The 46,724-nt window shown below is 66.9% G+C and carries 48 protein-coding genes and 1 pseudogene (1 of these 49 cut by a window edge); 29 read left to right on the plus strand and 20 right to left on the minus strand.

Going from position 1 to position 46,724, the window contains the following annotated elements; all coding sequences use genetic code 11:
* From RMCB_RS25395 to RMCB_RS25405, 3 genes are all read right to left on the minus strand, one after another.
* Positions 1-442, minus strand: partial view of an MMP alpha-(1->4)-mannosyltransferase gene (locus tag RMCB_RS25395; protein ID WP_062830954.1) — the start only. Its footprint begins 803 nt before the window's first position; only the first 442 of its 1,245 coding nucleotides appear in the window; it begins with the start codon at positions 440-442; the stop codon falls past the left edge of the window.
* 248 nt (positions 443-690) lie between these two features.
* Entirely contained in the window at positions 691-1,146 is a 456-nt protein-coding gene (locus RMCB_RS25400) for a PPOX class F420-dependent oxidoreductase (RefSeq protein WP_029371801.1), read from the minus strand.
* 13 nt (positions 1,147-1,159) lie between these two features.
* Positions 1,160-1,690, minus strand: a complete 531-nt coding sequence (locus RMCB_RS25405) for a cysteine peptidase family C39 domain-containing protein (protein WP_062830955.1) — start codon at positions 1,688-1,690, stop codon at positions 1,160-1,162.
* A 128-nt stretch (positions 1,691-1,818) separates the two neighbouring features.
* On the opposite strand from RMCB_RS25405, the gene RMCB_RS25410 reads away from it, so the two are divergent.
* From RMCB_RS25410 to RMCB_RS25480, 15 genes are all read left to right on the plus strand, one after another.
* Positions 1,819-2,199, plus strand: a complete 381-nt coding sequence (locus tag RMCB_RS25410; protein WP_234792238.1) for a helix-turn-helix transcriptional regulator — start codon at positions 1,819-1,821, stop codon at positions 2,197-2,199.
* Between the two features lie 5 nt (positions 2,200-2,204).
* Positions 2,205-2,615 carry a VOC family protein gene (locus RMCB_RS25415; protein ID WP_062830956.1) on the plus strand — a complete coding sequence of 137 codons (411 nt, stop codon included), beginning with the start codon at positions 2,205-2,207 and terminating at the stop codon, positions 2,613-2,615.
* Positions 2,616-5,027, plus strand: coding sequence for an ATP-binding cassette domain-containing protein (locus tag RMCB_RS25420; RefSeq protein WP_062830957.1), 2,412 nt, complete (start codon positions 2,616-2,618; stop codon positions 5,025-5,027).
* A 33-nt stretch (positions 5,028-5,060) separates the two neighbouring features.
* Complete coding sequence (locus tag RMCB_RS25425; protein WP_062831011.1) at positions 5,061-5,861, plus strand: DUF427 domain-containing protein; 801 nt, start codon at positions 5,061-5,063, stop codon at positions 5,859-5,861.
* Between the two features lie 93 nt (positions 5,862-5,954).
* Positions 5,955-7,817: a hypothetical protein gene (locus RMCB_RS25430; RefSeq protein WP_062831012.1), complete on the plus strand. Its 1,863-nt coding sequence runs from the start codon at positions 5,955-5,957 to the stop codon at positions 7,815-7,817.
* Positions 7,814-7,999, plus strand: a complete 186-nt coding sequence (locus tag RMCB_RS25435) for a hypothetical protein (protein ID WP_062830958.1) — start codon at positions 7,814-7,816, stop codon at positions 7,997-7,999. The genes RMCB_RS25430 and RMCB_RS25435 overlap by 4 nt, the downstream gene beginning before the upstream one ends.
* The gene (locus RMCB_RS25440; RefSeq protein ID WP_062830959.1) at positions 7,996-8,433 is read left to right on the plus strand and encodes a hypothetical protein; all 438 of its coding nucleotides are present in this window, start codon (positions 7,996-7,998) and stop codon (positions 8,431-8,433) included. The genes RMCB_RS25435 and RMCB_RS25440 overlap by 4 nt, the downstream gene beginning before the upstream one ends.
* Positions 8,430-9,728: a hypothetical protein gene (locus RMCB_RS25445; protein WP_062830960.1), complete on the plus strand. Its 1,299-nt coding sequence runs from the start codon at positions 8,430-8,432 to the stop codon at positions 9,726-9,728. Before RMCB_RS25440 ends, RMCB_RS25445 begins: the two co-directional genes overlap by 4 nt.
* A 23-nt stretch (positions 9,729-9,751) precedes the next feature.
* The gene (locus tag RMCB_RS25450; protein ID WP_062831013.1) at positions 9,752-10,303 is read left to right on the plus strand and encodes an isochorismatase family protein; all 552 of its coding nucleotides are present in this window, start codon (positions 9,752-9,754) and stop codon (positions 10,301-10,303) included.
* 122 nt (positions 10,304-10,425) lie between these two features.
* Complete coding sequence (gene glgX, locus RMCB_RS25455; protein WP_062830961.1) at positions 10,426-12,564, plus strand: glycogen debranching protein GlgX; 2,139 nt, start codon at positions 10,426-10,428, stop codon at positions 12,562-12,564.
* Between the two features lie 266 nt (positions 12,565-12,830).
* Positions 12,831-13,316: a MarR family winged helix-turn-helix transcriptional regulator gene (locus tag RMCB_RS25460; RefSeq protein WP_234792240.1), complete on the plus strand. Its 486-nt coding sequence runs from the start codon at positions 12,831-12,833 to the stop codon at positions 13,314-13,316.
* Positions 13,313-14,140, plus strand: a complete 828-nt coding sequence (locus RMCB_RS25465) for an ATP-binding cassette domain-containing protein (RefSeq protein WP_062830963.1) — start codon at positions 13,313-13,315, stop codon at positions 14,138-14,140. The genes RMCB_RS25460 and RMCB_RS25465 overlap by 4 nt, the downstream gene beginning before the upstream one ends.
* The gene (locus RMCB_RS25470; protein ID WP_072278540.1) at positions 14,130-14,951 is read left to right on the plus strand and encodes an ABC transporter permease; all 822 of its coding nucleotides are present in this window, start codon (positions 14,130-14,132) and stop codon (positions 14,949-14,951) included. Before RMCB_RS25465 ends, RMCB_RS25470 begins: the two co-directional genes overlap by 11 nt.
* Before the next feature lie 96 nt (positions 14,952-15,047).
* Positions 15,048-16,208 (plus strand): acyl-CoA dehydrogenase family protein, encoded by a 1,161-nt coding sequence (locus RMCB_RS25475; protein WP_062831014.1) that lies wholly within the window; start codon positions 15,048-15,050, stop codon positions 16,206-16,208.
* A gap of 8 nt (positions 16,209-16,216) precedes the next feature.
* Positions 16,217-17,317, plus strand: a complete 1,101-nt coding sequence (locus RMCB_RS25480) for an acyl-CoA dehydrogenase family protein (RefSeq protein WP_062830965.1) — start codon at positions 16,217-16,219, stop codon at positions 17,315-17,317.
* Positions 17,318-17,425: 108 nt separating this feature from the next.
* Here the strand turns inward: RMCB_RS25480 and RMCB_RS25485 are convergent, their stop codons facing one another.
* A complete protein-coding gene (locus tag RMCB_RS25485) occupies positions 17,426-18,691 on the minus strand; it encodes a maltokinase N-terminal cap-like domain-containing protein (protein ID WP_062831015.1) in 1,266 nt (421 codons plus the stop codon).
* Between the two features lie 337 nt (positions 18,692-19,028).
* Between RMCB_RS25485 and RMCB_RS25490 the strand changes: the two genes are divergently transcribed.
* The 3 genes from RMCB_RS25490 to RMCB_RS25500 are packed head-to-tail and all read left to right on the plus strand — an operon-like array spanning position 19,029 to position 20,884.
* Positions 19,029-19,418, plus strand: coding sequence for a hypothetical protein (locus tag RMCB_RS25490; RefSeq protein ID WP_062831016.1), 390 nt, complete (start codon positions 19,029-19,031; stop codon positions 19,416-19,418).
* Positions 19,419-19,420: 2 nt separating this feature from the next.
* Positions 19,421-20,272: a HugZ family pyridoxamine 5'-phosphate oxidase gene (locus RMCB_RS25495; protein WP_062831017.1), complete on the plus strand. Its 852-nt coding sequence runs from the start codon at positions 19,421-19,423 to the stop codon at positions 20,270-20,272.
* A 33-nt stretch (positions 20,273-20,305) separates the two neighbouring features.
* Entirely contained in the window at positions 20,306-20,884 is a 579-nt protein-coding gene (locus RMCB_RS25500; RefSeq protein WP_029373059.1) for an orotate phosphoribosyltransferase, read from the plus strand.
* A 9-nt stretch (positions 20,885-20,893) separates the two neighbouring features.
* Here the strand turns inward: RMCB_RS25500 and RMCB_RS25505 are convergent, their stop codons facing one another.
* Genes RMCB_RS25505 through RMCB_RS25520 form a run of 4 tightly spaced genes read right to left on the minus strand, consistent with a single transcriptional unit; the run spans position 20,894 to position 24,669 of the window.
* The gene (locus RMCB_RS25505) at positions 20,894-21,922 is read right to left on the minus strand and encodes an ABC transporter ATP-binding protein (RefSeq protein WP_062830966.1); all 1,029 of its coding nucleotides are present in this window, start codon (positions 21,920-21,922) and stop codon (positions 20,894-20,896) included.
* Between the two features lie 35 nt (positions 21,923-21,957).
* Positions 21,958-22,734, minus strand: coding sequence for an ABC transporter permease (locus RMCB_RS25510; RefSeq protein ID WP_029373061.1), 777 nt, complete (start codon positions 22,732-22,734; stop codon positions 21,958-21,960).
* Positions 22,731-23,591, minus strand: coding sequence for an ABC transporter permease (locus tag RMCB_RS25515; RefSeq protein ID WP_062830967.1), 861 nt, complete (start codon positions 23,589-23,591; stop codon positions 22,731-22,733). The genes RMCB_RS25510 and RMCB_RS25515 overlap by 4 nt, the downstream gene beginning before the upstream one ends.
* A 7-nt stretch (positions 23,592-23,598) precedes the next feature.
* Positions 23,599-24,669 (minus strand): ABC transporter substrate-binding protein, encoded by a 1,071-nt coding sequence (locus RMCB_RS25520; protein WP_062831018.1) that lies wholly within the window; start codon positions 24,667-24,669, stop codon positions 23,599-23,601.
* 299 nt (positions 24,670-24,968) lie between these two features.
* Here RMCB_RS25520 and RMCB_RS25525 point away from each other — a divergent pair, with 299 nt between their 5' ends.
* Together RMCB_RS25525 and RMCB_RS25530 are read left to right on the plus strand one after the other, a co-directional pair.
* Complete coding sequence (locus tag RMCB_RS25525) at positions 24,969-25,490, plus strand: hypothetical protein (RefSeq protein WP_062830968.1); 522 nt, start codon at positions 24,969-24,971, stop codon at positions 25,488-25,490.
* A 27-nt stretch (positions 25,491-25,517) separates the two neighbouring features.
* Positions 25,518-25,952 carry a TIGR03668 family PPOX class F420-dependent oxidoreductase gene (locus RMCB_RS25530; RefSeq protein WP_029373065.1) on the plus strand — a complete coding sequence of 145 codons (435 nt, stop codon included), beginning with the start codon at positions 25,518-25,520 and terminating at the stop codon, positions 25,950-25,952.
* 9 nt (positions 25,953-25,961) lie between these two features.
* Here the strand turns inward: RMCB_RS25530 and RMCB_RS25535 are convergent, their stop codons facing one another.
* Positions 25,962-26,324: a nuclear transport factor 2 family protein gene (locus RMCB_RS25535; RefSeq protein ID WP_062830969.1), complete on the minus strand. Its 363-nt coding sequence runs from the start codon at positions 26,322-26,324 to the stop codon at positions 25,962-25,964.
* 175 nt (positions 26,325-26,499) lie between these two features.
* On the opposite strand from RMCB_RS25535, the gene RMCB_RS25540 reads away from it, so the two are divergent.
* On the plus strand, positions 26,500-28,677 hold the full coding sequence (locus RMCB_RS25540; RefSeq protein WP_062830970.1) for an elongation factor G-like protein EF-G2: 2,178 nt from the start codon (positions 26,500-26,502) through the stop codon (positions 28,675-28,677).
* A gap of 9 nt (positions 28,678-28,686) precedes the next feature.
* Here RMCB_RS25540 and RMCB_RS25545 read toward each other — a convergent pair whose 3' ends face one another.
* Positions 28,687-29,247, minus strand: coding sequence for a carboxymuconolactone decarboxylase family protein (locus RMCB_RS25545; protein WP_062830971.1), 561 nt, complete (start codon positions 29,245-29,247; stop codon positions 28,687-28,689).
* A gap of 285 nt (positions 29,248-29,532) precedes the next feature.
* Here RMCB_RS25545 and RMCB_RS25550 point away from each other — a divergent pair, with 285 nt between their 5' ends.
* Positions 29,533-30,744: an MCE family protein gene (locus RMCB_RS25550; protein WP_062830972.1), complete on the plus strand. Its 1,212-nt coding sequence runs from the start codon at positions 29,533-29,535 to the stop codon at positions 30,742-30,744.
* Here the strand turns inward: RMCB_RS25550 and RMCB_RS25555 are convergent.
* On the minus strand, positions 30,734-31,642 hold the full coding sequence (locus RMCB_RS25555; RefSeq protein ID WP_062830973.1) for a DMT family transporter: 909 nt from the start codon (positions 31,640-31,642) through the stop codon (positions 30,734-30,736). The two genes, RMCB_RS25550 and RMCB_RS25555, sit on opposite strands and share 11 nt — an antisense overlap.
* An 89-nt stretch (positions 31,643-31,731) precedes the next feature.
* Complete coding sequence (locus RMCB_RS36110; RefSeq protein ID WP_062830974.1) at positions 31,732-32,064, minus strand: hypothetical protein; 333 nt, start codon at positions 32,062-32,064, stop codon at positions 31,732-31,734.
* Between the two features lie 261 nt (positions 32,065-32,325).
* Between RMCB_RS36110 and RMCB_RS25565 the strand changes: the two genes are divergently transcribed.
* The gene (locus tag RMCB_RS25565; RefSeq protein ID WP_029373072.1) at positions 32,326-33,765 is read left to right on the plus strand and encodes an NHL repeat-containing protein; all 1,440 of its coding nucleotides are present in this window, start codon (positions 32,326-32,328) and stop codon (positions 33,763-33,765) included.
* On the opposite strand, the gene RMCB_RS25570 is transcribed toward RMCB_RS25565, so the two are convergent.
* On the minus strand, positions 33,749-34,438 hold the full coding sequence (locus RMCB_RS25570; RefSeq protein WP_201028347.1) for a histidine phosphatase family protein: 690 nt from the start codon (positions 34,436-34,438) through the stop codon (positions 33,749-33,751). The genes RMCB_RS25565 and RMCB_RS25570 overlap by 17 nt on opposite strands.
* A 57-nt stretch (positions 34,439-34,495) precedes the next feature.
* Here RMCB_RS25570 and RMCB_RS25575 point away from each other — a divergent pair, with 57 nt between their 5' ends.
* Together RMCB_RS25575 and RMCB_RS25580 are read left to right on the plus strand one after the other, a co-directional pair.
* Positions 34,496-35,155, plus strand: a complete 660-nt coding sequence (locus RMCB_RS25575) for an O-methyltransferase (RefSeq protein ID WP_062830975.1) — start codon at positions 34,496-34,498, stop codon at positions 35,153-35,155.
* Positions 35,156-35,191: 36 nt separating this feature from the next.
* Positions 35,192-35,953, plus strand: a complete 762-nt coding sequence (locus RMCB_RS25580; protein ID WP_062830976.1) for a DUF2127 domain-containing protein — start codon at positions 35,192-35,194, stop codon at positions 35,951-35,953.
* On the opposite strand, the gene RMCB_RS25585 is transcribed toward RMCB_RS25580, so the two are convergent.
* A complete protein-coding gene (locus RMCB_RS25585; RefSeq protein WP_062830977.1) occupies positions 35,950-36,786 on the minus strand; it encodes an AraC family transcriptional regulator in 837 nt (278 codons plus the stop codon). The genes RMCB_RS25580 and RMCB_RS25585 overlap by 4 nt on opposite strands.
* Before the next feature lie 24 nt (positions 36,787-36,810).
* Between RMCB_RS25585 and RMCB_RS25590 the strand changes: the two genes are divergently transcribed.
* Positions 36,811-38,073: an amidohydrolase family protein gene (locus tag RMCB_RS25590; protein ID WP_062830978.1), complete on the plus strand. Its 1,263-nt coding sequence runs from the start codon at positions 36,811-36,813 to the stop codon at positions 38,071-38,073.
* 121 nt (positions 38,074-38,194) lie between these two features.
* Here the strand turns inward: RMCB_RS25590 and RMCB_RS25595 are convergent, their stop codons facing one another.
* Positions 38,195-39,922 carry an ABC transporter ATP-binding protein gene (locus tag RMCB_RS25595; RefSeq protein WP_062830979.1) on the minus strand — a complete coding sequence of 576 codons (1,728 nt, stop codon included), beginning with the start codon at positions 39,920-39,922 and terminating at the stop codon, positions 38,195-38,197.
* Positions 39,919-42,483 (minus strand): ABC transporter ATP-binding protein/permease, encoded by a 2,565-nt coding sequence (locus RMCB_RS25600; RefSeq protein ID WP_062830980.1) that lies wholly within the window; start codon positions 42,481-42,483, stop codon positions 39,919-39,921. The genes RMCB_RS25595 and RMCB_RS25600 overlap by 4 nt, the downstream gene beginning before the upstream one ends.
* 126 nt (positions 42,484-42,609) lie before the next feature.
* Between RMCB_RS25600 and RMCB_RS25605 the strand changes: the two genes are divergently transcribed.
* Together RMCB_RS25605 and RMCB_RS25610 are read left to right on the plus strand one after the other, a co-directional pair.
* On the plus strand, positions 42,610-43,239 hold the full coding sequence (locus RMCB_RS25605; protein WP_062830981.1) for a TetR/AcrR family transcriptional regulator: 630 nt from the start codon (positions 42,610-42,612) through the stop codon (positions 43,237-43,239).
* Positions 43,236-43,895, plus strand: a complete 660-nt coding sequence (locus RMCB_RS25610) for an enoyl-CoA hydratase-related protein (RefSeq protein ID WP_062830982.1) — start codon at positions 43,236-43,238, stop codon at positions 43,893-43,895. Before RMCB_RS25605 ends, RMCB_RS25610 begins: the two co-directional genes overlap by 4 nt.
* A 37-nt stretch (positions 43,896-43,932) precedes the next feature.
* On the opposite strand, the gene RMCB_RS25615 is transcribed toward RMCB_RS25610, so the two are convergent.
* The 3 genes from RMCB_RS25615 to RMCB_RS25625 form a co-directional block, all read right to left on the minus strand.
* On the minus strand, positions 43,933-44,238 hold the full coding sequence (locus RMCB_RS25615) for a hypothetical protein (RefSeq protein ID WP_029373081.1): 306 nt from the start codon (positions 44,236-44,238) through the stop codon (positions 43,933-43,935).
* A 105-nt stretch (positions 44,239-44,343) separates the two neighbouring features.
* On the minus strand, positions 44,344-45,012 hold the full coding sequence (locus tag RMCB_RS25620; protein ID WP_062830983.1) for a GNAT family N-acetyltransferase: 669 nt from the start codon (positions 45,010-45,012) through the stop codon (positions 44,344-44,346).
* Between the two features lie 141 nt (positions 45,013-45,153).
* The gene (locus RMCB_RS25625) at positions 45,154-45,639 is read right to left on the minus strand and encodes an ATP-binding protein (RefSeq protein WP_234792233.1); all 486 of its coding nucleotides are present in this window, start codon (positions 45,637-45,639) and stop codon (positions 45,154-45,156) included.
* Positions 45,640-45,691: 52 nt separating this feature from the next.
* On the opposite strand from RMCB_RS25625, the gene RMCB_RS25630 reads away from it, so the two are divergent.
* Positions 45,692-46,318, plus strand: coding sequence for a class I SAM-dependent methyltransferase (locus RMCB_RS25630; protein WP_062831021.1), 627 nt, complete (start codon positions 45,692-45,694; stop codon positions 46,316-46,318).
* Here RMCB_RS25630 and RMCB_RS25635 read toward each other — a convergent pair.
* A pseudogene (locus RMCB_RS25635) lies at positions 46,319-46,724 on the minus strand (HNH endonuclease signature motif containing protein); the annotation flags it as partial.

The raw sequence follows: 46,724 nt of genomic DNA on the forward strand, positions 1-46,724 counted from the left end.
CACGGGTGATGGGGTGATGCACCGTGGCGACGACTGGCAGGCCCAGATCAGCGATCTTCAGCAGCCCGGTGCCGAGGCTCTGGTTGTCGTGCACGACGTCGAACTCGTCACGGCGGCGGGCCAGCATCCGCGCGGCCCGCATGGTGAACGTGCGGGGTTCGGGGAAACCCGCCGTCCACATCGTCAGCAGTTCGAGCACGTCGATGTGGTCACGAATCTCGCGCAGTCGTGGCACCCGGAACGGGTCTGGTTCGCGGTAGAGGTCGAGGCTGGGCACCTCGGTCAGCTTGACCCTGGGGTCCAGGATCTCCGGATAGGGCTGGCCGGAGAACACCTCGACCTCATGCCCCAATTCGGCCAGCCCGGCACTGAGGTGACGGACATAGACGCCCTGGCCGCCGCAGTGGGTCTTGCTTCGATAGGACAGCAACGCGATACGCATAGTCAGCTCACTCGTCGGCGGAAACGGCGCTGAACAGGGCAGACGGACTCACGCAGCGACTCCGGACCCTCTGGACATGTGTCCAGACTATAGTTTGACGGGCTAGCAGACGCAACGCATCGGAATTGACGGCCCGCGGACTGCTGAGCAGTCGACTAGCAGATTTTCATTCTGCGGTGTGGGCGCAAAAGTGCGAGATGCCCGCGACCTGCACGCAGAGTCAACGCCAGGTCCCCGTCAACGCCAGATCACTCCGGTGGGAACCCGCCCGTGGCCACCGGGCCCCAGCGCCGCGGCGTCAGCCGGATGAGGCACTTGCCCTGGTCGACCATCGCCTGGCGATACTCATCCCAGTCGGGATGCTCACCGGCGATCGAGCGGTAGTAGTCGACGAGCGGTTCGACCGCATCCGGCAACGCGATGACCTCGGCGTCACCGTCCACCTGAACGTACGGGCCGTTGAACTCGTCGGACAGCACCGTCACGCTCGCGCGCGGTGTCCGGCGGATGTTGGCCGACTTCGCGCGCTGCGGATAACTCGCGACGATGATCCGGCCCTGTTCGTCCACCCCACCCGTCACGGGAGAACTCTGCAGGCTGCCGTCAGCACGAAATGTCGTGAGCACCATCCGATGTCGCGGTCGGACGAAGTCGAGCAGGGCAGTGAGGTCTACGGTGTCCGCCGTCGCATAGTTTCGGGCCATGCTTCGACGCTACTCAGCCTGAGCGGGGCAGCACGAACGCGAACGGTCGCGGAAATCCCAGCCCGGCCAGACGTGCTCCGCGGACGGCCGCGACGTCGACGGGCACCACCGTTCCCGACGACGGCTCGTAGCACTGCAGCACGTTGTCGGCCGCCGCCACGATCAGCACCCAGTGCCGTGGAATTCCGTGACCACCGACCAGCATCGCGACCGGCCTGCCGGTTTCAAGCGCGGCCAGGACGTCGGCCAAGCCATCCCGGGCGCCGCGAAAGGGCCGCCAGCGGTAGGCGACTCCGATGCTGTGGCGGGTCAGGGCCTGCGCCATGCCCGCCGGGCTGGTGCCCAGCCGGCGGGGCCACACCCGGTTGATCTGCGTGTGGACGCGACGCTGCTCGTCGGAGAACCATTGCGGACCACCCGCGCCCAGCAACGGCGCCCGGTATGCCGGGTCCATCAGCACGCCCGCCACCACCGCAACGGTCGGGCCGCAGGTGACTCCGTCACGTTGCCGCAACCGCAGCGCGGCCAGCTGTGCCGGTTTCACCGCCCGGAGCCTACCGCCGACGCGACGGCCTGCGCCCGACCACTTATGGCAGCATCGATCAGGTGGCCGACAGCCCCGACGTGCAACGACTGCGCGACCTTGCGCTGCTGCGCCGCGTGCGCGATCGGATGGACCGGGACTATGCCCAGCCCCTCGACGTGGAAGCGCTGGCGCGCGGGGTGAACATGTCGGCGGGGCATCTGTCCCGGCAGTTCAAGCTGGCCTACGGCGAATCGCCGTACAGCTATCTGATGACCCGGCGTATCGAACGCGCCATGGCGCTGCTTCGCGTCGGCGATCTCACGGTCACGGAAGTGTGCTTCGCAGTCGGCTTCTCGTCGCTGGGCACTTTCAGTACCCGCTTCACCGAACTCGTCGGCATCCCGCCCAGCACCTACCGCCGGCAGATGGCCCACTCGGCCGAGGGCATCCCGTCGTGCGTCGCCAAGCAGGTGACCAGACCGATCAGGAATCGAGAAGCGTCGAGCACCAAACCGCAATTAGCGTGACCGACATGGACATCACCATCAGCTCAAGCTTCCTCCCGCAGAATGACCCGGAGGCCGCCAGGACGTTCTACCGCGACATCCTCGGCTTCGAAATCCGCAAGGACGTCGGCTACAACGGCATGCACTGGATCACCGTCGGCCCGCCCGACCAGCCCGACGTCTCCATCGTGCTGTTCCCGCCGGAGGCCACGCCGGGCATCACCGACGAGGAGCAACGCGTGATCGCCGAGATGATGGCCAAGGGCACCTTCGCGAGCCTGCTCCTGGCCACCAAGGACCTCGACAGCACCTTCGAAAAGCTGCAGGCGACGGACGCCGAGATCATCCAGGAACCGACCGATCAGCCGTACGGCGTCCGCGACTGTGCGTTGCGTGACCCGGCAGGCAACCTCATCCGCCTCCAGGAGATCCGCTGAATGGCAGCGACCAAGAGCGCAAAGGCCACGGCGCCTCACCCGGCCGACACCCACGACCTCATCCGCGTGCACGGGGCGCGTGTCAACAACCTCAAGGACATCAGTGTTGAGCTGCCCAAGCGGCGTCTGACGGTGTTCACCGGGGTGTCCGGTTCGGGGAAGAGTTCGCTGGTGTTCAGCACGATCGCCGCCGAATCCCAGCGGCTGATCAACGAGACCTACAGCTCGTTCGTCCAGGGTTTCATGCCGAACCTGGCCCGGCCCGAGGTCGATGTGCTCGACGGATTGACCACGGCGATCATCGTCGACCAGCAGCGGATGGGTGCCGACCCACGGTCCACGGTCGGCACGGCCACCGACACCGGCGCCCTGCTGCGGATCCTGTTCAGCCGCATCGGCAAACCGTATATCGGTTCACCGCAGGCCTTTTCGTTCAACGTGGCGTCGATCAGCGGCGCGGGTGCTGTCACCGTCTCCAAGGGCGGCCGCACCACCAAGGAACGCCGCAGCTTCAGCATCACGGGCGGCATGTGCCCGCGGTGCGAGGGCCGCGGATCGGTCAGCGATATCGACCTGACCGCGCTGTACGACGACAGCAAGTCGCTCAACGAGAACGCCCTGACCATCCCCGGCTACAGCATGGACGGTTGGTACGGCCGAATCTACCGGGGCTGCGGATATTTCGACCCCGACAAGCCGATCCGCAAGTTCACCAAGAAGGAACTCGATGCGCTGTTGTACCAGGAGCCGACGCGCATCAAGGTCGACGGGGTCAACCTGACCTACGCCGGGCTGATACCGCAGATCCAGAAGTCGTTCCTGGCCAAGGACGTCGACGCCATGCAGCCGCACATCCGCGCGTTCGTCGAGCGGGCCGTGACGTTCGCGGTCTGCCCGGACTGTGACGGCACCAGACTCACCGCGGCGGCCCGGTCGTCGAAGATCAAGGGGCGCAACATCGCCGAAGTGTGCGCCATGCAGATCAGTGATCTCGCCGACTGGGTCAAGGACATCAAGGATGCCTCGGTGGCACCGCTGCTGGCGTCACTGAGCCACACGCTGAACTCCTTCGTCACGATCGGGTTGGGCTACCTGTCGCTGGACCGCCCGTCGGGCACGCTGTCGGGCGGAGAGGCCCAGCGCACCAAGATGATCCGTCATCTCGGCTCATCGCTCACCGACGTCACCTACGTGTTCGACGAGCCCACCATCGGGCTGCATCCGCACGACATCGCGCGGATGAACGAGCTGCTGCTCGCATTGCGGGACAAGGGCAACACCGTGCTGGTCGTCGAACACAAACCCGAGGCCATCGCGATCGCCGATCATGTCGTCGACCTCGGACCCGGTGCCGGCACCGCGGGCGGCACCGTGTGCTTCGAGGGCACTGTCGAAGAGCTGCGAGCCAGCGACACGGTCACCGGGCGCCACCTCGACGACCGTGCCGCGCTCAAACCGGAGGTACGAAAGGCCGACGGCGCACTGGAGATCCGCGGTGCCAACACCCACAATCTGCGCGATGTAGACGTGGACATCCCGCTGGGAGTGCTGGTCGTGGTCACCGGGGTGGCCGGGTCGGGCAAGAGTTCGTTGATCGACGGATCAGTCGCGGGCCGCGACGGCGTGGTGACGGTCGACCAGGCCCCGATCAGAGGCTCGCGACGCAGCAACCCGGCCACCTACACGGGCCTGCTCGAGCCCATCCGCAAGGCGTTCGCGAAGGCCAATGGCGTGAAACCCGCACTGTTCAGCGCCAATTCGGAAGGCGCCTGCCCGTCGTGCAACGGCGCCGGGGTCATCTACACCGACCTCGGGGTGATGGCCACCGTCGAGTCGCCGTGCGAGGTGTGCGAAGGGCGCCGGTTCGACGCGTCGGTGCTGGAATACACCTTCGGTGGTCGCGACATCAGCGAGGTGCTCGCGATGCCGGTCGCCGAGGCAACCGAGTTCTTCGCCGACGGTGATGCGAAAGTTCCTGCCGCGCAAAAGATCCTGGAACGGTTGGGCGATGTCGGCCTTGGCTATCTGAGCCTCGGCCAGCCGCTGACCACGCTGTCCGGTGGTGAGCGGCAACGGCTCAAACTGGCCACCCACATGGGCGAGGCAGGCAATGTGCTCATTCTCGACGAGCCCACCACCGGTCTGCATCTCGCCGACGTCGACCAGCTGCTGGCCCTGCTGGACCGGTTGGTCGACGCGGGGCAACGGCCTGATGGCTCCTCGCGTGCGCAGTCGGTGATCGTGATCGAACACCACCAGGCCGTCATGGCGCACGCCGACTGGATCATCGATCTGGGCCCGGGCGCGGGCCACGACGGTGGCCAGGTGGTCTTCGAGGGCACCCCGGCCGATCTGGTCGCATCCCGGGCCACGCTGACCGGGAAACACCTCGCCGATTACGTCGGTACCTGACAGTTGTTCGTCCGGCGGCCGATAATGGTCAACATGGCCGCCAAGGTGTCGGACCTACTGGCAGAACGTCTCAACTCGCTTCGCTATCAACCGACCGCGAAACGAATCCGTGCGTGCATAGGCGGTGAACCGGTCGCCGATACCTGCGAGGCGGTGCTGGTGTGGGAACCGCGCCGGGTCGTCCCGACCTACGCGGTGCCCCGCACGGCACTCACCGCCGGGCTGGTCCCAGCAGGCGCCGCGGGCAATGACGACGAGATTCCCGGATTTCTCGATCCATCCGTCCCGTTCACCACCCACAGTTGCCCGGGCATCACCTATGACGTCATCGCGGGTGAGGAGACCGGCGCCGGCGCCGCGTATCAACCCGACGATCCGGAGCTCGCCGATTATGTGATCCTCGACTTCGCCGCGTTCGAGTGGCGCGAGGAGGACGAACCGATCGTCGCCCACCCGCGTGACCCGTTCCATCGCATCGACATCCTGCGCAGCAGCAGGCACATCCGCATCGAGCTCGACGGCCGCCTGTTGGCCGAATCCGACCATCCCACATTACTTTTCGAGACACTGCTGCCCACGCGATTCTACCTGCCGCGCCATGACGTGACGGCGCCTCTCACCGACAGCAACACCATCAGCTTCTGCGCGTACAAGGGCCGGGCGAGCTACTACTCGTTGGCGGACGGTCCGGCCGATGTGGCGTGGAGGTACCACGATCCGCTGCAGGACGCCGGGCCGGTACGCGGCCTGATCTGCTTCTTCGACGAGCGTGTCGACGTCACGCTCGATGGTGTGCCGTGCGATCGCCCGATCACACCGTGGAGCAACCGTTAGCGGCTGATCGGGAAGCTCTGGTTTTGACCTGACGAGTTCTGGCAACATCACCACTGACCAAAGTCATCCGGACATAGTCAGTGGGTGGGGATCATGATGGGTTCACCGGAGGTCTCAATCCAGGCAGTTTCGCATTGGGCTGCGGCCGGCACCGAGGGCGGCGGCGCGGCGCTCGATCAGGTGATCGGCATGTCAGCTGCCGCGCTGGTGGTCAGCGTTGCGTTGCTGTGGGTGGGATATCTACACCGGATGCGACGCATCACGTGGTTGAGCAGCTTCGCAGAACGGCTGGGCCGCAAGTTCCATCGCCCACCCTGGGTCGCACTGCAGGTCTTCCTGTTCACCGCAACCATCATCTGCGCACTGTTCGGGTTCATCTGGGATGTCAGCCTTCACATCGGCAAGGGCCGCGATCCCGGCCCCCTGGCGAACCCCGCGCACTACTTCATCCTGGTCGGCCTCTTCCTGCTGTTCATCGCCGGATCGATGGCCATCGTGCTGCCCTACGACAAACCAGGGCCTGCCGCGATCAGGATCACGCGCACCTGGTACGCCCCCGTGGGCGGGGTCCTGATGGCACTGTGCGGCCTGTACGCGCTGATCGGCTTCCCGCTCGACGACATCTGGCATCGCATCTTCGGCCAAGACGTGACTCTTTGGGGCCCAACACATTTGATGCTCATCGGCGGTGCCGGCCTGTCTCTGATCGCGGTGCTGCTGCTCGAGCACGAGGGCCGGGTGGCCATGGGCCCGGACGTGCCCGAGGACAGCAAGTTCAACAAGTTCCTGTACTTCCTGTCTTTCGGCGGCCTGTTCATCGGGCTGTCGGTGTTCCAGATCGAGTACGACTTCGGCGTCGAGCAGTTCCGCCTCGTGCTGCAGCCGATGATGATCGCGGGTGCAGCCGCGCTGGCCGCCGTCGCGGCACGGCTCGTCCTCGGCCCGGGTGCTGCGCTCATCGCCGCCGCATTCGCCGTCGCGCTCCGTGGCGCCGTCGCCTTCATCGTCGGCCCGATTCTCGGTGCACCGATCAGCTGGTTCGCGCTGTATCTCGGCCCCGCACTGGTGGTCGAACTGCTGGCGCTCACCCCACTTGTCAAGCGGCCCATCGTCTTCGGTGCGGTCGGCGGACTGGGCGTGGCCACCGTCGGGCTGTGGCTCGAGTCGTTGTGGATCGGCGCGGTCTACCACTATCCGTGGCCGCGGAGCATGTGGGGCGAGGCACTGGCGATGGCGATACCCGTCGCGATCGCGATGGGTATGTGCGGCGCGTTGCTGGCCCTCGTGCTGACGGGGCAACGGCTGCCCCGGCCCGCGATCGGCATCTCGATCGTCGTCGTCACAGTCCTGGTGCTCGGCGGCGCGGTGGCCAACGGGCTGCGCACGCACGTCCCGGAAAATGCCGGTGCCACCATCAGTTTGACCGATCTGTCGAACGATGGCGGGCAGCGGATGGTGGCCGCCGACGTGCAGATCGCGCCGCCAGGACTGATCAGCGACGACCCGGAATGGGTGTCGATCCTGTCGTGGCAGGGCGGCCTGGCGCACCACCGGGGGCTGGTCGCCGACCGATTGCAGGAGGTCGGCCCCGGGCACTACCGGTCCACCCAGCCGATTCCGGTCTCCGGCTCGTGGAAGACCCTGCTGCGGGTCCAGGACGGCGCCACGATGAGCGGCATACCGATCTTCCTGCCCGCGGACCCGGGGATCGGCGCACCCGAGACAGCCGCGATGCAGTCGACGACGCGTCCGTTCGTCCAGGAGATCACCATCCTGCAGCGCGAACGCAACCTCAACCATCCGAGCTGGTTGTACAACGTCGCATCGCTGGTGGTCCTGGTCTGCACGTTGGTGCTGATCGCAGGCCTGTCCTGGGGTGCCGGCCGCATCAACGCCAAGGAGTTGGAGGCAGGCAGCAAGGCCTCCGGTCCCCGACCGGTGCAGCCGCAAACGTGACTCAGACCTATCTGGCCGATCACACGCTGCTGCTGGCGCTGCCCGCCTTCGTGCCTGCCGTCGTGGTCGTCGGCGTCATCGTCTACATCGCCCGCCGCGACCGCCGCAACCCCGACACCGACGCAGAAGCAGCGGATGAAGATGAAACGCGGGGCAGTACAGGCGAAGATGATTCACCGTGACCACGCGTACAAGCAGACTGATCGTTCTGGCCGCCGCTGCAGCACTCTTGGCGGCCGGGTGCAGCGGCTCGGACAAGTCCAAGACCGCCGAAAGCGCCACCTCGACCACGCCGTCGGTGACCACCGTCGCCCCGTCCGACATGACCAACCAGCAGCAGGCACCCAACCGCCTGGTGATCGACGTGACCATCAAGGGCGGTGAGGTGACACCGACCAACGCGACGCTGCAGAGCAAGGTGAAGGAGCCCATCGTGGTCCGCGTCAACAGCGACGCGGCCGACGAACTGCACGTGCACTCGACGCCCGATCACACCTTCAAGATCGAGCCGCGCGCCGGTCAGCAGTTCCAGTTCACCGTCGACGTGCCCGGCATCGTCGAGATCGAGCTGCATCACCTCAACCGCACCATCGCCAGCGTGCAAGTGCAGCAGTGATCTCAGTCCGAACCGCCATACTGGCCCACGGCCTGGGCGGTTCGACCGATCTCCCGATCCCCTACACGTATGCGCTCCTCGGCGCCGCGTGGACGCTGACCTTCACGTTCGCCGTCGTCGCGTTCGCCTGGCGCCGGCCGCGGTTCGACCCGGCCAAGCCGGGCCGGGCCCTGCCGCGCTGGGTCCAGGAGACCGTGGATTCACCGGTCACCCGGTGGGCCGTGCGGCTGATCGCGCTGGGCTTCGCGGGGTGGGTGGTGATCGCCTCGGCACTCGGCCCGCAGGACGCCAAGAACCCGCTTCCCGGAGTGTTCTACGTGCTGCTCTGGGTGGGCCTGGTGGCGCTGTCCCTGGCATTCGGGCCGGTGTGGCGGGTGCTCTCACCCGTCCGCACGGTCTACCGCGTCGTCCGCCTTGCGGTCCGCCGGGAACCGTGGCACTACCCGGAACGGCTGGGCTACTGGCCTGCCGCCGCCGGGCTCTTCGCGTTCGTCTGGCTGGAGCTGGCCAGCCCGGACCCGGCGTCGCTCGGCTCCATCCGCTACTGGCTGGTGGCGTACGTGGCGGTGACGTTCGCAGGCGCGATGTGCTGCGGTGAGCCATGGCTGTCCCGGGCCGATCCGTTCGACGTGTACAGCATGGTGGCGTCGCGGTTGTCCCCGCTCCGGCGGCACGACGGGCGGATCGTCATCGGCAATCCGTTCAACCACCTGCCGACCCTTCCGGTGCGCTCGGGTGTGATCGCGACGCTCGCGGTGCTGCTGGGCTCGACGGCGTTCGACAGTTTCTCGGCGATGCCGCAGTGGCGCAACTTCGTCGACGCGCACGCCGGCTCCGCCGCGGAGGCGTCGCTCATCCGCACGGCCGGTCTGCTGGTGTTCGCGACCACGGTGGCCATCACCTTCAGCGCCGCCGCGCGGGCCACCGGCGGCGTGGACGCCCAGCGCCGCCGCCAGCTACCCGGCCTGATGGCGCATTCGCTCATCCCGATCGTCATCGGCTATGTGTTCGCGCATTACCTGTCCTACCTCGTCGAGCGTGGCCAGCAGACCGTGATCCTGCTGCTGAGGCTTGACAACGTCCAGGTGAATTACATTCTGTCGCTTCATCCTTCGGTGCTCGCGAGTCTCAAGGTCGGGTTCGTGCTCACGGGGCACGTGGCCGGGGTGATCGCGGCGCACGACCGCGCGTTGCAGCTGTTGCCCAAACGCCATCAGCTCACCGGCCAGCTGTCGATGATGCTGGTGATGGTCGGCTACACCTTCACCGGGTTGTATCTACTGTTCGGCGGGTGACGGCGCGGCGCACAATGAGCACCATGCGCGCACTCATCGTCGTCGACGTCCAGAACGACTTCTGTGAAGGCGGCTCACTGGCAGTGGCCGGCGGCGCCGCCGTCGCCCGGGCCGTCACCGAACTGCTCGCAGGCGACCACGGATACGACCACGTCGTGGCCACCAAGGATTTCCACATCGACCCGGGCGAGCACTTCTCCGAACACCCCGACTATCAGAAGTCGTGGCCGCGGCACTGTGTGGCCGAGACGCCGGGCGCGGCGTTTCATCCCGAGTTCGACGCGGGCGCGGTGGAGGCCGTGTTCAAGAAGGGGCACTACTCCGCCGCCTACAGCGGCTTCGAGGGTGCCGACGATTCCGGCACGACGCTGACGGACTGGCTACGCGCCCGCGATGTGGACACCGTCGACGTGGTGGGCATCGCGACGGATTACTGCGTGGCGGCGACGGCTGCCGACGCGGTCAAGGCCGGTCTGCGGACCCGCGTGCTCACCGGGCTCACCGCAGGGGTGGCCCCGCAGAGCACCGCCGCGGCCATCGACGAATTGCGGTCGGCGGGCGTCGAGGTCAGTTAGCCGCGTTCGGCGACATTCGACCAGGTCAACCGCGGTAAACCCGGTGAATCACCGCCCGCCGGTCGCATGGCCTGCGGTCCATCCGATGGTCACGCAGCGCGGCGGACCCGTAAAGTCGGACTGTGAATCCAGCCGAGCGAACCACGGAACCCGAACTCGAAATCTGGCGGGGTAAGGCTTACCCCCTTGGCGCCACCTACGACGGGTCGGGCACCAATTTCGCGCTGTTCAGCGAGGTCGCCGAGCGCGTGGAGTTGTGCCTGTTCGATGCCGACGGCACAGAGAAGCGGCTGGTGCTGCCCGAGGTCGACGGGTTCGTCTGGCACGGTTTCGTGCCCAATGTCGAGCCCGGTCAGCACTACGGCTACCGGGTGTACGGCCCGTACGATCCGGCCACCGGGCACCGCTGCAATCCGAACAAGCTGCTGATCGATCCGTATGCGAAGGCCATCGACGGATCGATCGACTGGGGCCAGCCGCTGTTCGGCTACAACTTCGGCGACCCCGACAGCCGCAACGACGAGGATTCGGCAGCGCACATGCCGAAGTCGGTGGTGATCAATCCGTACTTCGACTGGGGCACCGACCGGCCGCCGCGGCACGAATACGCCGACACCGTCATCTACGAAGCGCATGTCAAGGGCCTGACCGAAACGCACCCGGACATCCCCGAACAGATCCGCGGCACCTACTCGGCGGTCGCGCATCCGGTGATCATCGAGCATCTGAAGTCGCTCGGCGTGACCGCGATCGAACTGATGCCCGTGCACCACTTCGTCGACGATTCGACGTTGCAGGAAAAGGGCCTGTCGAACTACTGGGGATACAACACCATCGGGTTCCTGGCTCCCGACCCGCGATACAGCTCGAGTGCCACCCCCGGTGGTCACGTGCAGGAGTTCAAGGCGATGGTGCGCGCGTTGCACGAGGCCGACATCGAGGTGATCCTCGACGTCGTCTACAACCACACCGCGGAGGGCAATCACATGGGGCCCACGCTGTCGATGCGCGGTATCGACAATGCCGCGTACTACCGGCTCGTCGACGACGACAAGCGCTACTACATGGACTACACCGGTACCGGCAACAGTCTCAACGTCGGCCACCCGCATTCACTGCAGCTGATCATGGATTCGCTGCGGTACTGGGTGCTCGAGATGCACGTGGACGGTTTCCGGTTCGACCTGGCGGCCACGCTGGCCCGCGAGTTCTACGACGTCGACCGACTGAGCTCGTTTTTCGAACTCGTGCAACAGGATCCGACCGTCAGCCAGGTCAAGCTGATCGCCGAGCCGTGGGACGTTGGGCCCGGCGGCTACCAGGTGGGCAACTTCCCGCCCCAGTGGACCGAGTGGAACGGCAAGTACCGCGACACCGTGCGCGACTACTGGCGCGGCGAGCCGGCGACCCTCGACGAGTTCGCATCGCGGCTCACGGGGTCCTCGGATCTCTATGAGCAGACCGGTCGCCGCCCGTTCGCGTCGATCAATTTCGTCACCGCGCACGACGGCTTCACGCTGCGGGACCTGGTGTCCTACAACGAGAAACACAACGAGGCCAACGGCGAGGACAACCGCGACGGCGAGAGCAACAACAAGTCGTGGAACTGCGGCGCGGAAGGCCCGACCACCGACGAGGCCGTCAACGAACTGCGGGCCCGGCAGCAACGCAACTTCCTCACCACTCTGCTGCTGTCCCAAGGTGTTCCGATGATCTCGCACGGCGACGAGCTCGGCCGCACCCAAGGTGGAAACAACAACGTCTACTGCCAGGACAACGAGATCTCCTGGATCGACTGGGCCGCAGCCGATTCCGAGTTGATGGAGTTCACCCGGACGGTGTCGGCACTGCGCGCCGCCCACCCGGTGTTCCGGCGGCGACGCTTTTTCGACGGCAGGCCCGTCCGCCAGGCCGGCGCGCCCAGTGCGCCCGACATCGCCTGGCTCGCGCCCGACGGCTCCGACATGACGGCCGAGGACTGGGAAACCGGCTACGCCAAGTCGATGGCCGTGTACCTCAACGGGCACGGCATCCCGGATCTCGACGTGCGTGGCCAGCAGGTGGTCGACGACTCGTTCCTGCTGTGTTTCAACGCGCACTACGAACCGATCGAGTTCGCGTTGCCGCCGAAGGACTTCGCGGCCCAGTGGACGCCGGTGATCAGCACCGCCGCAAACCTCGACGACACACCCCTGGCGGCCGGAGCGAAGGTCACCGTGGAAGCCCGGGCGGTTTTGGTGCTGCGCGCCGAAAAGGATTGAGCGCCACGGTGAGCGTTGCTCACTGTATCGATACGCCGGGCCGTACCAGGAAGTATGGTACCTTCGGCAAGTAGCAGCCGTGGCCGCCTTGCAGGCACCGAGCTTTCGAGTTCGTGCCACCGGCCGGGCGGGCCGGGGGTAGCAGCCGAAGAGCGGCGGCAACTACCCTGCGGCCACGGCTGCGGCAATCCGGGGGCGCGCGCCCACACCATTCTCGGCACGCTCTCCATCGGCAATACCTCTGCTACAGAGGTATCGTGGGCGACGTGGTGGATGCACACGGAAATCTGATCAGCGACCTGTTCAGCGTCGTTGGCCGGTTTCGGCGGCAGCTGCGCCGATCCACCGGCGGCGGCTTCGACGCCGCGGGGTTGACGCAGTCCCAGGCAGAACTCGTGCGCCTGGTGGGTCGCCGTCCAGGCATCTCGGTGCGGGAAGCCGCCGCCGAACTCAGCCTGGTGCCCAACACCGCGTCGACCCTCGTGTCGCGGCTGGTCACCGCCGGACTGCTGATCCGGACCGTCGACGACGCCGACCGTCGCGTCGGGCGCCTGGCGCTCACGCAGTCGGCACAGCGGGTCGCCGACGAATCGCGGGCCGCGCGCCGCGCGGCTCTGTCGGCCGTACTGGCCAAGCTCGACCCCGGTCAAATTGACGCGTTGGCAAAGGGATTGGACGTGCTCGCTGAATTGACCCGGCTGCTGCACGAGGAAGCCGAGCTGAAGAACACTCCCGAGGAGGCGAAGGTATGACGCCCGACGACGTACTCGCCATCGATTGCCGCCACCTGACCCACCGCTACGGGCAGTTCACGGCGGTGGAGGACGTGAGCCTGCAGGTGCGCCACGGCGAGACGCTCGGCCTGCTCGGCCCCAACGGCGCAGGCAAGACCACGGTGGTACGGGTACTGACCACACTGACCCCGGTCCAGCACGGCGAGGTCCACATTTTCGGGCTGGACACCCGCAGGCACACCATGGACATCCGCCACAACATCGGCTACGTGCCACAACAGCTCTCGATCGAATCGGCGCTCACCGGCAGGCAGAATGTCGAGCTGTTCGCCCGGCTCTATGACGTGCCGCGGGCCGAACTGCGCGAGCGGGTCACGGTCGCTCTGGAGGGCATGCACCTGCTCGATGTCGCCGACGAGCCAGCGGGCACCTATTCCGGCGGCATGGTGCGGCGCCTGGAGCTCGCACAGGCTCTGGTCAACCGGCCGCTCCTGCTGATCCTCGACGAGCCGACGGTGGGGCTGGATCCGATTGCCCGCGACAGTGTGTGGGAGCAGGTGCAGCGGATGCAGGCCGAATTCGGCATGACGGTATTGCTGACCACCCACTACATGGCCGAGGCGGACGCACTGTGCGACCGTGTGGCGTTGATGCACCACGGCAGGCTGCAGGCCGTCGACACCCCGGCGGCGCTCAAGCAGTCGGTGTCCGGCGACGGTGACGGCGCGACCCTGGAGGACGTCTTCCGCCATTACGCGGGCTCCGAACTCGGCGAGGACACCCGGCGCGCCGGCATCAGCGCGGTCCGCTCGAGCCGAAGGACGGCACGCCGTGTCAGTTGATTCCTCAGCCCCGACCACATTGGTCCTCGCGCCGCGCGGATGGCGCCGGGTACGCGGTATGGCCGTGCGCGTCGGCGCCTTCGCACTCGTCGAGTTGCAGAAGCTGCGCTACGACCGCACCGAGCTGTTCACCAGGCTGATCCAGCCCGCGCTCTGGCTGCTGATCTTCGGGCAGACCTTCAGCCGGTTGCACGTCGTCAACACCGGCGGTGTGCCCTACCTGACCTTCCTGGCCCCGGGCATCATCGCCCAGTCCGCCCTGTTCATCTCGATCTTCTACGGCATCCAGATCATCTGGGACCGCGACGCGGGCATCCTGGCCAAGCTCATGGTGACGCCGGCGCCGGCCTCGGCGCTGGTGACCGGCAAGGCGTTCGCAGCCGGTGTGCGCTCGGTGGTGCAGGTGGTCGGCGTCGTCGTGCTCGCCTACCTGATGGGCATCCCGATGACCGCCAACCCGCTGCGGATCCTCGCCGCGATGGCCATCGTCGCACTCGGCGCGGCCTTCTTCGCCTGCCTGTCCATGACGCTGGCGGGGCTGGTCCGCAAGCGCGACCGGTTGATGGGTATCGGCCAGGCCATCACCATGCCGCTGTTCTTCGCGTCCAACGCGCTCTACCCCGTCGACATCATGCCGGCCTGGCTGCGGTGGCTGTCGACGATCAATCCACTGAGCTACGAGGTCAACGCCCTGCGGGGACTGTTGATCGGCACGCCGACCAACTGGGTCGTCGACGTCACTGTGCTGATCATCGCCGCAGTACTCGGAATCGCCGCCGCCTCGGCGCTGCTACGCCGACTGGTGCGCTGACCGGCTCGTGAGTACGGCGCCCTGACCTGGCCGTTTCGCCTCCCAACCAACCGGTGGTTTAGTGTGCTGTCAGATCCACGGAGCAGGGAGATGGTCATGCAACTGGCGCTCACACCGGAGGAAGCCGCGTTCCGCGACGAACTGCGCACCTTCTACACCACCCAGATTCCCGCCGAGATTCGCGAACGCAACCGGCTGGGCAAGCCCCTCGGCAAGGACGGCATCGTCACCGCGCACAAGATCCTCAACGATCACGGCCTGGCGGTCCCCAACTGGCCTGTCGAGTGGGGCGGCAAGGACTGGACACCCACGCAGCACCAGATCTGGCTCGACGAGATGCAGCTGGCCAGCGTGCCGGAGCCGTTGACGTTCAACGCCCGCATGGTCGGCCCGGTGATCGCCGAGTTCGGCTCCCAGGCCATCAAAGAACGCTTCCTGCCGCCGACCGCGGCCCTGGACATCTGGTGGTGCCAAGGCTTCTCCGAGCCCGAGGCCGGCTCGGACCTGGCCTCGCTGCGCACCACCGCGGTGCGGGACGGGGACAGCTACGTGGTCAACGGCCAGAAGACCTGGACCACGCTGGGCCAGTACGCCGACTGGATCTTCTGCCTGGTCCGCACCGACCCGCAGGCCCCGAAGAAGCAGGCGGGTATCTCGTTCTTGCTCATCGACATGAACACCCCGGGCATCACGCTGCGTCCCATCAAGCTCGTCGACGGCAGCTTCGAGGTCAACGAGGTGTTCTTCGAGGACGTCCGGGTTCCCGCCGACCAGCTCGTCGGCGAAGAGAACCAGGGCTGGACCTACGCGAAGTTCCTGCTCGGCAACGAGCGCACCGGCATCGCGCAGGTGGCCCGCACCAAGGTGCGGCTGGCCGAGGCCAAGGAACGTGCCGCCGCCAACGGCCTGCTGTCGGACCCCTTGTTCGCCGCACGGTTGGCCGAGGCCGAAAACGACGTGCTGGCACTGGAACTCACCCAGATGCGGGTCACGTCCGACTCCGCCGACGGCAAGCCCAACCCCGCATCGTCCGTCCTGAAGTTGCGTGGCAGCCAGCTGCAGCAGACCGCGACAGAACTGCTGGTCGAGGTGGCGGGCGCCGACGCGCTGCCGTACGAGGCAGGCGACGCCATCGCATCGCCCGAATGGGCCCAAGAGGCCGCACCGCACTATCTGAACTACCGCAAAACCTCGATCTACGGCGGCAGCAACGAGGTTCAGCGCACCATCATCGCGTCCACCATTCTCGGATTGTGAGTTGAATCATGGACTTTCAGCTGACCGAAGAGCAGACCCTGCTGGCCGACACCACCCGCGACGTGCTGTCGGGCTACGACACCGAGAAGCGCAACAAGGTCATCGACACCGATCCCGGGTACAGCCCGCAGGTGTGGGCCCAGCTCGCTGAGATCGGCGTTCTCGGACTGGGATTCGAAGAAGACGCGGGCGGCCCCCTCGAGATCATGGTGGTGCAGGCTGAGATCGGGCGTAGGCTCGCACCCGAGCCGGTGCTGCACGCCGCGCTGGTACCCGGGTCGATCATCGCCGAGGCAGGCACCGACGCTCAGCGCCAACTCCTCGACGAGGTCGCCGTCGGGCAGCGCCTGCTGGCCTTCGCGCACACCGAGCCCGGCATGCGGTCGTCCGGCAGGGTTGCGACAACTGCTGTGCAGCAAGGTGATTCATGGGCCATCACCGGCCGCAAGAACCCCGTGCTGGCGGGCGACAACGCCGACACCCTTATCGTCAGTGCCGTACTGCCCGACGGCGGGACCGGGCTGTTCCTCGTCGACGCGGCGGCAGTCACCCGCGAGAGCTACCGCACATTCGACGGCCAGCGGGGTGCGCAGATCGACCTGGCCGATACGCCCGCCGAGCCGCTCGGGGATGCGGTCGACGCCTCAGATGTCATCACCCGCGCCCTGATCCGCACGTCGGCGGGACTGTGCGCCGAGGCGGTCGGCGCCATGGAGGAGTCGCTGCGGCTGACCACCGATTATCTCAAGGCGCGCAAGCAGTTCGGCGTCACGCTGAGCAAGTTCCAGACCCTGACGCAGCGGGCCGCCGACATGTACGTGTCGTTGGAGCTGGCCCGCAGCATGGGCCTCTACGCATCGATGTCGATCACCGACGGCGACTTCGATCCGGTGATCGCGGCCCGCACCAAGCTGCAGATCGGCCGCTCGGGCAGGCACATCTCGCAGGAATCCATCCAGCTGCACGGCGGCATCGGCATCACCGCGGAGTATCCCGTGGGCCACTACGCGGCCCGGCTCACCGCGATCGAGCACACCCTCGGATCGTCGCAGGATCAGCTGCACACCTTGATGGGCGGGCTGGCCGACTACCAGATCGTCACGCTCTAGTTTCCCTGGGCGCGCAATTTCCCTGGGCGAGCAGACATTCGGGTACGCCAAACGCGGCGTGTCGGGGACCCACGTGTCTGCTCGCGGGGAAAATTGGGCCGGGAAAATTCAGGCCAGGAGCCGGTTGATGGACCCCATCGGAATGGACAACCAGTCCGGCCGGTGCCTGGCTTCGTACGCAGCCTCGTACACCGCCTTGTCCAATTCGTACGCCGCCAGCAGGTCCGCGGAATCGCGGGGGTCAACGCCCGATTCGGCGGCGTACCCGTCGCAGAAGGCCGTGGCATTGCGGTCCGCCCAGGCTTGGGCGGCAACGCCGGGCCGTTGATAGGCCGCGTAGGCAAACGAACGCAGCATGCCTGCGACGTCACGCACCGCTGAATCCGGACGGCGCCTCTGCTGCAACGGTTTTCCGGGCTCACCTTCGAAATCGATCAGCAGCCAGCGCTGCGGCGTGCGCAGTACCTGACCGAGGTGCAGGTCGCCGTGCACACGCTGCACCGTGATCTGGCGGCCCGAGAGGTCCCGGTAGCGCTGCTTGATACGCGGCGCGTAGTCGTACAGTTCGGGCACTGCTTGCGTGGCCGTCGCCAACCGGTCCACCATCACGTCGACCGGGAACGGGACGCTGTCGGTGCCCAGCACATCGGCAAGGCACGTGTGCACCGAGGCCACCGCCGCGCCGAGCAGGCGGGACTCGTCCGCGAAATCCGTGTCACCGGTGGTGGCCATGTGCCAGCCCTCGACGGAATCGGCGGCGAACTCGGACACCACGCCCAGCGCGCACGGTTCACCGTCCCACCGAGTTTCGATCGACCCCAGCAGCCGCGCGACGTGCTCATTGCCCGCCCGCGCCAGCGCACGGTTGAGTTCGATGTCGGGATGCACGCCTGCGGTGACCCTACGGAACACCTTGAGCATCGCGTCGCGCCCGAACACCACACTGGTGTTGCTCTGTTCGGCCGTCGAGACCCGTGGCGCGGCATCCAACGGGAGCCGGGCTCCGGGCTCTTTGGCGAACTCCACCGGCCCGACCGTGGCCGCGTCATCGATGAGCTTCAGCAGATAGCGCGCAGCATCCGCGTCGAACAACGCGTCGTACGCGGTCCGGCCGTCGTGGGAGCTGATGGCGGCGCCGGCGTGACCAGGCTGGTCACGGCCGATGGCCATGACCACCTGGTAGCGCTCCACGGTGCCGTCGACATACGACGCGTCCAGCAGCACCAGGAACAAGTCGTCACGCAGTGCCAGTCGGTTTCTCGCGCAAGCGCTCGTCAGCGGCACGGTGAGCACCGGTCTGGCAGCACTCAGCGTGCGGCCACGCCCGGCGTACCACCGCTGCCGCGGCAACCACGCGTCGAACGGGATGTCCAGAACCTGCACGGCGACTCCGTCGATGTCCTCCATCAGTCCTCAAACGTACCCACTGAAGCGCCCGATGAACCGCCGTCCGATGTCACGATTCTCTGTGTCTCTGCCGATCCCTGCCGCCAGCAACGTGATTCGCTGTCACGCACGAGTTTGCGGGAAAACTAACGGTTGAATAAGAGCCTGGGACGGGTTACGTTTTCCCCGAATTTGATCTTGTCCGTGGCGGTCTGCCGGAGAGATCGCCCCAACAATTCGATTGAGGGATGGCCCTGTGGGTGAGTCTGCGCCTAACGACGGCGAAGCACCGGTAATCGTCGGTCTGTCTGATGCGGCGATGCACATGTATTCCGCCGCGATCGATGCACTGCCACCCGTCAGCGACCCGGAGTTCCCCGAACGGGCCTCGGTCGTGCTGAGCGGACTGCGCAAGCTGCAGAATTCGCTGTCCGAGGCGGCGGCCCGCAGCCGGGTCACCCCGTCGGTCATCGTCGCGCTCAGCGGTGTCCGTACCCGCTACGACGAGCTCATGACCGCCGCGGCCGAGGGGCCGGGAGCCACACTCGGCCAACGGCTCTACGTGGCACGCGGCCGCGCCAAGCTCTCGACCCGGGAAGCCGCCAACGGCATCGGGCTGCGCAAGGACCTCATCGAAGCCGTCGAGGCCGAAGAACCGGCGACCGAGGCCGAGACCGCGCAGATCAAGGATCTGATCGCCGCGCTGGGCGGTTGATCCTGACGCGCGACTCAAGTGGGACGCGTCGCTCGCGCGACTCAGGTGGGACGCGTCGCTCGCGCGACCATGGCAACCCGGGCGACGCACCGACAGTCCCACCACCGCTGACCCCACCCGTCGAAGCCACCCGGCCATCGGCGGCCGAGGAAGCCCGCACCGTCGCCGCATCGACCAACACCGGCACGCTGGCCACCCTCACCGCCGCGGGTGACCCTTGGGCGTCGTTCGTCACGTACGGATTGCTCGACGGGGCACCGGTGCTGTGCGTGTCGAACATGGCCGAGCACGGCCGCAACCTCGCAGCCGATCAGCGGGCAAGCATCGCGATCGTGGCACCCGGAAGCGACGCGGACCCCTTGGCCAGCGCCCGCGTCACGCTGGCCGGTATCGCCGAACGCCCTCTGGGAACCGAGGCCACCGCAGCCCGCGACGCCCACCTCGCGGCGGTCGCGGCGGCGAAGTACTACATCGACTACAGCGATTTCTCGCTGTGGGTGCTGCGGGTGCAGCGCGTCCGCTGGGTCGGCGGCTACGGGCGGATGGATTCGGCCACCGGCGCGGACTACGCCGCAGCCCAGCCCGACCCGGTGTCACCGCGCGCAGCCGGCGCCGTCGAGCACCTCAACGCCGATCACGCCGCATCATTGCTCGCGATGGCCCGCACCCTCGGCGGCTATCCCGACGCCACCACCGCGGCGTGCACCGGCGCCGACCGCTACGGCCTCGACCTGCGGGTCACCACCGACCGCGGGGTCGCCTACACCCGCGTCGGCTACGCCGCCCCGATCGGCTCGTTCGACGAATTACGTTCTGCCACAGTCGAATTGGCCAGACGAGCCGAGGCGGGATAGGCCCACCGGAGCAGGTGCAATACGATCGCCGTTATGCCTGATGCGACCGAGCGCCCGGACACCTGGCAAGCTGCCTTCGACCTGATCCGGACCCGCGGCTACGAGCACCGCGAGGAACCGTTCCGGCTCGCCAGTGGCCAGCTCAGCCACGACTACATCGACGGCAAGTACGCCATCGACACCGGCGAGCGGATGCTGACTGTCAGCCGTGCGGTCGCCGATCTGGCCGCCGCCCGTGGCATCGAGTTCGACGCCGTCGGAGGCCTGACCATGGGTGCCGATCCGCTGGCGCACGGCGTCGCGATGGTCACCGGCAAGGCCTGGTTCTCGGTACGCAAGGAACAGAAGAGCCGCGGCCGCGAACAGTGGATCGAAGGCACTCGGCTCCAGCCCGGCATGAAGGTCCTCCTGGTCGACGACGTGATCAGCACCGGCGGATCCACCGAGATCGCCTACGAGCGCATCGTCCCGCTCGGTGTGGTGGTGACCGGGGTGATCCCGATGGTCGACCGGGGCGACGTCGCGACAGGGCGCTTCGCCAAGCGCGGGGTGCCGTTCGCCGCGCTGGTGACTTACCGCGATCTCGGGATCGAACCGGTCAAGGACGTCTGAGCCACCGGTTCAGATGACCAAAACCGGTGCGGGCTGTACCCCGACGCGCACCGGATCTCCGGGGCTGAACGCCGCGGCGGCCGAACTCGCCAGCTGGGCGTGCAACACCGCGCCATCGGGCAACGCGACGTAGACCCGGGAGATCGGTCCCAGAAACGCCACCGAGCTGACCCGCGCAACACCCTCGGCATCAGCGGTCACCGTGATGGACTCCGGCCGCACCAGCGCGGTTCCGCCGCCCGACCCGACCGAACCGGCCAGCGTCGGTACCGACGTACCCAACAGGCGCGCGTGCCCCTGCGAAACCTCCGCCGGTACTTGATTGTTCAGCCCCACGAACTCGGCGACGAACGGCGTCGCGGGGTTCGCGTACAAATCCGCCGGGGCGGCGAGCTGTTCGAGTTTGCCCTGGCTCATCACGCCGACCCGGTCGGCAACAGCCAGCGCCTCCTCCTGATCGTGTGTGACGAACAGCGTCGTGGTGCCGACTTCGAGCTGAACCCGGCGAATCTCGTCACGCAGCTGCACCCGGACCTTCGCGTCGAGCGCCGACAGCGGCTCGTCGAGCAGCAGCACGCCCGGCCGGATCGCCAGGGCGCGGGCCAGCGCGACGCGCTGCTGCTGGCCCCCGGACAACTCGGCGGCGTACTTGTCCTTGTGCGCGCCAAGGCCCACCATGTCCAGCATGTCCGCTGCCCGAGACATCCTGTCGGCCTTGGCTTTACCACGCATCTTCAACCCGAAGGCGACGTTGTCCAACACCGTGAGGTGCGGGAACAAGCTGTAGGCCTGGAACACCATGCCCATGTCGCGCTTGTTGGCGGGCACCGAACTCACGTCACGACCACCGACCAGCACGGTGCCCGACGTGGCCTCGTCGAGCCCCGCCAGGATGCGCAGCGCGGTCGTCTTACCGCACCCCGATGGGCCGAGCAGGGCCACCATCTCGCCCGGCTCGATGTGCAGGGTCAGGCCGTCGAGCGCCTTGACGCTGCCGTAAACCCGCGTGAGGTCGTTGAGTTCGACCGAGAGACCCATATTGCTCCTCACGTCCGCGGGCCCCATATTGCTCCTCACGTCCGCGGGCCCCGCCTGCGGCCACGAGTGACCACCGCCAGAGCCAGCAACAACACGAAACCCAAGAGCAGCACCGCCAGCGAGGCCGCGACCGACGTCGGACCGTCACTCTTGCCGATCGCGACGATCTGCACCTGCAACGTCTGGTAACCGCTCAGCGACGCGATGGTGTACTCCCCCAGCACCACGGCGATGGAAATGAATGCCGCGGAAAGGATTCCGGGCCAGATGTTCGGCACGATGACCCGGGTGATCGTGGCCGCCCAGCCGGCACCGAGCGACCGCGCCGCCTCCGACAGAGTCCGCAGGTCGATCGCAGCCAGCGCCGCGTCGAGGGACCGGTAGGCGAACGGCAGTACCAGCACAACGTAGACGAACGTCAGCGTCAGCGCCGACTCACCCAAAAAGTAAGTGACCCAGAGATAGACGTTGCGCAATCCGACCACGATCACGAGCGCCGGAATGGTCAAGGGCAGCAGGCACAGAAACTCGATTCCACGTCGCGCCCACGGCGCCCGCAACCGCACCCAGATCATCGTCGGAACCAGCAGCACCAACATCGCGACCACGGTGAAGACGGCCAGCAGCACCGAGACCACGATCGCTTGGTAGAGCGCCTCGTCGGCCACCAGGTTGTGCCACGCCGCCAGGGTGCGGCCGCCTTCGATCAGGTTCCGCGTCGAGAAATCGGCCATCGCATAGAGCGGGAACAGAAAGAACAATCCGAACAGCAGCCACAGCCCGACACGCAGCACCGTTCTCGCGCGGGTCATTTCAGCCACCTTGCCGTGCGCCGCACCAATGCGTTGTAGGCCAGCATCACCGCTGCCACCACGACGATCATCTCCAGCGCCAGCGCGTAGGCGAACCCGGACTGCCCGAGCACCACCTCGCTGGTCAGCGCGGCGCGGATCAGCAGCGGCACGATCGGACTGCCCTGGCTGACCAGCGCCGCGGCGGTCGCGTACGCGGCAAAGGCATTGGCGAACAACAACAACGCCGACCCGAGAAAGGCAGGCGTCAACAACGGCACCGCCACCTCACGCCAGTACTGCCACGTTGACGCCCCGAGGCTGACGGCGGCTTCCCGCCACTGCTCGCGCAGGCCTTCCAGGGCAGGCAGGAACACGATCACCATCAGCGGAATCTGGAAGTAGGTGTACACCAGGATCAACCCGGGCAGCCCGTACAACCAGCCCGACCCTGCCAGGTCCCAGCCCAGGTGATCGCGGGCCCACACCGTCAGCACGCCGTTGAGCCCGATGGTAGCGAGGAAGGCGAAAGCCAGTGCCACACCGCCGAATTGGGCCAGCACACTGCACAGCGCCAGCACCGAACGCCGCACCATCGACGACGGCGGACTGCTCACGATGAGCCACGCCAATACCGCGCCGAGCACCGCCCCGATCAGCGCGGTGCTCCCGGACAGCAGCGCGCTCTTGCCGAGGGCGGCCAGTGCCGTCGGCGAGAACAGTGCGGCGATCCGGCCGAGCGAGAACGACCCGTCGGCGAAGAACGCCATCACGACGACCGTCACCGTCGGCACGATCAGGAACACGGTGACGACCGCGAGAAACGGTAGCAGCGGCAGACTTTCGCGTACCCGCCGCATCACCACGGCACCCGGCATCGGTCGCTCAGCCGATCGCCTTGGCCCAGTTGTCCGCCAGATACTTGGTGGCCGCCTCGGTTTGGGCCGGGGTGGGGATGACCACCTGCCCGTCGATCGACGGAAGCTTGGCGAACGCCGCCTTGTCGACGGTGCCCGCGACGGCCATCTGGTCGGCACGGACCGGTCGAACACCGCCCACCATGAACATGTTCTGGCCTTCGTCGCTGAACAGGAACTCCTGCCACAACCGCGCCGCGGCTGGATGCGGGGCCTCCTTGTTGATCGCCTGGAAGTAGTAGCCGGCGACGGCATGGTCCGGCGGCACCACGACCTGCCAGCTCGGCAGCTTCCGGGTTTCGGCGGCGTTGGTGTAGTTCCAGTCGATCACCACGGGAGTCTGGCCCGACTCGATGGTGGCCGGCGTCGGATCCACCGGCAGGAAATTGCCCGCCTGGTGCAGCTTTCCGAAGAAGTCGACGCCGGGGGCGATGTTGTCGGCCGACCCGCCCTGAGCCAGCGCCGCCATCACCACTCCGGAGAATGCGGCACCGGCCTGGGTGGGATCGCCGTTGAGAGCGACCTTTCCGTGGTACTCCGGCTTCAGCAGATCGTCGACGTTGGTGACGGCAGGCACTTTGGCCGAATCGAACCCGATCGACATGTAACCGCCATAGCCGTTGACCCAAACCCCGTTCGGGTCCTTGAACTTCGCCGGGATGGTGTCGAACGTCGCCACCTTGTACGGCGCGAACATCGACGTGTTGGCCAGTGCCACAGCCTGTCCGAGGTCGAATACGTCAGGTGCGGCGCTCTTGCCCTTCTGCTGGTTGGCGGCGTTGATCTCTTCCTGGCTGGACGCGTCGGGCTGCGCCGAGTTGACCTTGATGCCGTACTTGTCGGAGAACGCCTTGATGATCGCGCCGTAGTTGGCCCAATCCGGGGGCAGCGCAATGACGTTGAGTTCGCCCTCGGCCTTGGCCGCGGTAACCAGCCCGTCCATGCCGCCGAACGCCTCGGCGGAGGTGGCCTCGGCGGCCTTGACCCCCGATTGGGTTTGCGCGCCACCGTTGTCTTTCTGCGGTGGGGCGCACGCCACCACACCGGTGGCGACCAGGGCCGTGACGGCGGCGATGATGCCCGGGATCAGTTTGGGCTGCGAAGTTCTGGGACGCGCTGTTCTGGAAAGCATTGCCAACCTTCCGATGATCAGAAAGCGCAGCAATGGCGCCGCGGTTACCGACACTGGTCGCTGCGGTGAATGGCTCCGGCGGGACGTCCGAACCCTACCGTGACCGACCATCGCCGGGGGCGCATTCCGTCATCGCCGGGTTTCATCCTCGTGTCGACATTGCGATCATCACGCGTTCATGCAGGTCGTGGCGCTAGCATCAGAACGTGGCTGAACCTGAGGCAGCTGGTCGCTTCGACTACCTCTGGGCCGACGCTGCGCCGGAAACCCCCGGCGGGGATGCCCCCGCACCAGCCGGTGGAGCCGAACCAGAGGCGGACGGCTTCGACGCGTTCGACGCCACGACCTGGAATTTCAAGCCCGCGCCGGTGCCGTGGTACCGCACCCGCGGGGCCGCGGTGGCACTCGGCGCGGCTGCGCTGGCCACCGCAGCCATCGTGGTGTCGCTGGTGCTGTTGATCGTTCGCAATCCGTCATCCACCGGCGACCGGACCCCGACGTCGGCGACGACGACCGCGTCGAGTCCTACTGCGCCTCCGCCGCCCCCGTTACGGGCCGGCCTTTCGCCCGCTCCGCCTCCGCCGCCGCCACCTCCGCCTGCCGCGCCGCCGCCGAGCCAGGCGCCGGCCTACCGGCCGACGTATCAGCAGACACCCACCAAGCGGCCCGAGATCAACGTCACCCGAACGCCGTACAGCGTGGCGCCACAGCCAAGACACACACACTGACCCAGCCGTTGCTTCTACGCTGAACGCATGGCCGAGTTCGATGCAACCGGGTTCAACGCCATCGAGCAGTTCGCCGGCACGCCCACCGCAGTCCTGGCGACCCTGGGCCCCGCGGGCGCCCCGCACCTGGTTCCGGTGGTGTTCGCGGTGCATCGCGGCACCGAAGGCGTCACCATCTACACCGCAGTCGACGCGAAACGAAAGTCGACGCAGAAGCTGCGCAGGCTGGCCAACATCGAACGCGACCCGCGGGTGAGCCTGCTCGCCGACCACTACGACGACGACTGGTCGCAGCTGTGGTGGGTGCGGGCCGACGGGCACGGGGCAACCCACTACAGCGGCGACGAGATGGCGACCGGCTACGCCCTGCTGCGCGCCAAATACCGCCAGTACGAACGGATCGCGCTCGACGGCCCAGTCGTCACCATCGAGGTCACGCGCTGGTCGTCCTGGCAGGCCTGATCCAGAGCGCTAGGCGGGCACCTTGTCGAGGAAGCCCAGCACCCTGTCGATGCGGCCGGTGTCGTCGGTGGTCGCCACGTCGAATCCGACGATCGGCGCTTCCCCTGAGCCCGGCCCGAGTTCCCAGCGGAACCGGAACTGGTCGTGGTGGCCGTCGACAGGCCCGGCCAGCGTGAACGTCAGCCCGGGAAACTGTTGTTGCACAGCCCCGATCATCTGCACGATCGCGTCCCGCCCCTCGGCGACACCCATCGGATCCACGTACCGAGCCTGCTCGCTGTAGAGCTGGTCGACAGCTGCGCGGCGGGCAAGTGCATCGGTTTCGTTCCACGTGTCGATGTAGCGCTGGGCGAGATCTTCATAGTCGGCCATGGTGTCCTCATCTGGTCGGCACCCTTTGCGGTGCGGTTTGTCGGTCCCCCACACCTTGTTCCACGCCAGCAGCTGCTGTCGATTACGTCGCAGGTAGTCGCCGACGCGACCGCTCAGCCCTTGTGCTGTAGGTCACATCGGGGAATGGTGGAAAGGGATCTCAGGAGGACATGTCATGGCGGACAGGACGGCCTCTGCGGCCGGCAACGGAGCCCTACCGACCGCGGAGCGCCCGGAGGCGATCCGCAACATCGCACTGGTCGGGCCGTCGGGCGCAGGGAAAACCACACTCGTCGATGCCTTGCTGATGGCAGGCGGGGTGCTGACCCGCGTCGGCTCGGTGCTGGACGGCTCGACGGTATGCGACTTCGACGATGCCGAGATCGCCCAGCAGCGTTCGGTCGGGCTTGCGCTGGCGTCGTTGCAGCACAACGGGATCAAGGTGAATCTCATCGACACCCCCGGGTATGCCGACTTCGTCGGGGAGCTGCGGGCCGGCCTGCGGGCGGCGGACTGCGCGCTGTTCGTCGTCGCGGCCAACGAAACCGTGGACGAGCCGACAAAGGCGTTGTGGCAGGAGTGCAGCGCGGTCGGGATGCCGCGTGCCGTGGCGATCACCAAGCTCGACCATGCCCGGGCCAACTACGCCAACGCGCTGGCCACCGCACAGCAGGCGTTCGGCGACAAGGTGCTGCCGCTGTATTTCCCGGCAGGGGATGGCGTCATCGGGTTGATCACCCAGACCCAGTACGACTACTCCGACGGCAAGCACTCGTCGCACGCGCCCGCCGACTCGTACTCCGACGAGATCGCCGAGCTCCGTGGGTCGCTCATCGAGGGGATCATCGAAGAGTCCGAAGACGAGACGCTGATGGAGCGCTACCTCGGCGGTGAGGACATCGACCAGAACGCGCTCATCGAAGACCTTGAGAAGGCCGTCGCGCGCGGCTCGTTCTTCCCGGTGATCCCGGTGTGCAGCGGTTCGGGCATCGGCACGCTGGAACTGCTCGAGGTCGCCACCCGCGGCTTCCCGGCGCCGCCGCACCACCGTCTGCCCGAGGTGTTCACCCCTGCGGGCGCTCCCCGCAAGGCCTTGGCGTGCGACCCGTCCGGACCACTGCTGGCCGAGGTGGTGAAGACCACGTCGGATCCCTACGTCGGCAGGGTCAGCCTGGTCCGGATGTTCTCCGGCACCATAAGGCCCGACGCGACAGTGCACGTGTCGGGCCATTTTTCGGCCTTCGTACCGAATGGCAGCGCACCCGGCGCCGAGGCCGGCGCGCATGCGACGACCGGACACGCCGACCACGATGAGGACGAGCGTATCGGCACGCTGTCCTTCCCCTTGGGCAAGCAACAGCGTCCGGCACCGATGGTGGTGGCCGGTGACATCTGCGCGATCGGCAAGCTCAGTCGCGCCGAGACCGGCGACACGCTGAGCGACAAGGCCGATCCGCTGGTGCTGCGACCGTGGACCATGCCCGACCCGCTGCTGCCGGTGGCCGTGCAACCACGCGCGAAGTCCGACGAGGACAAGCTCTCGGTCGGATTGCAGCGCCTGGCCGCCGAGGACCCGACGCTGCGCATCGAGCAGAACCCGGAGACCCACCAGATCGTGTTGTGGTGCATGGGTGAGGCGCACGCGGGCGTCGTGCTCGACGCCCTGTCGCGGCGGTACGGCGTATCGGTCGACACCGTCCCGCTGCGCGTCCCGTTGCGAGAGACGTTCGGCGGCAAGGCAAAAGGCCATGGTCGGCATGTAAAGCAGTCCGGTGGGCACGGCCAGTACGCGGTGTGCGACATCGAGGTAGTGCCGTTGCCGGAAGGGTCGGGCTTCGAGTTCGTCGACAAGGTGGTGGGCGGCGCCGTTCCGCGCCAGTTCATCCCGAGCGTCGAGAAGGGCGTGCGCGCCCAGATGGAGAAGGGGGTCGGTTCGGAGCTCGGTTATCCCGTCGTCGACATCCGGGTCACCCTCGTCGACGGCAAGGCCCACAGCGTCGACTCATCGGATTTCGCGTTCCAGATGGCGGGCGGACTGGCACTGCGGGAGGCCGCTGCCACCACCCGGGTGAACCTGCTGGAGCCGGTCGATGACGTGACGGTGGTGGTGCCCGACGACCTCGTCGGCTCGGTGATGAGCGATCTGTCCAGCCGGCGGGGTCGCGTGGTCGGTACCGACAAGGTCGGTGAGGATCGCACGGCGGTGAAGGCTGAGATCCCCGAGATCGAGCTGACCCGGTACGCCATCGATCTGCGGTCGCTGTCGCATGGCTCTGGGTCTTTCACGCGCTCATTCGCCCGATATGAGCCGATGCCGGAGACGGCGGCGGCCCGGGTACGCAGCGAGGAATAACCGGGCGGTTCAGCTGTCGATCTCGGTGTATAGCGCTTCTGAGCCGGCATCGGCTTCGAGCTGGACGTCGAAGGTGTTGAGCGCCAACGCGAGTGTGCCGTAGCCGCCGACCGTGAACATCAGATCCATGCGCTGCTGATCGTCGAGCCGTTCGCCCAGAGCGGTCCAGGTGTCCGGCCCGATCCGCGAACCGGAATGCAGCTCGTCGACCGCGTGGAGTACGACCTGATCGAATTCGTCTGCGGCGAAACCGCTTTGGGCCGCGGTGATGTCCTCGTCGGTGAGGCCCAGCCGACGTGCGATGACGGCGTGGTGTCCCCACTCGTATCCGCAGCCGTGGTGGTGGGCGGTGCGCAGGATCACCAGTTCCCTGATGCGTTCGGGCAGCCGCGAGGACTTCTGCAAATAGGTGTTGAAGGGCAGGAAGCGACCAGCCAACTCGGGATGTCTGACCAGGGTCGCCAACGCGTTGCCCACGTCGTCGGCGTTTCGGCGCTCCGGTGGCACCGTGCCGGCCAGCGCCTCACGCGCATGGTCGTCCCAGTCTTCAGCCGGTAGTGGCGTCAGCATTGTTGATCCCTTCTGCGACCGCATCACCGCGCGGCGACCGATCTCCCCGACCGATCACAATGTAGATGAGCTAAACGTACACCCGGCCGCCATCACGCAGGGCCGTATCGCCATCACGTGACCCCCGTCTCGTTACCCCCACGGCTTTGATATGCACCGCAATCGACCCGATTGAGTTGCTTTTATCTCCACTCATTTGAGAAAGTTTGACCAGCTTAGCTTTTGGCTGCGTCAATAATCGGAGGTTTGCACGTGGCCTCATCCTCGGCCGGATTACGGAGCGGCTTGGAGCAGCGGTTCAGGCATTGGCGCTATGACCCGCCGTACAAGACGACCTTCTTCGTCTTCGCCACGGCCATTGTGGTGATCCTGGCACTGACATGGATGCAGTTCCGCGGCGCATTCGAGCCCAAGACACAGTTGACCGTGCTGTCCGGCCGGGCGGGCTTGTCGATGGATCCCGGTTCGAAGGTCACCTACAACGGCGTGCCGATAGGCCGGCTGGCCTCTGTCGACGTGGTCGATGTCGGGGACAACCCCGAAGCCAGGTTGCTGCTCGACGTCGATCCGAAATACCTGCATCTCATTCCGGAAAATGTGCACGCTGAATTGCGGGCCACCACGGTGTTCGGCAACAAGTACATATCGTTCGTCTCGCCGGACAACCCGTCGACGCAGCGGTTGTCGGCCGAAACCCCCATTCGGGCTCAGGGTGTGACCACAGAGTTCAACACGCTGTTCGAGACCATCACCGCGATCTCCGAGCAGGTCGACCCGATCAAGCTCAACGAGACCCTGACCGCGACGGCCCAGGCCCTCGACGGCCTGGGCGACAAATTCGGCCAGTCGATCGTCAACAGCAACACCATCCTGGCCGACCTCAATCCGCGCATGCCCCAGATCCGCCACGACATCACGGCGTTGGCCGACCTCAGCGAGATCTACGCCAACGCGTCACCGGACCTGTGGAACGGGCTCACCAACGCCGTCACCACCGCCCACACCCTCAACGACCAACGCGGCAACCTCGACCAAGCCCTCGTCGCCGCAGTCGGCTTCGGCAACACCGGCGGTGACATCTTCGAACGCGGCGGCCCCTACCTGGTCCGCGGCGCCCAGGACCTGCTGCCGGTCAGCGCGATGTTCGACCGCAACAGCCCTGCGCTGTACTGCATGATCCACAACTACTACGAGGCCGCGCCGGCGTTCGCCCAGCAGACCCGCAACGGTTACTCGTTCCTGCTGCACGACTCGCTCGTCGGCGCGGGCAACGCGTACGTGTATCCGGACAACCTGCCCCGGGTGAACGCCAAGGGCGGCCCCGAGGGACGGCCCGGCTGCTGGCAACCCATCACCCGGGATCTGTGGCCCGCGCCGTATCTGGTGTTCGACACCGGTGCGTCGATCGCGCCGTACAACCACTTCGAACTCGGCCAACCGCTGACGTCGGAGTACGTCTGGGGCCGCCAGATCGGCGAGCACACCATCAATCCGTGACGGTGCTCACCGACCGGCGCCCCACCTGGGCTTCGAGCTTCTCCTCGTAGGCACCCTCGTCGCGGCCCAGCGCGATGGTTGCGGCGGCCATCGCACAGATCGACAGAGTCAAGGCGATGGGCTCCAACCCGGTGATCGACATGTGCTCACCCAGCACGACCGAACCGAGCACCACCGCCACCACCGGTTCGAGCACCAGCATGGTCGGCACCGAGGTCTGCAGCGACCCGGCGTGAAACGCCGACTGCTGCAAGAGCGTTGCCACGAGCCCCAGCACCAGCACCAGGTACAGGGCAGGTGTGGTCAGCGCGGTGAGCACACTGCCCTCGGCGACCAGGTGCATGACGATCTTGGTCAGCACCGCCACCACGCCGAACATCACGCCCACCGCGGCGGCCAGCAGTACGGCGCGACGCCAATTGGTGCTGCGCATCGCGGCCAGGACGAACAGGGACACCACGCCGACACACACCACCGCGACGATCAGCGTGGTGGACACGGGAACCCGATACAAGCCGGTGCTTGCGCGGGCGATCACGACGAACACGGTCAACGCAGCCGTCAGCAACAGGGCCCACAGCCACTCGCCGCGGCTGACGCGCCGGCCCGCCAGCCGGGCGCTGAGGGGCAGGGCGAACAACAACGCCGACACCAGCACCGGCTGCACCAAAAGCAACGATCCGAAACCCAGCGCCAGCGCCTGAAACGCGTACCCGGCTACCGCGGACGCGGTGCCGAGCCACCACAACTTGCGGCGCAGCAGGGTCCGCAGCATGACCGTGCTGACACCCTTTTCGGCAGGCACGTCCATGGTGGCGCGTTGCCGGACCACGATGCCGACCGCGGCGAAAACCGCTGCGCACAGCGCGAACAGCACCGCCAGACCGTTGCCGAGCAAGCCTCGTCAACCCCTTTCGGGCCGGTCGGCCCCTGAACGCCAGTCACCTTCAACCGTAGAGTGCCTGACGCCCTCGCGCCGGTCCGGGTCTATCCGACTTCCAGATGCTGCTGCTCAGGCTGCTGCGGTGGCGCAGCGTCGGGCACAGAATCCGATTCGGGCGCGGCCGCAGGCTCCGGCTTGGCCTCGAGCCGGGTCTCCGGGGCGATCTTGTCGTTCACCGTGGCGACCGCGGAGTCGACGCGGTTGACGGCGTTGTCGCACATGTCGCGGACCCGGCCGCTGGCCGTCTCAACGTCATCGGCCGCGCTGCGCAGGTAAGCCCTGACGTTGATCCGCAGCCGTTCGCCGGCATTGCGCGCGCGACGCCGCAAGCGGTCGTCGACCTCGACGGTGACGTATGGCAATAGCCGAAATCTCATCTGCCCCGCTCCCATCGCCGGAATGTTATTGCTCACAGTAGCGCCGTAATGCCAGGCTGGGGAGCCGGACGTGACCGGCGCCGCAGCCAGCGGTCGGTGCTGTGCGCGTCACATCCGACATACCCACCAGGCGCCCGCCACGCACGTGTCGCGGCGTGTCGGAGTTCTTGGCTCAACCGAGTTCCTGCGGATGCGGTTTCGTGATCGGGCCGCCGTAGCGTTCGGGACCCGTACGGTTCCGCCCGCCACCAGGAGTTGACGATGTCGGTAAGCCGATGGCTTGCAGCGCTCCTGGCTGGGGTGCTGGTGACAGCACTGACCTCTCCGCCGGCCGGAGCCGCCAGCCAGTACGGTCCGCAATTACCCGACAATCCCTACGACGGCCCCACGGGCACCGCGTCCATGCACGGCGACAGCGGCGCCTCGGACACGACTCCCCTGCCTGGTCCCGGCACGCGCCGGGTCGTGGCCCAGCCCATCGGCCTGGCCGCGGCCTGCCCGACGATCCTGATCGGGTCCGACGGGCTGCCCGTCGCACTGTGCACCCAGATCCTCGGCCGCACGCCGCGCGTCTACCTACTGGACAAATCCTCCGGCACACCGCTGACCAGCATGGCCGTGTCGGCGGGCAACCTGCTCGGCGGCGTCTACGCCTATCTGGACCACAACGACCGGCTCGTGCTGGTCGACGGCGACGCCAACCTGCTCCGGGTCGCCCACACCCGTAACAAGCTCGGGTTGTGGAACCTGTCGATCGTCGAGTCGACGCCGCTGGGAACCGGTCTGCCGTCCGGGGACTCCGTCACAAGCCTCGCGCCCGCCTACAACGGCAAGGTCTGGTACGCCACTTCCGGCGGCACGGTCGGCATCGTCGACACGACGACCAGGAAGGTCACGTCCGTCGCTCTGCCCGACGGCGAGCGGGTCGCCAACAGCATCGCGACCGCGCCCCAGGGCACCGCGGTGGTCACCACGCACGCGCTGTACCTGCTGACCGAGGATGCGACGGGCAACCCCGTGGTCAAGTACCGGGTCGGCTATGACCGGGGTTCGGCCCGCAAGCCCGGGCAGCTGAGCTGGGGCAGCGGATCGACGCCCACGTTCTTCGGACCGGTGACCGGCGGCGAGTACCTGACGCTCATCGACAACGCCGACAACCAGGTTCATCTGATCGTCGTCAGCACGGCCTCCGGCGCGGTCCTGTGCAGCACCCCGGTCCTCACGTCGGGCGGCCCCGGCTCGGAGAACTCGCCGATCGGCGCCGGACGCACGGTGATCGCGGCCAGCACGTACGGCTATCCGTATCCCGCGGTGCCGGCCGATGCCGGTTCCGCGGTACCTGCCACCGCTCCTTTTGTCGGAGGCATGACGCGGGTCGATGTCCGGCCTGACAACTCCGGTTGCGATGTGGCGTGGAACAACACCGTGCGCTCGGCGGCCGTTCCGAAGCTCTCGGTGGCCGACGGCACGATCGTGACCGTCACGCGGCACAATCCCGTCAACGATCAGCTGGGCACCACGCCCGGCGACAAGTTCTTCTACGCCGCCGTGGATCCCGGCACCGGAGCTGTGCTCACCGAACAGCTCATCGGCGTCACCACCGCGGCGGACCCGATCCAGACCGCGGGCACCACGGCACCGGGCGGGGCGATCTACCAAGGCACGGTCACCGGGATTCAGCGCATCACGCCGCTGCCCTGACGCCGTTCCAGTCGACCAGTCGCCAGCCGTTGGTCGGATTACCGTCAACCACAACGTAATCCGTGTTGTTCAGCGGATGCGTCAGCAGCAGGCCAGGATCGGCGTTGGTGACGTTCATCGCGACCCACAGCATGATCGCGCCGCCGTGCGAGTAGACGACCGGTTGGACGTCGCCGCTGTCGTAGATCTGCTGAACCGCGTCGTCGAACCGCGCATCGAACTCGTTGCCGTCGACCGAACCCGGAATCCGCGCGGATCGGTCGCCGCGCAGCCACTGCTGCGGCGCAGCGAAGTAGGTTCCGACTGCGTCGGCCTCGGGTTGACCTTCGTAATCTCCGGCCTCGATCTCCCGCAGCCCGGGCAGTACGGTGACGGGCTCGTGCAGCGCGTCGGCCATCGGTTGCGCGGTCTGCTGGGTGCGGACCATCGTCGAGGCGAAAATGCCGTCGTAATGGTTGCCCGCCAGGCGCTGTGCACTGGCGACGGCCTGCGTGCGGCCGAGCTCGGTGAGCGACGGGCCGGGGGTCGACGTGTCGATGAGGCCCGTTGCGTTGCCCATGGATTGGGCATGCCGGACGAAAGTCAGAGTGATGGTGCGATAGCCGCCCGCCGCCGCGATCGGGGTGACGACGACGCACCACCCGGCCAACACCGTGGTGACCACGAGGGACATGAACCGTGCAGCTACGGAGCGACCCATCGACATCCCATCGGGCGTAGTTTCGTTAGCATGACTACCCTCCACGATGTCACAGTCGCCGCAGCCCTGGACCGGATGTACGCCGCGTCCGACGAACAGTTCGCCAAGCTGCGTGAGGGCAACGGCGGCCGATTCGCCGACCTCACCGGAGCGACCTCACAAGAACGCGCCGACGCCCTCAGCGACATCTACATGCCGGTGACGCCGGAAGCCGGCCGGCTGCTCTACTCGCTGGTGCGGGCCACCAAGCCGCAGATCGTCGTCGAGTTCGGCATGTCATTCGGACTGTCGGCGCTGCATCTGGCTTCTGCGGTGCGCGACAACGGTTTCGGCCGGCTCTTCACCACCGAGCTCAGCGCCGCCAAGATCGAAGCCGCCACCAGAACCTTCGCCGAGACGGGACTGGACGACGTCATCACAGTGCTGGCCGGTGACGCCCTGGAGACCCTCAAGACCGTCGACGGGGAGATCGGCCTGGTTCTGCTCGACGGCTGGAAGGAGCTGTACCTGCCGGTCGTCAAACTGCTTGAGCCTCAGCTGGCGACGGGCGCCTTGCTGGTCGCGGACAACACGTCGATGGCCGATACCCAGCCGTACCTCGACTACGTCCGCGACAGCGACAACGGTTACATCAGCGTGAACTTCCTGGCCCGCGACAGCGACAGCATGGAGATCAGCTGCCGCGTATAGCGCGGTCATCGCCTGCCGCTCCGCTACGGTGCTGAAATGGTGAATTTCGCGCTGCGGTCCTGCGGCCTGCGCGGCCACGCCACGTTCAACCCCGATGAGCCCGAGCTGCGCGAGCGCCTGCGCGCCGACACCCCTGTCGGTGAGGCGTGGCGCTGTCTGCGGTGCGAGACGTTCGTCGTCGGCCCGCCGAGAGGTCACGGGCCCGCCGACACCGCCCCCGAGGTTCCGCGGGGACGGCTGCTGCGCGACCGCACGATCATGCGCGCGCTGGCCGTAGAACGCGCGATCCGCGCGGTGGTTTTCGTGGCGCTGGCGATCGGGGTGCTGAAGGTCCGCTCCACCCGGTCACAGCTGCACGACGCGTTCCAGAAGGACATCCCGCTCATCCGTCCGCTCGCCGACCAAATCGGTTGGAACATGGACGATTCCAGGATCATCCGCACCATCGATCACGCGTTCTCCCTGTCGGCGACAACGCTCATGTGGATCGCCGTCGGTCTGGCGGTCTATGCCCTGATCGAACTGATCGAAGCGGTCGGGCTGTGGCTCACGCAGCGCTGGGGTGAGTACTTCGCGGTGATCGCCACCAGCGTGTTTCTGCCCTTGGAGATCTACGAACTCACCGAGAAGGTGACCGTGGTGCGACTCGGCGCGTTCCTCATCAACGTCGCCGCGGTGATCTGGTTGCTGTGGAGCAAGCGGCTGTTCGGCATCAACGGCGGCGGTGCGGCCTACCGCGCCGAACACCACACCGAAAGCCTGCTCAGCGTCGAACGTGCCGGGCTCGCCGCGAGCTAACGCTCGTCGCGGGCACGTGATCGATAGGCCGACGGCGTTTCTCCGCAGAATTGGTTGAAGGACCGGGTGAACGAGCTCAGGCTCTCGAATCCGACGGCGGTCGCGGTGGCCTGCACGGACTGATCGGGTGCCGCCAACAGGGCCATCGCCCGCAACATCCGGGCATGCAAAAGGTATGTCCGCCATGAGATTCCGAGTGTCTCCGAGAACAGCCTCCGCAGCGTCCGTTCGGAGACCGACACCGCGCGGCTGACCTCCTCGGCCGTGGCGGAGGCCAGATGTTCCTTGGTGTAGGCCAGCGCGGCCGCCACGATCGGATGGTCGCTGGTCGGCAGGCTCAGCGGCGCTTCGTGATCGAGCGCCTCGCCGACCAGATGCGCGAGCGTCGCGAAGAACGTGTCGGATGTGTCGTCACCGCAGGCCCGATCGATCGACCACCGCAGCCCGTAGATCATCATCTCCCGGATCAGTGGCGACACCGCGATGATGCGTGCGCGGTCGCCCGGTTCCGCGATCAGCTGCGGATCGAACATCACCGCGATGGTCTTCACATCGGGACTCATCACCGCCTGGTGCTCCAGACCGGCGGGGATCCATGCGGCCTGCTGAGGCGGTAGCAGATAGTGCGCGGCGTCGGTTTCCACTTCCACCACACCGTGCAGCGCGTATTCGATCTGGTGGACCTCATGCGAGTGCCAGCCGGTGATCAGGCCTTCGCCCTGGTAGAGGTAGCTTCCGGCCAGCGCCCGGCCACCGCGGCGCAGCTCGATGACCGGTCGCGAGATTTTGGCCGTTTCGGCAAAATCTCTGTCCGAAAGCGCAGAGACGGTCACGCTCTCCGACGGTACTACTGAGCTATGCAAACTGACGACCTGATCCTCGTGAGCATCGACGACCACGTCGTCGAACCGCCCGACATGTTCCTGCGCCACGTGCCCGCCAAGTACAAGGACGAGGCGCCCATCGTGGTGACCGACGACAAGGGCGTCGATCAGTGGATGTATCAGGGCCGTCCACAGGGCGTCAGTGGCCTCAACGCGGTGGTGTCCTGGCCTGCCGAGGAATGGGGCCGTGACCCTGCCGGCTTCGCCGAGATGCGCCCGGGCGTGTACGACGTGCACGAGCGCGTCCGCGACATGAACCGCAACGGCATCCTGGCGTCGATGTGCTTCCCGACCTTCACCGGGTTCTCGGCACGTCACCTCAACATGCACCGCGAAGAGGCGACGCTGGTGATGGTGTCGGCCTACAACGACTGGCACATCGATGAATGGGCGGGCTCCTACCCGGACCGCTTCATCCCGATCGCGATCATGCCGACGTGGAACCCCGAGGCGATGTGTGCGGAGATCCGCCGCGTCGCCGCCAAGGGCTGTCGTGCCGTCACCATGCCGGAACTGCCACATCTGGAAGGGCTTCCGAGCTACCACGACGAGGACTACTGGGGCCCAGTGTTCCGGACTCTGTCCGAGGAGAACGTCGTCATGTGCCTGCACATCGGCACCGGCTTCGGGGCCATCAGCATGGCCCCCAATGCGCCGATCGACAACCTGATCATCCTCGCCACCCAGGTCTCGGCGATGTGCGCCCAGGACCTGCTGTGGGGCCCGGCCATGCGCAACTACCCCGATCTGAAGTTCGCGTTCTCCGAAGGCGGAATCGGTTGGATCCCTTTCTATCTCGATCGCAGCGACCGCCACTACACCAACCAGAAGTGGCTGCGCCGCGACTTCGGTGACAAGCTGCCGTCAGACGTGTTCCGCGAGCACTCCCTGGCCTGCTACGTGACCGACAAGACGTCGCTGAAACTGCGTCACGAGATCGGCATCGACATCATCGCGTGGGAGTGCGACTACCCGCACTCGGACTGCTTTTGGCCCGACGCGCCCGAACAGGTGCTGGCCGAGTTGAACGCCGCAGGCGCAAGCGATTCCGACATCAACAAGATCACCTGGGAGAACTCCTGCCGGTTCTTCGGCTGGGATCCGTTTGCGCGCACCGCACGCGAGGACGCCACGGTAAAGGCATTGCGCGCCAAGGGCGCTGATGTCGACGTGTCCATCCGCCCGCGCGCCGAGTGGGCGCGGCTCTACGAGAAGAAGCAGCTCGCCAAAGCCTGACCTGACCCGTTCCACCGCTCACCTTCCACCGCTCACCTTCCACCGCGAGCAGACGCCGCGGTACTCCAAGCGCGGCGTGTCGCGAACCCCAGTGTCTGTTCGCGGGGGTAAGTCCACGCGCTCAGTGCGAGATCTGCCACTCGGCCGCGGCATGCTGTTGACGCCAGAATTCGTCGAACCGCCCGCCTGCGCGCAGCAGTTCGTCGACGCTGCCGTCCTCGACGATCCGGCCACCGTCGACGAACAGAACCCGGTCGGCATGCCGGATGCTGGCCAGCCGGTGCGCCACGATCACTCGGGTACGCGGCCGCAGATCGACGGTGAGCGCATCGACGACGGCAGCCTCGTTCTCGGTATCCAGCGCGCTGGTCGCCTCGTCCACCAGCAGGATCGGAGCAGGTTTGGCGAGAGCGCGGGCGATGCTGACCCGTTGCCGTTCGCCGCCGGACAGCGCCGAACCCGCCTCGCCGACCTTGGTGGCGTCGCCGTCGGGTAGCCGGCCGATCAGCTCGTCGACCCGGGCCAGCCGCATCGCCGCCGCGAGTCGGTCGGCATCGGCTGCCGGGTCGCCCAGCGCAACGTTCTCGCGTATGCAACCGTCGAACAGATATGGGTGCTGGAACACCACACTCGTTGCGGCCCACCGGGTTTCGGCATCCAGCGTCGACGCGTCGACGCCGTCGATCAGCACGCGGCCGCCGGTGGGCTGGTGAAGGCCCGCGATCAACGCGAGGATCGTGCTCTTGCCCGATCCGGACGGCCCGACGATGGCTGTCGTGCCACCTGGTTCGAGGACGAAGCTGACCTTGTCGAGCACGATGTTGTCGCCGTAGGCGAAGCTGACGTCCTCGAACTCGATGCGCGGCACGCAGTCCTGCTCGCCCACAACGGTTCCCGTGGTCATCGTCGGCGCGGACAGCACGCTGCCGATCCGCTGTATGGTGGCGCGGGTCGACTCGATGGCGGGGGCCAGGTCACCGAGTGCCGCGAAGGGCTCCAGGTAGCGGGCGACGACGACGATCAGCGCGATCGCCTCCGGCACACTCAGCTCCCCACGGATGGTCAGCACTGTGACCATGCCCGCCAACGCGATCAGGGCCAACTGGCTAGCAAGGCTGAACAACAGCTGACCGGGGATCTGCATGCCCAGCAGTCGCACACTCGCACCGTGCTGAGCGGCCAGCGCGTCGCCGACCAGGCTGCGTGCCGGTTCCGCACGCCGGGCGGCCCGCAAAGCCTGCTGGGTGCGGGCGAATTCGATGATCCGCTCGGTGAATGCGCGGTTGGTCTCATCGGCGAGGGCGTCGGCCTCGCGACTGCACCGGCCCGACGCCCAGAGCGCACCCAGCAGGACGACCACCCCTGCGAGCGCCGCGAGTCCCAGCGGCGGCGACACCGCGATCAGCGCGACAGCGATGGCCGCGGGCAGCAGGACCGCGCTGATGAGCGGTGTGAGCAGATTGACCACGAGGCCGACCAGTTCCGGCCCGGTCGCCGCGATCGCCTGCCGGGTGTTGGCGGTGTTGTCGCCGGACAGCCAGTCGAGCCTGATGTTCGGCAGGCGGTCGGCGATGTCGTGCTGAGTGTGGTCCAGCACGGCGAAGCCGAGGTCGAATCCGAGCCGTGATGTGGTGGTATCGATGATCCAGCCGATGACAGTCGCGGCGGTCAGCCAGCCCAACCACGGCAGGGCGCCGGCGGGGTCGGCGCTGAACAGTGCCGCGACCAGTGGGACGAGCAGCACTGTCCCCGCGGCGCGGATCACCACCGATATCAGTGTCAGCACGCCGTAGACACCGACCGTGCCTCGCTTGTCGGTGGGGATGAGGGCGATCAGCGTGCGGATCATCGGGCAGCCTCTCCGGCGGTCACGGTGTCGCGGCGTCCTGTCTCCCACAGCTGGTGGTAGCGGCCGCCCGCCGCGAATAATTCGTCGTGCGTGCCGATTTCGGCGATCTGGCCGGCGTCGAGGACGACGATCTGATCGGCATGGGTGATGGTGTGCAACCGGTGCGCGATGACGAGCACGGTCCGGTCCCGGGTCAGTCTGTTGAGTGCCTGCTGCACAAGGTATTCCGACTCCGGATCGGCGAATGCGGTGGCCTCGTCGAGGATCAGCACCTCGGTGTCGGCCAGGATCGCCCGCGCGATGGTCAGTCGTTGTCGTTCGCCACCGGAGAGGGCCGGTGCCGCGCTCAGCGCCGTGTCGTAGCCGTCGGGCAGGCGCACCACCCGGTCGTGGATCTGCGCGTCACGCGCCGCCTCTCGTACCCGCTCGATGCCCGCTTCCGGATCGGCGAGGGCGATGTTCTCCGCGACGGTGCCTGCCACCAGCTGTGTGTCCTGCAGCACGAACCCGACACGGCGGTACAGCTCGTCGGCGCTCAGCGTGCGAATGTCTTTGCCGCCCACCCGGATCGCGCCCGCGTCGACATCGTGGAAACGGGCCAGTAGCGCCGCCAGCGTGGACTTGCCCGATCCCGACGGGCCGACCAGCGCAGTGACGGTGCCGGGCCGCAGCGTCAGCGAGACGTCCTCGATCACCGGGACGCCCGGTCGGTACGCGAACGTCACGTGGTCGAACACCACCGCACCCGCATCATCGTGGGGCGCGGCAGGTGCTGCGATGGCCAGATCCGGTGTGTCCAGCGCGTTCTGGATACGCCGGGCGGCGACCATGCCGCCCCGGATACCGCCCAGGCCGTAGCCGATGCCCAGCAATCGGACGCCGAATGTAGTGCCCAGCAACAGGAACGGCAACAGATTCACCGGGGCCAGCCAGCCGTTGACGATCATCGGGGTGCCGACGGCCACGATCAACCACACGAACGTAGCCGGCCTGGTGACCAGGTCCATCAGCGACTTCTTACCGGTGAACGGCCGTTGCCAGGCAACCAGGAACCCGATGTACTCGTCGAGCCTGCGGCGGAAGCTCGATGCGGCCGCGCCACCGAACACGCGGATCACCGGCTGGCCTTCGAGGTAGGCCCCGGCCTCGACGTTCATCCGCTCGGCCCAGCGCTGCGCCTGTGCGATACGGGGCCCGGATTGGATCGTCATCACCGACATCAACACGACGTAGACCAGCACCGGGATGAACAGCACCGCGGCCAGCCGCCAGTCCACGGTGAACAGATAGATCAGCACGCCCAGTGGTGCGATCACCGCGGCGACGGCGTCGGGGACGGCATGGGTGACCAGGTAGTGCAGCGACAGCGTGTCGTCCTGCACCAGCTGCTTGATCGAGCCTGACCCGCGCGCGGTGAACCAGCCCAGCGGCAATCGAGACATCTTGGTCAGCAACCGGGTTCGCAGATCGCGGGCGAAGTTCGCGTCGATCCAATGCAGCCACAACGTGAGCACCGCGGCCAGGAAGGTGCCGGTACCGAGCAGTCCTACGGCCGTGAGCCCCAAGGTCCACAAGCGCTCGCGGTCGGCTCCGGTCAGCAGCAGCCGCGCCAGTTCGACGAGGAGCACGAACGGCGCCAGCTGAACCAGCGTGATCACGGCCTGCAGCACGCCGGAGACGATCAGCGGCGTGCGGAGCGGGGCCAGCAACCGGCCCGCCGCTTGTGCGCGCCAGTTCCCCCGGGGTGCGCTCGGCTGTGGTTCCGGTTGTTTGTCGGGTTGCGCGGCAACGTCTTTGACGGCCTCTGCCGGTGCGTCGTCGCGCTTGGTCCCCATCGCCCGGCCCTCGGTCCAGTAGGCCTGTGCGTGAATCTCCGTCTTGGGGAAGCCGAATTCGTCGCGCAATCGCACGCGGAGATGCTTGAGGGATCCGGCCTCCGGAGTCACCCAGCAGTACCAGTCAGACCAGTCCCTGGCCTCGATGGCCGCCGCGAGTGAGGTCGGGTCGGTGCGGGCGATCCACCGCACCGACATCCTCGGATGCTCGGCGATCGGGATCAGTACGTCGGACTCGTCGTGCTGCTCGAGGTAGACCTCGATCGGGATGTCGTGCGGTACGGCTTCGATGATGCCGTTGATCGCGGGCGTGGCTGCGGCGTCGCCGATCAGCAGGTAGCCGGCCGGCGGCTCTTCCGGCACGCTGAAGCCGGCCGAGCCCAGCGTCGTCACCGGCACGGTGGCACCCGCTGTCGCGGCCCTGGCCCATTGCGACGCCGGTCCGGACGGTTCGTGCAGGACGACATCGATGGCGAAGTGTCCAGTGCTCACATCGGCCTCGACGATCGTGTAACCCCGCTGGAATTCCGTCTTGGATCCCTCCGGGTCCGGGAACCAGAATCGCAACCAGGACGTCGGCTCGGCGAGTGCATCCTCGAACAGCGTCGGCGAAACCATGCGGATACGTAGAAGATTCGGCGTACGCCATTCGGTCCCGACGACGGTGGCCTGGTGATCGCGGGCGCCGAAGCCCCGCATGATCGCGCCCTGAAATCCGCGTGCCATCGACGGTCCCCTCCCGGTTGGTCCTGCCCACGATATCCCACAAAGTATGGGTAGCCTTACCTACTGTCATCACGCTCAACCGGCATGGCGATAGTTATAGAGCAGACGCTCTGTTACTGTGGCGCCATGCCCCGCCCGCGTGTCCACGATCCGGACACGGTTCTCGATGCCGTCGAATCGATGGCAGTGACTTCTGGCCTCGCGGCGGTGACCATCCGCGCGGTGAGCGCGGCCGTTGGCGTATCGAACGGAGCGCTGTACCACCAGTTCGGGTCCCGTGGCGGTCTGGTGGGCCGAGCCTGGCTTCGCGCGGCACGCAGATTCCTCGATTTGCAGCGACAGTTGGTGGACGCGGCGTCCAGCGGCCCCGACGCGATCGCCGCCGCCGCGCAGGCCCCCGCGGTGTTCGCCGAAGACCATCCGGCATCCGCCCGGCTGGTGTTGCTGTTCCCGCCGCACGAGATCGCCGCGGTCGGGTTACCCGACGACCTCGCCAACGAGGTTGCCTCACTTCAGAAACACTTGCTCACCCTGATGATCGAGTTGGCACAGACCGCGTGGGGTCGACGCGACCGCGCCGCCGTGGACACCGTCACGACCTGCATCGTCGACCTGCCCACGGCACTGCTGCTGCAGCGTGATCGACTCGGCGACCCCACCGCACTGCGTCACCTCGGCGCCGCGGTGTACGCGGTACTCGACATCGGCCCAAGCCCTACCAATGACAATCACCGACCGACGAAAGGTGCACCATGACAACCACACTGGACTTCGACGGCGAGATCGCTGTCCTCGATCTCGGGGACGACGAGAACCGGTTCTCCCCCGAGTTCCTCGACGAGGTCGACTCCCAGCTCGACCACGTGCTCGCCAAAGGGGCACACGGCCTGGTCACCACAGCCGACAGCAAGTTCTACTCCAACGGCCTGGACCTGGATTGGCTTGGCGCACATAGTGATCAGGGCGCGTGGTACGTCGGACGCGTCCAGAGCCTGCTGGCCAGGGTCCTGACGTTCCCGGTGCCGACCGCGGCCGCCGTCGTCGGTCACGCGTTCGGCGCCGGGGCAATGCTGGCCATGGCCCACGACTTCCGCGTCATGCGAGCCGACCGGGGCTTCTTCTGTTTTCCCGAGGTGGACATCCACATCCCGTTCACACCCGGGATGGCGGCGCTGATCCAGGCCAAGCTGACGCCGCAGGCCGCCGTCGCATCGATGACGACGGGCCGCCGATTCGGCGGCGTGGACGCGCACGCCCACGGGCTGGTGGACGCCACTGCCCCCGAAGGCGGGGTGACCGTTGCGGCCACCGATCTGTTGCGCTCGTTGCACGGCAAAGACGCAGGCACGCTCGGCGCCATCAAAGAAGTCATGTTCGGCGTCGCCGCGCAGGCGCTGAAGGCCAACAGCTGACCGGAGCCGAGCCGGTCAGCCCGCCGCCGGGTGGGGGCTAGTTACCCCACCCGCGTTGGCCGTCCCAGCCTCCGCAGATGCCGTTGAGGCAGCCGTGGCCCCAACCACCCTGGGCCGGATTCCAGCCACCGCAGCCCTGCCAGCCGGGGCCGCTGTCGCAGCCGCCACCGCCGCCTGCGTCGCCGCCGCCGACCGGGTCGGCGAGTACCACTTGATTGGTTCCGCTCAGGTCGGTCAGTGAGGCCGGCGCATCAGCGAGGAGCATGGCCGTCGGTGCGGCGGCAATGGCCGCTGCGGCTCCCGCTACGAATACTGTTCCCGCGAGTTTTCGTATGGTTAGCATGCCTCCATAATCCTCCCCTGTGAGCTGCCTGCCAAGGAATCTGTGAGCACAGACACCACTTTTCGGCGAAAGCCGTGGTCAGGAGCGTGGCCGGGGAAGAAGTTGTCAGGCTGGCGGAACAGCCCCCGGGGCGCGGACAACCATGGGCACGGCAGGGAAGTACGAAGCCATCTCCGACCGCGATTTGCGCAGCGCCGCAGTGCCGTACCCACGCTTGCGGTAATCGGGGTGAATCCAGATCCTGACGTTCACCTCGCCACCGCTGAGTTCACCGAAGACCATGCCGACCTTCTCCGAGCCTTCGATCGCCACGAACCATGCGGCCTCGTCGGCATCCACTCGGGCCAGGGCCGCCCGGATCTCGTCGTCGATATCGGCGGCGGGTGCGCCGGAACCGTCGCCGGACGCGCCGACATCGGCCGTGCGAGCCTCGAAGATGTCGCGGTCGATGGCGGCCGAGAAGGATCTCAGCACCAGCGTCTCGCCGGAGCTTGCAGGGCGTTCCTGCGCGGTGAACGACAGCTGACTGTTCAGATCATCGAGCTCTGCGGCGATCTGTCGCCGCGATTCCTTGGTGATCCGGTCGAAGGACAACCCGACGACAGCATCGGCGGCGGCATGCGACGTGTTGAGCAGCGTCGCAACAGCGTCGACCGCGCTCTTGCGGTCGTCTGCCTCCACGATCACGTCGAGCAGTTCGTGGCGGCGGTTGAGTGCATTGAGCAGAGCGTCAGCAATCTCACGCCGCGCGGCGGCCTTGTCGTGATCGGTCATGCCCCAGAGCCTAGAGCAGCTCAGTCCTGCCTGCGACGGGTTCACAGCGGCCGGACGAGGTTGGCAGCAACCTCACCGGATGAAAACGACCGATACTCACCCTGCGTCCGTCCAGCTCGATTCCGGAGTCCTGAAACCTCTTCATCGCTGGGCCCTCTCAGCGATTGCGGCGAGAGCGTCGACAACGCGTTGGAGCGGTTGAGTGGTGTCGATCTCGTACGTGGCCGCGGAGCGCAACAGCGGCTCAGTCTCAGCGATGTCTCGCACAATCCGAGACCGCTCAACAGCGCTCTTGCCGAAGTCATTTCCAGTACGGGTGCGGAGCCGATCGAAGATCACGTCGGGAGGAGCACTCAGCAGGACGACGGCATCGAATCGTGCATAGAACAGGCCCTGATTGGCCACGGTGCCTTGAACGAACAGCGGACGAATACGCGGTCGACGAAGAAGCTCGTCGATGAGCGGTTCACGCCACAGCGGCTCGCCGTCGACGACGTGGACCCAATCCCCATAGTCGGTGTCGACCGTGTCGAAACCGCGTAGGGCGAGCTCCGCAAGGGCGGTTGACTTGCCCACACCCGACATTCCGGTGACGAGCACTGCAGCCATCGGCGATCCGGAGCTCACCTCACCACCTGTACCAGGTTTCGCCGGCTGCAAGAGCACTACTGTCGGAACAGTGTTCGACCAGTACGAGCTGATCGCCGCCGAGTACGCACAGCACTTCACCGACGAGTTCGACGTCAGACCGTTCGACCGCTGCCTGGTGCGGTCGTTCACCGAATTGGTGCTGCGATCGGGCGGCGACGCCGCACTGGACGTCGGGTGCGGGCCGGGTCAAGCCGCCGCCGAACTCACCCGGTTCGGCCTGAGCACCGTGGGCGTCGACGGATCACCTGCCATGATTGCCATTGCCCGCAAGCGGTATCCGCAGGTTCGGTTCCAGGTGGCCGATATGCGCGAGTTGCCGTACCGCGACAGCACTTTCTCTGCGGTGTCTGCGTGGTATTCGATCATCCACACCCCAGCCGACGAGCTTGCGGACCTGTTCGCGGAGTTCCGCCGGGTCCTCACCGACCCAGGGTGGTTGCTTCTGGGTTTCCAAACCGGCGCTCCTCCTTTGTCTTTCGACGAAGCCTTCGGACATGCAGTCTCGATGACCTTCCTGCGCCACGACCCCGCCGTCGTGCGCGACGCACTGGCCGCCGCCGGGTTCACCGGGTACGCGACAGCCACCCGTGAGCGCCAACCGCAGCTCAAGGAGACGGCGGACCAGGCGTTCATCATCGCCTCTGCCACCCCCTGATCATTTTGGGGGACAGTCTGTTTCGTCGTCGTCTTGGTTGTCGGTGAAGTATTGCTGGGGGTGGTGGTAGGTGTTGATGCGGGATTGGCCAGTGTCGAGCAGCGCTGGTGGGATCCATTCGCAGCGGCCGTGGGTGTTGATGCGGGTGGTCCATTTGCCGGGGCCGACGAGGCGTTGATGGGGCCCGCAGCCCAGGGTGAGGTCGGTGATGTCGGTCAGCCCGCCTTTGGCGAAGTCTCGGGTGGCGTGGTGGGCTTGGCTGCGGTGCCCGCTGGCGGTGCAGCCCGGGCAGGTGCAGCCGCGGTCGCGGGCGAAGAGCATGAGCCGTTGCCCGGGGGTGGCGATGCGTTTGGTGCGGCCGAGGTAGAGCGGCACGTTGGTGTGGTGGTCGAACACGGCCAGGTAG

Source organism: Mycolicibacterium brisbanense (assembly GCF_001570425.1).
GTDB lineage: Bacteria > Actinomycetota > Actinomycetes > Mycobacteriales > Mycobacteriaceae > Mycobacterium > Mycobacterium brisbanense.

What these genes read in the sequence shown, in the direction of transcription:
- RMCB_RS25515 (WP_062830967.1), bottom strand. Translation starts at nt 23,591, where the DNA reads ATGCCGGGTGCCGTGGTGATGCGGCGGGTACGCGAAAGTCTGCCGCTG.
- RMCB_RS25400 (WP_029371801.1), bottom strand. Translation starts at nt 1,146, where the DNA reads ATGGCCCGAAACTATGCGACGGCGGACACCGTAGACCTCACTGCCCTG.
- RMCB_RS25610 (WP_062830982.1), top strand. Translation starts at nt 43,236, where the DNA reads ATGACAACCACACTGGACTTCGACGGCGAGATCGCTGTCCTCGATCTC.
- RMCB_RS25565 (WP_029373072.1), top strand. Translation starts at nt 32,326, where the DNA reads ATGTCGGTAAGCCGATGGCTTGCAGCGCTCCTGGCTGGGGTGCTGGTG.
- RMCB_RS25570 (WP_201028347.1), bottom strand. Translation starts at nt 34,438, where the DNA reads ATGTCCCTCGTGGTCACCACGGTGTTGGCCGGGTGGTGCGTCGTCGTC.
- RMCB_RS25425 (WP_062831011.1), top strand. Translation starts at nt 5,061, where the DNA reads ATGGCCGCCAAGGTGTCGGACCTACTGGCAGAACGTCTCAACTCGCTT.
- RMCB_RS25510 (WP_029373061.1), bottom strand. Translation starts at nt 22,734, where the DNA reads ATGACCCGCGCGAGAACGGTGCTGCGTGTCGGGCTGTGGCTGCTGTTC.
- RMCB_RS25600 (WP_062830980.1), bottom strand. Translation starts at nt 42,483, where the DNA reads ATGGCACGCGGATTTCAGGGCGCGATCATGCGGGGCTTCGGCGCCCGC.
- RMCB_RS25430 (WP_062831012.1), top strand. Translation starts at nt 5,955, where the DNA reads ATGATGGGTTCACCGGAGGTCTCAATCCAGGCAGTTTCGCATTGGGCT.
- RMCB_RS25500 (WP_029373059.1), top strand. Translation starts at nt 20,306, where the DNA reads ATGCCTGATGCGACCGAGCGCCCGGACACCTGGCAAGCTGCCTTCGAC.
- RMCB_RS25420 (WP_062830957.1), top strand. Translation starts at nt 2,616, where the DNA reads ATGGCAGCGACCAAGAGCGCAAAGGCCACGGCGCCTCACCCGGCCGAC.
- RMCB_RS25615 (WP_029373081.1), bottom strand. Translation starts at nt 44,238, where the DNA reads ATGCTAACCATACGAAAACTCGCGGGAACAGTATTCGTAGCGGGAGCC.
- RMCB_RS25410 (WP_234792238.1), top strand. Translation starts at nt 1,819, where the DNA reads ATGGACCGGGACTATGCCCAGCCCCTCGACGTGGAAGCGCTGGCGCGC.
- RMCB_RS25530 (WP_029373065.1), top strand. Translation starts at nt 25,518, where the DNA reads ATGGCCGAGTTCGATGCAACCGGGTTCAACGCCATCGAGCAGTTCGCC.
- RMCB_RS25535 (WP_062830969.1), bottom strand. Translation starts at nt 26,324, where the DNA reads ATGGCCGACTATGAAGATCTCGCCCAGCGCTACATCGACACGTGGAAC.
- RMCB_RS25505 (WP_062830966.1), bottom strand. Translation starts at nt 21,922, where the DNA reads ATGGGTCTCTCGGTCGAACTCAACGACCTCACGCGGGTTTACGGCAGC.
- RMCB_RS25480 (WP_062830965.1), top strand. Translation starts at nt 16,217, where the DNA reads ATGGACTTTCAGCTGACCGAAGAGCAGACCCTGCTGGCCGACACCACC.
- RMCB_RS25450 (WP_062831013.1), top strand. Translation starts at nt 9,752, where the DNA reads ATGCGCGCACTCATCGTCGTCGACGTCCAGAACGACTTCTGTGAAGGC.
- RMCB_RS25620 (WP_062830983.1), bottom strand. Translation starts at nt 45,012, where the DNA reads ATGACCGATCACGACAAGGCCGCCGCGCGGCGTGAGATTGCTGACGCT.
- RMCB_RS25575 (WP_062830975.1), top strand. Translation starts at nt 34,496, where the DNA reads ATGACTACCCTCCACGATGTCACAGTCGCCGCAGCCCTGGACCGGATG.
- RMCB_RS36110 (WP_062830974.1), bottom strand. Translation starts at nt 32,064, where the DNA reads ATGAGATTTCGGCTATTGCCATACGTCACCGTCGAGGTCGACGACCGC.
- RMCB_RS25595 (WP_062830979.1), bottom strand. Translation starts at nt 39,922, where the DNA reads ATGATCCGCACGCTGATCGCCCTCATCCCCACCGACAAGCGAGGCACG.
- RMCB_RS25545 (WP_062830971.1), bottom strand. Translation starts at nt 29,247, where the DNA reads ATGCTGACGCCACTACCGGCTGAAGACTGGGACGACCATGCGCGTGAG.
- RMCB_RS25490 (WP_062831016.1), top strand. Translation starts at nt 19,029, where the DNA reads ATGTATTCCGCCGCGATCGATGCACTGCCACCCGTCAGCGACCCGGAG.
- RMCB_RS25580 (WP_062830976.1), top strand. Translation starts at nt 35,192, where the DNA reads ATGGTGAATTTCGCGCTGCGGTCCTGCGGCCTGCGCGGCCACGCCACG.
- RMCB_RS25540 (WP_062830970.1), top strand. Translation starts at nt 26,500, where the DNA reads ATGGCGGACAGGACGGCCTCTGCGGCCGGCAACGGAGCCCTACCGACC.
- RMCB_RS25590 (WP_062830978.1), top strand. Translation starts at nt 36,811, where the DNA reads ATGCAAACTGACGACCTGATCCTCGTGAGCATCGACGACCACGTCGTC.
- RMCB_RS25465 (WP_062830963.1), top strand. Translation starts at nt 13,313, where the DNA reads ATGACGCCCGACGACGTACTCGCCATCGATTGCCGCCACCTGACCCAC.
- RMCB_RS25605 (WP_062830981.1), top strand. Translation starts at nt 42,610, where the DNA reads ATGCCCCGCCCGCGTGTCCACGATCCGGACACGGTTCTCGATGCCGTC.
- RMCB_RS25415 (WP_062830956.1), top strand. Translation starts at nt 2,205, where the DNA reads ATGGACATCACCATCAGCTCAAGCTTCCTCCCGCAGAATGACCCGGAG.
- RMCB_RS25475 (WP_062831014.1), top strand. Translation starts at nt 15,048, where the DNA reads ATGCAACTGGCGCTCACACCGGAGGAAGCCGCGTTCCGCGACGAACTG.